At 58.4% G+C, this 57222-nt stretch carries 51 protein-coding genes and 1 pseudogene (2 of these 52 running past the window's edge); 28 read left to right on the forward strand and 24 right to left on the reverse strand.

Features of this window, described 5'->3' with window-relative positions; all coding sequences use genetic code 11:
• From MMW58_RS21765 to MMW58_RS21775, 3 genes are all read right to left on the reverse strand, one after another.
• On the reverse strand, positions 1-619 hold the 5' portion of the coding sequence (locus MMW58_RS21765) for an aldo/keto reductase (RefSeq protein ID WP_159235979.1). Its footprint begins 335 nt before the window's first position; only the first 619 of its 954 coding nucleotides appear in the window; its start codon is at positions 617-619; its stop codon lies off the left edge, out of view.
• A gap of 181 nt (positions 620-800) precedes the next feature.
• Positions 801-1577, reverse strand: a complete 777-nt coding sequence (locus tag MMW58_RS21770) for an ABC transporter substrate-binding protein (protein ID WP_041144462.1) — start codon at positions 1575-1577, stop codon at positions 801-803.
• A gap of 19 nt (positions 1578-1596) precedes the next feature.
• Positions 1597-2775, reverse strand: coding sequence for a M20 aminoacylase family protein (locus MMW58_RS21775; RefSeq protein WP_241722086.1), 1179 nt, complete (start codon positions 2773-2775; stop codon positions 1597-1599).
• A gap of 537 nt (positions 2776-3312) precedes the next feature.
• On the opposite strand from MMW58_RS21775, the gene MMW58_RS21780 reads away from it, so the two are divergent.
• Entirely contained in the window at positions 3313-3903 is a 591-nt protein-coding gene (locus MMW58_RS21780) for a lipid-binding SYLF domain-containing protein (RefSeq protein WP_133596629.1), read from the forward strand.
• An 82-nt stretch (positions 3904-3985) separates the two neighbouring features.
• Here MMW58_RS21780 and MMW58_RS21785 read toward each other — a convergent pair whose 3' ends face one another.
• Positions 3986-4468, reverse strand: a complete 483-nt coding sequence (locus tag MMW58_RS21785) for an RcnB family protein (protein ID WP_241722087.1) — start codon at positions 4466-4468, stop codon at positions 3986-3988.
• A 188-nt stretch (positions 4469-4656) separates the two neighbouring features.
• Positions 4657-5052, reverse strand: coding sequence for a hypothetical protein (locus MMW58_RS21790; protein WP_159235976.1), 396 nt, complete (start codon positions 5050-5052; stop codon positions 4657-4659).
• Between the two features lie 270 nt (positions 5053-5322).
• On the opposite strand from MMW58_RS21790, the gene MMW58_RS21795 reads away from it, so the two are divergent.
• Genes MMW58_RS21795 through MMW58_RS21805 form a run of 3 tightly spaced genes read left to right on the forward strand, consistent with a single transcriptional unit; the run spans position 5323 to position 8327 of the window.
• The gene (locus MMW58_RS21795) at positions 5323-6441 is read left to right on the forward strand and encodes an ABC transporter substrate-binding protein (protein ID WP_241722088.1); all 1119 of its coding nucleotides are present in this window, start codon (positions 5323-5325) and stop codon (positions 6439-6441) included.
• Between the two features lie 57 nt (positions 6442-6498).
• Positions 6499-7527, forward strand: coding sequence for a FecCD family ABC transporter permease (locus tag MMW58_RS21800; protein ID WP_166646128.1), 1029 nt, complete (start codon positions 6499-6501; stop codon positions 7525-7527).
• On the forward strand, positions 7524-8327 hold the full coding sequence (locus MMW58_RS21805) for an ABC transporter ATP-binding protein (protein WP_241722089.1): 804 nt from the start codon (positions 7524-7526) through the stop codon (positions 8325-8327). Before MMW58_RS21800 ends, MMW58_RS21805 begins: the two co-directional genes overlap by 4 nt.
• 60 nt (positions 8328-8387) lie before the next feature.
• On the opposite strand, the gene MMW58_RS21810 is transcribed toward MMW58_RS21805, so the two are convergent.
• The 3 genes from MMW58_RS21810 to MMW58_RS21820 all read right to left on the reverse strand — a co-directional run bounded on the left by MMW58_RS21810 (position 8388) and on the right by MMW58_RS21820 (position 10689).
• Positions 8388-9530 (reverse strand): HlyD family secretion protein, encoded by a 1143-nt coding sequence (locus MMW58_RS21810; protein ID WP_241722090.1) that lies wholly within the window; start codon positions 9528-9530, stop codon positions 8388-8390.
• The gene (locus tag MMW58_RS21815; RefSeq protein WP_241722091.1) at positions 9530-9913 is read right to left on the reverse strand and encodes a DUF3302 domain-containing protein; all 384 of its coding nucleotides are present in this window, start codon (positions 9911-9913) and stop codon (positions 9530-9532) included. The genes MMW58_RS21810 and MMW58_RS21815 overlap by 1 nt, the downstream gene beginning before the upstream one ends.
• Before the next feature lie 134 nt (positions 9914-10047).
• Complete coding sequence (locus MMW58_RS21820; RefSeq protein ID WP_241722092.1) at positions 10048-10689, reverse strand: helix-turn-helix domain-containing protein; 642 nt, start codon at positions 10687-10689, stop codon at positions 10048-10050.
• Between the two features lie 255 nt (positions 10690-10944).
• On the opposite strand from MMW58_RS21820, the gene MMW58_RS21825 reads away from it, so the two are divergent.
• The 5 genes from MMW58_RS21825 (at position 10945) to MMW58_RS21845 (ending at position 17456) form a co-directional block, all read left to right on the forward strand.
• On the forward strand, positions 10945-11868 hold the full coding sequence (locus tag MMW58_RS21825; RefSeq protein ID WP_241722093.1) for an aminoimidazole riboside kinase: 924 nt from the start codon (positions 10945-10947) through the stop codon (positions 11866-11868).
• Positions 11869-12036: 168 nt separating this feature from the next.
• Positions 12037-13554: a carbohydrate porin gene (locus MMW58_RS21830; protein WP_133596610.1), complete on the forward strand. Its 1518-nt coding sequence runs from the start codon at positions 12037-12039 to the stop codon at positions 13552-13554.
• Positions 13555-13648: 94 nt separating this feature from the next.
• Positions 13649-15019 carry a sucrose-specific PTS transporter subunit IIBC gene (locus tag MMW58_RS21835; RefSeq protein WP_095094749.1) on the forward strand — a complete coding sequence of 457 codons (1371 nt, stop codon included), beginning with the start codon at positions 13649-13651 and terminating at the stop codon, positions 15017-15019.
• Positions 15019-16428 (forward strand): sucrose-6-phosphate hydrolase, encoded by a 1410-nt coding sequence (locus MMW58_RS21840; protein ID WP_241722094.1) that lies wholly within the window; start codon positions 15019-15021, stop codon positions 16426-16428. The genes MMW58_RS21835 and MMW58_RS21840 overlap by 1 nt, the downstream gene beginning before the upstream one ends.
• Before the next feature lie 23 nt (positions 16429-16451).
• A complete protein-coding gene (locus MMW58_RS21845) occupies positions 16452-17456 on the forward strand; it encodes a LacI family DNA-binding transcriptional regulator (RefSeq protein ID WP_133597965.1) in 1005 nt (334 codons plus the stop codon).
• A gap of 14 nt (positions 17457-17470) precedes the next feature.
• Here MMW58_RS21845 and MMW58_RS21850 read toward each other — a convergent pair whose 3' ends face one another.
• Positions 17471-18400 carry a LysR substrate-binding domain-containing protein gene (locus tag MMW58_RS21850; RefSeq protein ID WP_133596606.1) on the reverse strand — a complete coding sequence of 310 codons (930 nt, stop codon included), beginning with the start codon at positions 18398-18400 and terminating at the stop codon, positions 17471-17473.
• 207 nt (positions 18401-18607) lie between these two features.
• Here MMW58_RS21850 and MMW58_RS21855 point away from each other — a divergent pair, with 207 nt between their 5' ends.
• From MMW58_RS21855 to MMW58_RS21890, 8 genes are all read left to right on the forward strand, one after another.
• Positions 18608-19522: a branched-chain amino acid ABC transporter permease gene (locus tag MMW58_RS21855; RefSeq protein ID WP_241723768.1), complete on the forward strand. Its 915-nt coding sequence runs from the start codon at positions 18608-18610 to the stop codon at positions 19520-19522.
• A gap of 8 nt (positions 19523-19530) precedes the next feature.
• On the forward strand, positions 19531-20640 hold the full coding sequence (locus tag MMW58_RS21860; protein WP_095094737.1) for a branched-chain amino acid ABC transporter permease: 1110 nt from the start codon (positions 19531-19533) through the stop codon (positions 20638-20640).
• Positions 20637-21404, forward strand: a complete 768-nt coding sequence (locus MMW58_RS21865) for an ABC transporter ATP-binding protein (RefSeq protein WP_241722095.1) — start codon at positions 20637-20639, stop codon at positions 21402-21404. The genes MMW58_RS21860 and MMW58_RS21865 overlap by 4 nt, the downstream gene beginning before the upstream one ends.
• Positions 21397-22116 carry an ABC transporter ATP-binding protein gene (locus MMW58_RS21870; RefSeq protein WP_241722096.1) on the forward strand — a complete coding sequence of 240 codons (720 nt, stop codon included), beginning with the start codon at positions 21397-21399 and terminating at the stop codon, positions 22114-22116. The genes MMW58_RS21865 and MMW58_RS21870 overlap by 8 nt, the downstream gene beginning before the upstream one ends.
• 27 nt (positions 22117-22143) lie before the next feature.
• Positions 22144-23301: a branched-chain amino acid ABC transporter substrate-binding protein gene (locus MMW58_RS21875; RefSeq protein ID WP_133596601.1), complete on the forward strand. Its 1158-nt coding sequence runs from the start codon at positions 22144-22146 to the stop codon at positions 23299-23301.
• A 17-nt stretch (positions 23302-23318) separates the two neighbouring features.
• Positions 23319-23801 carry an L-2-amino-thiazoline-4-carboxylic acid hydrolase gene (locus MMW58_RS21880; protein WP_133596599.1) on the forward strand — a complete coding sequence of 161 codons (483 nt, stop codon included), beginning with the start codon at positions 23319-23321 and terminating at the stop codon, positions 23799-23801.
• A complete protein-coding gene (locus MMW58_RS21885; RefSeq protein WP_241722097.1) occupies positions 23798-25030 on the forward strand; it encodes a Zn-dependent hydrolase in 1233 nt (410 codons plus the stop codon). The genes MMW58_RS21880 and MMW58_RS21885 overlap by 4 nt, the downstream gene beginning before the upstream one ends.
• A 318-nt stretch (positions 25031-25348) precedes the next feature.
• Positions 25349-27046 carry a GGDEF domain-containing protein gene (locus tag MMW58_RS21890; RefSeq protein WP_241722098.1) on the forward strand — a complete coding sequence of 566 codons (1698 nt, stop codon included), beginning with the start codon at positions 25349-25351 and terminating at the stop codon, positions 27044-27046.
• A gap of 44 nt (positions 27047-27090) precedes the next feature.
• On the opposite strand, the gene MMW58_RS21895 is transcribed toward MMW58_RS21890, so the two are convergent.
• Genes MMW58_RS21895 through MMW58_RS21905 form a run of 3 tightly spaced genes read right to left on the reverse strand, consistent with a single transcriptional unit; the run spans position 27091 to position 30574 of the window.
• Positions 27091-28113, reverse strand: a complete 1023-nt coding sequence (locus MMW58_RS21895) for an ABC transporter permease (protein WP_181955384.1) — start codon at positions 28111-28113, stop codon at positions 27091-27093.
• Positions 28114-28132: 19 nt separating this feature from the next.
• Positions 28133-29617, reverse strand: a complete 1485-nt coding sequence (locus MMW58_RS21900) for a sugar ABC transporter ATP-binding protein (protein WP_133596593.1) — start codon at positions 29615-29617, stop codon at positions 28133-28135.
• 33 nt (positions 29618-29650) lie between these two features.
• Positions 29651-30574, reverse strand: coding sequence for a sugar ABC transporter substrate-binding protein (locus tag MMW58_RS21905; protein WP_041147543.1), 924 nt, complete (start codon positions 30572-30574; stop codon positions 29651-29653).
• Between the two features lie 533 nt (positions 30575-31107).
• On the opposite strand from MMW58_RS21905, the gene MMW58_RS21910 reads away from it, so the two are divergent.
• On the forward strand, positions 31108-31641 hold the full coding sequence (locus tag MMW58_RS21910; RefSeq protein ID WP_241722099.1) for a phospholipase D family nuclease: 534 nt from the start codon (positions 31108-31110) through the stop codon (positions 31639-31641).
• Positions 31642-31683: 42 nt separating this feature from the next.
• Here the strand turns inward: MMW58_RS21910 and MMW58_RS21915 are convergent, their stop codons facing one another.
• From MMW58_RS21915 to MMW58_RS21925, 3 genes are all read right to left on the reverse strand, one after another.
• Complete coding sequence (locus MMW58_RS21915; protein ID WP_241722100.1) at positions 31684-32028, reverse strand: DNA breaking-rejoining protein; 345 nt, start codon at positions 32026-32028, stop codon at positions 31684-31686.
• A gap of 134 nt (positions 32029-32162) precedes the next feature.
• A complete protein-coding gene (locus MMW58_RS21920; RefSeq protein ID WP_041144432.1) occupies positions 32163-33095 on the reverse strand; it encodes a LysR substrate-binding domain-containing protein in 933 nt (310 codons plus the stop codon).
• A gap of 158 nt (positions 33096-33253) precedes the next feature.
• Entirely contained in the window at positions 33254-33748 is a 495-nt protein-coding gene (locus MMW58_RS21925; protein WP_133596586.1) for a DUF1097 domain-containing protein, read from the reverse strand.
• 264 nt (positions 33749-34012) lie between these two features.
• Between MMW58_RS21925 and MMW58_RS21930 the strand changes: the two genes are divergently transcribed.
• From MMW58_RS21930 to MMW58_RS21955, 6 genes are all read left to right on the forward strand, one after another.
• On the forward strand, positions 34013-34618 hold the full coding sequence (locus tag MMW58_RS21930; RefSeq protein ID WP_241722101.1) for an ankyrin repeat domain-containing protein: 606 nt from the start codon (positions 34013-34015) through the stop codon (positions 34616-34618).
• Positions 34619-34658: 40 nt separating this feature from the next.
• Positions 34659-35522: an oxamate carbamoyltransferase subunit AllH family protein gene (locus MMW58_RS21935; protein WP_241722102.1), complete on the forward strand. Its 864-nt coding sequence runs from the start codon at positions 34659-34661 to the stop codon at positions 35520-35522.
• Positions 35512-37059, forward strand: coding sequence for an acyl-CoA synthetase FdrA (fdrA, locus tag MMW58_RS21940; RefSeq protein ID WP_241723769.1), 1548 nt, complete (start codon positions 35512-35514; stop codon positions 37057-37059). Before MMW58_RS21935 ends, fdrA begins: the two co-directional genes overlap by 11 nt.
• Positions 37059-38477 carry a YlbE family protein gene (locus MMW58_RS21945; RefSeq protein ID WP_241722103.1) on the forward strand — a complete coding sequence of 473 codons (1419 nt, stop codon included), beginning with the start codon at positions 37059-37061 and terminating at the stop codon, positions 38475-38477. Before fdrA ends, MMW58_RS21945 begins: the two co-directional genes overlap by 1 nt.
• 81 nt (positions 38478-38558) lie before the next feature.
• A complete protein-coding gene (locus tag MMW58_RS21950) occupies positions 38559-39509 on the forward strand; it encodes a carbamate kinase family protein (RefSeq protein ID WP_241722104.1) in 951 nt (316 codons plus the stop codon).
• Positions 39510-39533: 24 nt separating this feature from the next.
• Positions 39534-40922 (forward strand): amidohydrolase family protein, encoded by a 1389-nt coding sequence (locus MMW58_RS21955; protein ID WP_241722105.1) that lies wholly within the window; start codon positions 39534-39536, stop codon positions 40920-40922.
• A gap of 66 nt (positions 40923-40988) precedes the next feature.
• Here the strand turns inward: MMW58_RS21955 and lysS are convergent, their stop codons facing one another.
• From lysS to MMW58_RS21990, 7 genes are all read right to left on the reverse strand, one after another.
• Entirely contained in the window at positions 40989-42506 is a 1518-nt protein-coding gene (gene lysS, locus MMW58_RS21960) for a lysine--tRNA ligase (RefSeq protein WP_241722106.1), read from the reverse strand.
• A gap of 259 nt (positions 42507-42765) precedes the next feature.
• Positions 42766-44238 (reverse strand): dipeptide permease DtpD, encoded by a 1473-nt coding sequence (gene dtpD / locus MMW58_RS21965; RefSeq protein WP_159235959.1) that lies wholly within the window; start codon positions 44236-44238, stop codon positions 42766-42768.
• A gap of 59 nt (positions 44239-44297) precedes the next feature.
• Positions 44298-46445, reverse strand: coding sequence for a lysine decarboxylase CadA (gene cadA, locus MMW58_RS21970; RefSeq protein ID WP_133596568.1), 2148 nt, complete (start codon positions 46443-46445; stop codon positions 44298-44300).
• Positions 46446-46527: 82 nt separating this feature from the next.
• Positions 46528-47865: a cadaverine/lysine antiporter gene (gene cadB / locus MMW58_RS21975; protein WP_133596566.1), complete on the reverse strand. Its 1338-nt coding sequence runs from the start codon at positions 47863-47865 to the stop codon at positions 46528-46530.
• A 365-nt stretch (positions 47866-48230) separates the two neighbouring features.
• Positions 48231-49754 carry a lysine decarboxylation/transport transcriptional activator CadC gene (cadC, locus tag MMW58_RS21980; protein WP_159235958.1) on the reverse strand — a complete coding sequence of 508 codons (1524 nt, stop codon included), beginning with the start codon at positions 49752-49754 and terminating at the stop codon, positions 48231-48233.
• Positions 49755-50200: 446 nt separating this feature from the next.
• Positions 50201-50827 carry a CatB-related O-acetyltransferase gene (locus MMW58_RS21985; protein ID WP_133596563.1) on the reverse strand — a complete coding sequence of 209 codons (627 nt, stop codon included), beginning with the start codon at positions 50825-50827 and terminating at the stop codon, positions 50201-50203.
• Between the two features lie 72 nt (positions 50828-50899).
• Positions 50900-51820 carry a Kdo(2)-lipid IV(A) acyltransferase gene (locus MMW58_RS21990; RefSeq protein ID WP_076944797.1) on the reverse strand — a complete coding sequence of 307 codons (921 nt, stop codon included), beginning with the start codon at positions 51818-51820 and terminating at the stop codon, positions 50900-50902.
• 841 nt (positions 51821-52661) lie between these two features.
• Between MMW58_RS21990 and MMW58_RS21995 the strand changes: the two genes are divergently transcribed.
• From MMW58_RS21995 to MMW58_RS22010, 4 genes and pseudogenes are all read left to right on the forward strand, one after another.
• Positions 52662-53528 (forward strand): GNAT family N-acetyltransferase, encoded by an 867-nt coding sequence (locus MMW58_RS21995; RefSeq protein ID WP_241722107.1) that lies wholly within the window; start codon positions 52662-52664, stop codon positions 53526-53528.
• Between the two features lie 584 nt (positions 53529-54112).
• Complete coding sequence (locus tag MMW58_RS22000) at positions 54113-54823, forward strand: hypothetical protein (protein WP_159888824.1); 711 nt, start codon at positions 54113-54115, stop codon at positions 54821-54823.
• A 48-nt stretch (positions 54824-54871) separates the two neighbouring features.
• A pseudogene (locus tag MMW58_RS22005) lies at positions 54872-56061 on the forward strand (phosphoadenosine phosphosulfate reductase).
• Positions 56061-56687 (forward strand): IbrB-like domain-containing protein, encoded by a 627-nt coding sequence (locus MMW58_RS22010; protein WP_159235953.1) that lies wholly within the window; start codon positions 56061-56063, stop codon positions 56685-56687. The pseudogene MMW58_RS22005 and the gene MMW58_RS22010 overlap by 1 nt, the downstream one beginning before the upstream one ends.
• On the opposite strand, the gene MMW58_RS22015 is transcribed toward MMW58_RS22010, so the two are convergent.
• Together MMW58_RS22015 and MMW58_RS22020 are read right to left on the reverse strand one after the other, a co-directional pair.
• Complete coding sequence (locus MMW58_RS22015) at positions 56662-56826, reverse strand: hypothetical protein (RefSeq protein ID WP_241722108.1); 165 nt, start codon at positions 56824-56826, stop codon at positions 56662-56664. The two genes, MMW58_RS22010 and MMW58_RS22015, sit on opposite strands and share 26 nt — an antisense overlap.
• Positions 56827-56839: 13 nt before the next feature.
• On the reverse strand, positions 56840-57222 hold the 3' portion of the coding sequence (locus tag MMW58_RS22020; protein ID WP_041144412.1) for a DUF421 domain-containing protein. Its footprint extends 64 nt past the window's final position; only the last 383 of its 447 coding nucleotides appear in the window; its start codon lies off the right edge, out of view; the stop codon is at positions 56840-56842.

The raw sequence follows: 57222 nt of genomic DNA on the forward strand, positions 1-57222 counted from the left end.
CGCGGCTGATGCAGAGATCGCAGAGCGCGCCTTCGAAGGCGGAGCGGTGATAGAGATTATATTCCGGCTGCAGCACCTGCCAGGCCGGCAGGCCGCCCTTGCGCGCCACCTCCAGCGCCGCCGACAGCTGCTGCGCGTCGAGGTTCGACGCGCCGGTCGCGCGGATTTTTCCCGCCTGCTGCAGGGCCTGGAACGCTTCCAGGGTTTCCGCCAGCGGAGTTTGCGGATCCGGCCAGTGGGCAAAATAGAGATCGATATAGTCGGTATTCAGGCGGCGCAGGGAGCGTTCTACCGCCTGCTGGATCCAGGCTTTGCTCAGCCCTTTTTGCCCGTCGGGCCCCATATCTGCGCCGACCTTGCTGAAGATTTTAACCCTTTCACGCATCCCCGGCCGCGCCTGCAGCCAGCGGCCGATTATCGTTTCCGACTCTCCGCCCTGATTGCCATCCGCCCAGCGGGAGTAAACGTCCGCCGTATCGATAGCGTCAAAGCCGTGGTCAACGAAAGCATCAAGAATGGCAAAACTGGTTTTTTCATCGCAGGTCCAGCCGAAAACGTTGCCGCCAAAGACCAGCGGTGCAATGGAAAATCCGGTTTTGCCCAATGGACGTGTCATCATGCCGTTCACTCCTTATTGACCCGTCGTCCTTCAGGTTGCCCGCGCCCGGCCTGGTTCAACTCGAATGAGTGAGGGTCTCGTTTATATTCTGCGTCCTGCGTTATCGGTCCAGGGTCAGAAATGATAGTAGAGAAAGGAAGCCTGAGGCGGGCTTTCCGTGCCCGCCGCCTGCATAACCGCATTATGTCCCGGAATAGACGTCAAAGCTAAAATATTTCCCGGCCAGTTTTTTATAGGTGCCGTCGGCAAGAATTTTGGCAATCGCGCCGTTAATCTCCTGACGCAAGGCGTCGTCGTCCTTGCGCAGGCCAATGGCCGCCCCGGCGCCAAACAGCTTATCGTCCTGCAGATGACCGCCAACGAAGGCGAAATCTTTGCCCTGCGGCTGCTGCAGGAAGCTGTAGTCCGCCATCATTCCGGAGAGCACCGCGCCGTCGATACGCCCGGACTCCAGATCCCGCACCACGCTGTCGGCGCCCTGGTAGGCCACGATATTAATTCCCGCCGGACGCCAGTGCTGATTCACGTAGGTTTCCTGCGCCGAGCCCTGCTCCACGCCGATGGTTTTGCCCTTCAGCTGCTCCGGCGTATTGCCGCTCAGCGTATTTTTGCGCGCCACGAGGAACACCGGGCCGTTGTAGAGCTTGTCGCTAAAACCAATCTGCTCTTTACGTTTCTCGGTCATATACATACCGGAGAGAATGGCGTCAAATTTACGCGCCTTCAGCGCCGGAATGATGCCGTCGAAGTTGCTTTCCACCCACACGCATTTGGCCTGCAGCTGCTGGCAGATGGCGTTGCCTAAATCAATATCGAAACCCGCCAGCTTGCCCTGCGGATCCTTCCATTCAAACGGCGCAAAAGTCGGATCGACGCCAAAGCGAATTTCCTTATTTTCCGCGGCCAGCGCCGACGTTGAGGCCATCAGCGCAACCCACAGCAGAAGTGATTTTTTCATTATTTACGAGCTCCAGAGATCAGCGGCAGTGCGTTTCAACTAACCGGGCGAAAAGCGTCGCGCCGGTGCTAATAATGTCATCGTTAAAGTCGTAGCCTGGGTTATGCACCATGCAGCTGCCCTTGCCGCCCTTCTCGCCGTTGCCCAGCAGGAAGTAGCAGCCCGGACGCGCCTGCAGCATAAAGGCAAAATCTTCACTGGCGTTCATCGGTGAAATCGACGGCAGCACCTTCTCGCTGCCGAAGACCTCCAGCGCCAGCGCCCTGGCAAACGCCGTCTCCTCCTCGCTGTTGGTCAGCACCGGATAGGAGTCATAAACCTCGATCTCGCTGGTTGCGCCGTAGCTTTTGGCGGTGAACTCGGTGATTTCGTGGATGCGTTTAATCAGCAGATCGCGGACCTCGGGCTTCATCGCCCGTACGGTCAGCTCCATCACCGCGCTTTCAGGAATGACGTTGGAGGCGATGCCCGACTGGAAGGTGCCGACGGTGACAACGGCGGTTTCTCCCGGCGGCACGTTGCGCGCGACGATGCTCTGCAGGGCCATCACCAGCGCCGCGCCGGCCAGAATCGGGTCAACCGTGCGGTCAGGATGAGCGCCGTGGCCGCCGTAGCCGTGAACGGTGATTTTGACCGTATCCGCCGAGGCCATAAAGTTGCCGGCATAAAAACCGAGCTTGCCGACCGGCAGCCCCGGCATGTTGTGCAGCGCAAAAATTCGCTCGCAGGGGAAGCGATCGAACAGCCCGTCTTTAATCATTAAATCCGCCCCGCCGATGGCCTCTTCCGCGGGCTGGAAAATAAGGTGCACGGTGCCGTTAAACTCGCAGACCGGAGAAGCGATATACTTCGCCGCCGCCAGCAGGATGGTGGTGTGGCCGTCGTGGCCGCAGGCGTGCATTTTTCCCGCCACGGTGCTGGCCCAGGGCAGGTCGGTGGTTTCAAAAATCGGCAGCGCGTCCATATCGGCGCGCAGCCCGATGGTGCGCGGCGAATCGCCCTTGCGCAATGAACCGACCAGCCCGGTTTTTCCCAGCTCGCGGGTCACCTGATAGCCCCACTCCGCCAGCTTTCCGGCCACCAGCTCGCTGGTATTAAACTCTTCGAGGCTTAATTCCGGATTGGCATGTAAATAATGACGGATCGCAATCATTTCATCTTCAGCTGCTTTAATTTCTGGAATTACAAAATCGGTCATGCCGGTCTCCGGGAAATAAGATATACCCGCCGTCATTGTGCCTGCATCCGCGTTGGCAATAGTCCGGCCGCTTGCCGTTTTCGCCCGTCGGGCACGGTGTACGGCCGCTAATCCGGGTAAACGCCTGGGCGTTCGCCGCGCTGCAGAGCAAAATCCATTGGGTCAGAATATCTTCAATAATTGACGTTCCGACGGCGCCGAAACCTGAAGGATGAAGAATATACTCAGAGTGAATAACTTATCTGGATAAGCGGTTATTGCAAGCAGCATTTCTAATTCCTGAGGGAGCCATCATCTTATTTACTAATGATTATTCAGCGCCTTATCAAAGGCGCCGGGGAAAATACGCCGGCGCCTGGCGCATTAAAGAACGCGCCGCCGGGTAGGCTATTTCACCCCGACAGAGAACAGAGTAATAAGCTAATAAACAGGCAAAATTTAAATATAAACTTTTAAGTTCTGGGTCTTTATCGCAACTTCATTCTACGATCGCCGGCCTTAATCCCGTTTATCGCAACCCATACGGCAGATTGTAAAATGAAATATCAGCTCCTTTTTCTGGCATCGGCGCTGGCGATCGCCGGCTGCAGCGCACAGGGCGATACCGCCAGCCAGCAGCGCGCCAGCATTCAAAAAATGCGTAACGAAACGCTGAGCAAACTTTATTCCCTGCACCCGGAAGCCCGCGCCGATATTCAGCATGCCGACGGCTACGCGGTATTTGCCAGCAACAGTAGCAAAATCCTGCTGTTCGGCTTTGGCAGCGGCTATGGCGTCGTTAAAGATATCCGCAGCGGTAAAGATACCTATATGAAAATGGCCCAGGGCGGTGCCGGCGTGGGAATGGGGGTAAAACAGCAGCGCACCGTGGTGGTCTTCCACGATAAAGCGGCGCTGAATAATTTTATCACCCGGGGCTATGTCGTCGGAGCCGATGCCAACGCGGCGGCAAAATATGACGATAAGGGCATTGCGCCGGTCGGCGCCTCGGCCAACGGCGTCGCCAAGGACGCCGCGTCCCTGCCTTCGAAAGTTAACGTCTACGAAATGACCGAAAAAGGGCTGGCCGCCCAGGCGATGATTAACGGCTATAAGTACTGGCCGGATGACGAGCTGAATAAAAGATAGGGCAGCCGCACCGCCGCAGGCTCGCGAAAGGCGCTCCCGGAGACGGCACGCAGTACCGCTCCGGGATGCCGCTGGCTAGCGGCTAGTTGTTGAGAAGACCATTCACCAGAATTGAGGTGATGATCCCGGTCGCCGCCGCGATCAGAACGTAGTTGCCGTCAATATAGGACCAGTGCTGCCCCTGAGGAGGTGCCGGCAGGCCGCGATCGTTCCAGTTATTAATCCGGTACGCGCTGCCGCGATAGCGCTCAGGCGCGGGCTGGCCTTTGCGGAAGTCGTGGCCGTTCCAGGCGAAATGCTCCTGCTCGTGGCGATCCTGACGATGCTGCTGCTCGCCGCGATTCGATCCGCGATGATTGCCGTTATCCTGATGGCCGTTCGCCTGGTTTGCCTGCGGCCCGTTGCCGGGCCCCTGCTGGCGATTGCCGTCGCCTTTTCCGTGCCCGGACTCATTTTGCCATACCTGCTGCTGGCCGGGACCGTTGCTGCCATTCGGGCCGTCGGCGTAGGCCAGCGACGTGAGCGTGCAGGATAAAATAACTGCCAGAGTAATAATCTTTTTCATTGTCCACCTCCTGATATATTTCCTTTTTACCGGCGGAATGTGGAGAAACGGTGAGTATCGGAATAACCAGGAGTATTCCTGGCATATTGTCGCGGGCGGTAACCTTAATAATCTGGCGGATATGGCGTCTGCAGGAACCCAATAAAAAAGGCCGCTTGCGCGGCCCTTTTATGCAGAACAGTCAGTGATTACTCAGTGACTTTCTTTTTCAAATCGTCAGCACCCTGCCTGGTTTTATCCCAGCCTTCCTCGGTGGCGGCTTTGGTTTTATTCCAGCCTTTTTCAGTGCCTTCTTTGGTCTTATCCCAACCCTTCTCGGTACCTTCTTTGGTCTTGTTCCAGGTTTTCTGCGTGCCTTCGCTGACCTTGCTGCCCAGGCTATCGCTTTTGCCTTCAGCCGCGTGCTGAGACTTGAGCTTCAGCTCATCGCCTTCATTCTGGGCCTTATGCAGCTTTTCCTTCGCTGTGTTAGCCCCTTCATGGGCCGCCGCGACGGTTTCATCAGTAGCGTGTGTGGTGGTGGTTGCAGCAAAAACGGGGGCTGCTACCAGAATCGCAGATAACGCAATCATTGCCTTTTTCATAATTTCCTCTCTAACGTGCTTAATGTTATGAGTCGCATTCAGCATGGCACAAGATTCTGCCGTTTGGCTTTAGGGATAGTTCTTAAAACTACCTCTGACGCTGACTGACTGTTTTTTAGGCAGTTAACCACAGATCGCGGCCGTTCTTATAAACTCCAGCAAAGTTGTTACATTTTATGAAATCGACGTTTCATATATCTGCCGTTTATTTTCACACGAGAATAATTATCAAAATCATTATATTTATAATTAGCAAACGGAACTCACATTATGGCAATAAAATCAGTAAGTTCGCTTATTCTTACTGCGCTAATCTCCGCCCCACTGTCCGGCTATGCCACCCAGTATCCGCTCACCGTGACCGACCTCGACGGCCGCAGCATTACTCTCCAGCACGAGCCGCAGCGCATCATCCTGCAGGACGGCCGGGATATTATGGCGCTGGCGCTTCTCGACCGTGACAACCCCTTTAAGCGGCTGGTTGCCTGGAATAATCTGGCGAAAAAACAGGATGTTGAAACCTGGAAGATGCTGCAGCAGAAGTGGCCGCAGTCGGCGAGCATTCTGGATATGGGCTTTAGCGATAAGGGCAATATTGACCTTGAAAGCGTGATTTCCCGCCAGCCGGACCTGATGATTGCCCAGCTGCGCGCGAAGCCGGCGCTGGAAGAGAGCGGCATTATCAGCAAGCTCGGCGCGCTCAATATTCCGGTGCTGTTTGTCGATTACGAGGTGAATCCGGCGAAGGATACCGCCCCGAGCATCGACCTGCTGGGCCAGGTGCTCAACCGCGAAGACAACGCCAAAGCCTATACCGACTACTATCGCCAGCAGCTGCAGGCCATTCGCCAGAAAACCGCCGCCATCACGCCGAAGGCGAACGTCTTCGTCGAGGCGCTGGCGGGCAACAGCGACGCCTGCTGCTTTACCCACGGACATAGCGGCTGGGGCGGGCTGGTTGAAGCGGTCGGGGCCAATAACATCGGCGCGCAGGTGCTGCCAGGCGCCTCCGGCTTTGTGGCGCTGGAGAAGGTGATTAGCATGAAGCCCGACGCCTACATCATGACCGGCTCGAAACGCGGCAACAGCCAGGTTCTGCCGCTGGGCTACCGGGTTAATCAGCAGGAGGTGAACGCCCAGGCTCAGGTTCTGCTCTCGCGGACCGGCGTCAGCGCTATCCCGCCGGTGAAGGCCGGGCGGGCCTATGGGATCTATCACCACTTCTACAATCATCCGTGGAATATCGTCGGCATGGAGTATCTGGCGAAAGATATCTATCCGCAGACCTTTAGCAGCCTCAGCCCGGATGACAGCTACCGCTATATCGTGCGCCATTTCACCACCCTGCCCGACCTGCCCTTCGTCTTTTCCTGGAAACAAGGTGAGTAAGCGCCCATGAGCTCGACGACTGAATCCGCCCTCGTAGCCCAAGGCGTCGGGCGGGACGTGATGACCAACTACCGCCGGATCGTCCGCCGCCGCATCGGTTTTATGCTGCTGCTGGCGGCGCTGATTATCACCTCGCTGCTGCTCGATTTTATGATGGGTCCGTCCGGGATGCCGCTGCAGACGCTGTGGCAAACCCTGATCGATCCGGCCGGCGCCAGCGCCGGAACGCGGGTTATCGTCTGGGATATCCGCCTGCCGTACGCCCTGATGGCGATTATTGTGGGCCTCGCGCTCGGCCTCGCCGGGGCGGAGATGCAGACCATCCTCAACAATCCGCTGGCCAGCCCCTTTACCCTCGGCGTCTCCTCGGCGGCGGCCTTCGGCGCGGCGCTGGCCATCGTGCTGGGGATCGGCATTCCGGGGATCCCCAGCCAGTGGTTTATCTCGGCCAACGCCTTTATCTTCGCGCTGCTGGCCGCCCTGCTGCTGGACGGCATTACCCGCTGGACGCAGGTGGCCTCCTCCGGGGTGATCCTGTTCGGCATCGCGCTGGTCTTTACCTTTAACGCGCTGGTCTCGATGCTGCAGTTTGTCGCCAACGAAGACACGCTGCAGGGGCTGGTGTTCTGGACCATGGGCAGCATTGACCGCGCCTCGTGGCAGAAGGTCGGCATCCTGCTGGCGGTGCTGGCGGTAGTGATGCCGCTATCGATGCTGAGCTCATGGAAGCTGACGGCGCTGCGCCTCGGCGAAGATCGGGCCATGAGCTTCGGGATTAACGTGCGCCGCCTGCGCTTAACCACCCTGCTGCGGATCAGCATCCTGTCGGCGATTTCGGTGGCCTTCGTCGGCCCGATTGGCTTTATCGGCCTGGTCGCTCCGCACATCGCACGCCTGATTTTCGGCGAAGATCACCGCTTTTATCTCCCTGCCAGCGCCCTGATCGGCGCGCTGGTGCTGTCGCTGGCCTCCGTGGCGTCGAAGAATCTGATCCCCGGCGCCATTATTCCGGTCGGGATCGTCACCTCGCTGGTTGGCGTTCCGTTCTTTCTGAGCATCATTCTGCGCCATCGGGGGAACGTATGAATCCGCACATCTCTACGGGGCTGGCGCTGTCGCGCTTTAGCGCCGGCTATCCTAAGCGCCAGGTGATCCGCGACCTGACGGTACCGCGGCTGCCGCGCGGTGAAATCACCGCCCTGCTGGGCCCCAACGGCAGCGGCAAATCGACCCTGATGCGGGCGATGGCCGGCCTGGGCCCCTCGACGGGAGAGCTGTCGCTTGACGGGGAAAACCTGCTGGCGCTGCCGTTTGCCCGGCGGGCGGAAAAAGTCGTCTATCTGCCGCAAACGCTGCCGGCGGGGGTCCATCTGCACGTGCTGGAGTCGATTATCGTCGCCCAGCGCGCGGCCGGCGGCGTGCACGACGCGCAAAGCCAGCAGCAGGTGATGTCCCTGCTGCGCCAGCTGGGCATTGAACATCTGGCGCTCAGCTACCTCGACCGGCTTTCCGGCGGGCAGAAGCAGCTCGTCGGCCTGGCGCAGTCGCTTATCCGCCAGCCGGGGCTGCTGCTGCTCGATGAGCCGCTCAGCGCGCTGGATTTGAACTATCAGTTCCACGTGATGGATCTGGTGCGCAGAGAGACCCGAAAACGCAATATCGTCACCCTGGTGGTAGTGCATGACATTAATATCGCCCTGCGCCATGCCGATCGCGTGCTGATGCTAAAAGAGGGACGTCTGCTGGCCGAGGGGGCGCCGTCGCAGGTGATTACGCCGGAGATCTTAGCCGAGGTGTACGGCGTGCGGGGACGCATTGAGCCCTGCTCGCAGGGGGTCATGCAGGTGATTATTGACGGACTGGTCGGCAGCGCGGTGCCGGCGTAGGCGGCGGTGGCCTTGAGCAGCGCCGGCGCCCTGAACCGGGGCGCCGGCCTGAGGCGGCGATTAATGATCGAGGTAGAGGTAGTTTTCCCAGCTTTTCATGCGGATCAGGATCTTACGAATAAGCGACAGGTGCTCGAAGTGTCCGGAATAGACCGCCGCTTCAACGTCGGTCCCCTGCGGTAAACGGTAATTTTGCAGGCGCGGATCGCTCACTTTGAAGACCACCAGCGCCCGGCCGTGGGCGTTTAACGCATCGGTGGTCAGCAGCTTGCCCTGACCCTGGAACTGGCTTTCACCGATTGCCGGCAGAACCTCGACGACCTCCGCGCGGAAAACGGTGCCCGGGATCGCCGGGAACAGCAGCTCCGCCTTCTCCCCGGCCTGCAGGCGCTGCAAAGAGTTCTGCCGGAATGCCGCGACGTATTCACGGGACTGATTCCCCGTCACCGGCACAAAGGTCATGACCGGCGCGAGGCCCAGGGCCGTCGACATGGTGCCGGGCCGCAGACCCACGGTGCTCACGTAGCCGTCAGACGGCGCGCGCACCACGGTATTCTCCAGCTTAAATTCGGCTTCCCGCAGCTGCGCCAGCAGCGAGGCAACCCGGGTATTTTCCCCGTGAACCACGGAGTGCAGGGCATTACGCGCCTGGACAACGTTCTCTTTTGCGGCCGCTACCGCGGCTTCGTCCGCTTTCCACGTCTGGCGACGGGTATCGACCATCTGATCGGAAAAGGCCCCCTTGTCATGGCCGGCGGCAAAACGGGCATACTCCCGCTGGGCTCGGTCGCGCTCGGCGCTGGCTTTATCCAGGCTGGCCCGGGCGCTATTTAGCGCCGAGTCGAGCGATAGCGCGTCCTGGCTGGCCGCTTTTACCTGCGCCTTGAGGTCATCCACTTTGGCCTGGAACGGAGTGGGGTCAATAGTAAACAGCACGTCGCCCTGCTTCAGCATCTGATTAGACTGAACCGGAACGCTGGTCACGCGGCCCCGCGTCTGAGACACGATGGGCACCGTACGAAATACCTGCTTGCCCGTTTCGGTATAGGGGAAGTTATAATTCATGCCTAAAATAAGCGCTCCGATAATAACGACCCCACCTAATACCGCGGTCGGTACCGTCCATTTATTGAGTGGAATACGAAATATTTTAAAAATAGCGATACAGAGTGCGGCATAGCACAGCAGCAGCAGCGTTTCCATTATTTATCCTCCTTCGCGGCGACGCCTTCAGCAGCCACCGGCAGCGAATGATGGCCTTTCAGGGTATTTAATTCCTGCTGCAGCGTATCCAGCCGCGTTAATACCTGAGTCAGGTGCCGATGCAGATCGCTACTTTCCTGCTGCGCCTTCTGCATTCCCCAGCCGCGGTCCTCACGCCACAGCGTCGCCCAGATCCACAGCAGCGGCCACAGCACGTGAAGCGTAAACAGGCTGACCCAGCCGGCGTAGTGAATAGCATCCTGGTGCGGATGGTTTCTTTTTTTGGCAATTTCGTACGGGATATCGTGGATCACAATTATCCCGTAAAATAGAATCAGCACCACCGCAATCAGGATGGCCAGAGCGACATAGTCAAGAGTCATCGAATACTCCAGAGTTGAATAAGAGAAATAAATACCATCCCGACGGCGTGCCGAGGCCAGGTGGATATAGCGTGCTGCGAGTTTATTTTACGCGACAGCCTGCGGGAGAGAGTAAATAACCACTCGCGGAATAATTAAAATTTATCAGGGATTTTTCGGTCGATAGATATTAGCCGGCCCTTTTTCACCGTAATATATCCCCCCTCTTTCAGAGCGGCCAGTACCTGATAAACGTAGCTGCGCGAAAGGTTGGTACGTTTGATAATAAAGGCGGACAGGCTTTCACGCTGCCCGGCGTCAATCCCGGTCCGGAACAGGTAGCGGGAAAGCATCGATTTGATGGTCTGAAAACCCGACAGATTACCCCGTTCGTTGTGGGCATCAATCGCCAGGATGCCCATATAGACCAGAATAGTGGTCAGCTCTTGCATATATTTTGGCGACGAGTGAAAGAATATGCGCTCAAAATCGGCGACCGTGACTTTAGCAAAACGACACGGGTTCTGGCACTGATAGAGCCAGTTCAGCTGCGGAAAGTAGCGTTCCGGCAGGCCGATCGGCATATGCTCAATCACAATCCCTAACAGATTTTGCGCATCGCCCACCGCCAGCGTCATTTGCCCCTGCAAAAGGAAGTAGATGTACCCCTCTGCGGGCTGAAAGCGCGCGCCGGCGGCACATTCAACCTCCTCGCCGCAGGCGACAACCTCGGGGAGATGCGTGCTCAGCTCGAGATTCTGGTAGGAAGAGTAGATATCGCCAAAGCTGCTATTCACCCCGTTATTTCCCCGTCAGAAAAATCTGCTGAACAAATCATTGCCAGACAAAATATACATAAGATTAATAGAGAGTAAAAGTCCACAGCTGGAGTTCCTGCCGCGATCGGCGCCCGGTTTGCGGCGTCAATCCTCGGGCCGCGTTTTTTTGTCCTGTCTCCCACTTTAGGCATCACGGCGTTTCGATCTGCACGGGGCTATGCTTTAATAAAGCTAAACCGGTTTAATATAGTTTAGCAACGAGGTGGAATGAGCATGAACGCAAAAGTTTGGGTGGTCGGAGATGCGGTGGTGGACCTGCTGCCGGAGAGCGGAGGGCGGCTGCTGCAGTGTCCCGGCGGTGCGCCAGCCAACGTCGCGGTAGGCGTTGCCCGCCTCGGCGGAGAGAGCGGATTTATCGGTCGCGTCGGCGACGATCCCTTCGGCCGCTTTATGCACCAGACGCTAAGTCAGGAGCGGGTCGACGTGAGCCATATGCGCCTCGACCCGCAGCAGAGAACCTCAACCGTGGTGGTCGACCTCGACAGCCACGGTGAGCGCACCTTTACCTTTATGGTGCGCCCCAGCGCCGACCTCTTTTTGCAGCCGGAGGATCTCCCGGCCTTCGCGCCCCGCCAGTGGCTCCACGTCTGCTCTATTGCCCTCAGCGCTGAGCCTAGCCGGAGCACCACCTTCGCGGCGATGGAGCAGATCAAAAGCGTCGGCGGCTGGGTAAGCTTCGACCCCAATATTCGCGAGGACCTGTGGCAGGACCCGGCGCTGCTGCAGGCCTGTCTCGACCGGGCGCTGTCGCTTGCCAACGTGGTGAAGCTCTCCGAGGAGGAGCTGGTCTTTATCAGCGGCAGCAGCGATCTGGCGCAGGGTATCGCCATCTTAACCCAGCGCTACCGGCCGGAGCTGCTGCTGGTCACCCAGGGAAAAGCCGGCGTGCTGGCGGCCTTCCAGCAGCAGACGATCCACTTTGCGGCAAAACCGGTGGTCAGCGTCGATACCACCGGCGCGGGCGACGCCTTCGTCGCCGGGCTGCTCTCCGGCCTCGCCGCCAACGGCATACCGGCCGACCTGGCGTCGCTGGAGCCCGCGCTGCAGCTGGCGCAAACCTGCGGCGCGCTGGCGACCACCGCCAAAGGCGCCATGACCGCCCTCCCCAGGCAGCACGATCTCAATCGCCAGTTTTGATCCCCCCGGGCCGTCCTCAACGGCCCGCTTTGTTGCCTCCGTCACAATTATTAAATCGGTTTAGCAAAACTTGTTTCGCTATGTTACGTGTCGCGTTTAACATATCAATTAAACCGGTTTAGCAAAAAACAACACATCATTAAACTTCACTTTTGGGATGCGAACAGCATGTATAAAAAAAGCACACTTGCCGTCCTTATCGCTTTGCTAACCGGAGCCGGTTCGGTCCATGCGCAAACGGATTTAAGCACCATCGAAGCCCGCCTGATAGCCCTGGAAAAACGCCTGCAGGATGCGGAAAACCGGGCGCAGACCGCGGAAAACCGCGCTGACTCGGCCGAGAAGAAAGTTGAGCAGCTCACCACGCAGCAGCAGAAAACCCAGGACAACACCCGGCAGGTGGCCCAGCGCACCGCCCAGCTGGAGAAGAAAGCCGATGAAAAGAGCGGCTTTGAGTTCCACGGCTACGCCCGCTCCGGCCTGCTGATGAACGACGCGGCCTCCAGCAGCAAAAGCGGTCCTTACCTGACGCCAGCCGGCGAAACCGGCGGCGCGATTGGCCGCCTCGGCAACGAGGCCGATACCTACGTCGAACTCAACCTGGAGCATAAGCAGACGCTGGATAACGGCGCGACCACCCGCTTCAAGGCGATGCTCGCCGACGGGCAAAAAACCTATAACGACTGGTCGGCCGACTCCAGCGATTTGAACATTCGCCAGGCGTTCGCCGAGCTGGGCAATCTCCCGAGCTTCGACGGGCCGTTTAAAGGCTCCACCCTGTGGGCCGGTAAGCGCTTCGACCGCGACAACTTCGACATCCACTGGCTGGACTCCGACGTGGTCTTCCTCGCCGGGACCGGCGGCGGTATCTACGACGTGAAGTGGAGCGACAGCGCGCGCAGCAACTTCTCGCTCTACGGGCGCAACTTTGGCGACCTCGAGCAGGTCGACAACAACGTGCAGAACTACATTCTGAGCATGAACCACTTCGTCGGCCCGGTGCAGGTGATGGTCAGCGGCCTGCGGGCAAAGGATAACGACGACCGTAAAGACGCCAACGGGGACGCCATCCAGACCGACGCCGCCAACAACGGGGTTCATGCGCTAGTCGGGCTGCACAACGACAGTTTTTACGGCCTGCGTGAAGGGACCAGCAAAACGGCGCTGCTCTACGGCCACGGCCTGGGCGCAGAGGTTAAGGGCATAGGCTCCGACGGCGCGCTGCTCTCCCAGGCCGATACCTGGCGCTTCGCCAGCTACGGCACCACGCCGCTTAGCGAGCGCTGGCATATCGCCCCGGCGGTGCTGGCGCAAAGCAGCAAAGACCGTTACGTCAAAGGCGACAGCTATGAATGGGTGACCTTCAACATGCGCCTGATCCAGGAGGTGACGCAGAACTTTGCCCTGGCGTATGAGGGAAGCTACCAGTACATGGATCTGCATCCGGAAGGATATAAAGATCGCAACGCCGTTAACGGCAGTTTCTATAAACTGACCTTCGCGCCAACGTTTAAAGTCGGCAAAATTGGTGATTTCTTTAACCGCCCGGAGCTGCGCCTGTTCGCGACCTGGATGGACTGGAGCAAAAAGCTGGATAACTACGCCAGCGATGACTCCTTTGGCAGCAGCGGTTTCAACGCCGGCGGCGAATGGAACTTCGGTATTCAGATGGAGACCTGGTTCTGACGGCAAGGGTCTGAAACCAGCTTAAAACCGCGGCATCAGTCCTCTGCTGCCGCGGAAATAAAACCAACAAATAATAATGCATTCAGAGGGTACTATGGATTTCGAACACATTTCCCGCTCGCTGCTTCCGCTGTTGGGAGGTAAGGAAAATATCGCCAGCGCCGCGCACTGCGCCACGCGTCTGCGCCTGGTGCTGGTCGATGATTCGCTGGCCGACAAGAAGGCCATCGGCGAAATTGAAGGGGTGAAGGGCTGCTTTAATAACGCCGGTCAGATGCAGATTATCTTTGGCACCGGCATCGTCAACAAAGTCTACGCCGCGTTTATCCAGGCCGCCGGGATCGGCGAGTCCAGCAAGTCGGAAGCCGCCAATATTGCGGCGAGAAAGCTCAACCCCTTCCAGCGCATTGCGCGCCTGCTGTCGAACATCTTCGTCCCTATTATTCCGGCTATCGTCGCCTCCGGCCTGCTGATGGGCCTGCTGGGGATGGTCAAAACCTACGGCTGGGTCGATCCGAGCAACGCCATCTATATCATTCTCGATATGTGCAGCTCGGCGGCCTTTATCATTCTGCCGATCCTGATTGGCTTCACCGCCGCACGCGAATTTGGCGGCAACCCCTATCTCGGCGCGACCCTCGGCGGCATCTTAACCCACCCGGCGCTCACCAACGCCTGGGGCGTGGCCGCCGGCTTCCATTCGATGAACTTTTTCGGTCTGGAAATCGCCATGATCGGCTACCAGGGCACGGTATTCCCGGTGCTGCTGGCGGTGTGGTTTATGAGCATCGTCGAGAAGCAGCTGCGCCGGGTCATTCCTGACGCCCTCGATCTGATCCTGACGCCGTTCCTGACGGTTATCATCTCCGGCTTTATCGCCCTGCTGATTATCGGCCCCGCCGGCCGCGCGCTGGGCGACGGCATCTCGTTTATCCTTAGCACCCTGATCGCCCACGCCGGCTGGCTGGCCGGGCTGCTGTTCGGCGGCCTCTACTCGGTTATCGTGATCACCGGTATTCACCACAGCTTCCACGCCATTGAGGCCGGACTGCTGGGCAACCCGTCGATCGGCGTCAACTTCCTGCTGCCGATTTGGGCCATGGCCAACGTTGCCCAGGGCGGCGCCTGTCTGGCGGTCTGGTTTAAAACCAAAGATGCCAAAATCAAAGCCATCACCCTGCCTTCGGCCTTCTCCGCGATGCTCGGGATCACCGAAGCGGCGATATTCGGTATTAACCTGCGCTTCGTGAAGCCGTTTATCGCGGCCCTGATCGGCGGCGCGGCGGGCGGCGCATGGGTGGTTTCGATGCACGTCTACATGACCGCGGTCGGGCTGACGGCGATCCCGGGTATGGCTATCGTGCAGGCCAGCTCGCTGCTGAACTATATTATCGGGATGGTTATCGCCTTCGGCGTGGCCTTTACCGTTTCCCTGCTGCTGAAATACAAAACGGACGCTGAATAATGTCACTTCCTTCACGTTTGCCGGCAATTTTACGCGCCGTGATGCAGGGCCAGCCGCGCGCGCTGCGCGATAGCCACTATCCGCAGTGGCACCTGGCACCCACCACCGGCCTGATGAACGATCCTAACGGCTTTATCGAATTTGCCGGGCGCTATCACCTGTTTTACCAGTGGAACCCGATAGCCTGCGATCATACGTTCAAGTGCTGGGGGCACTGGAGCTCCGCCGACCTGCTGCACTGGCAGCATGAGCCCATCGCGCTGATGCCGGACGAAGAGTACGACCGCAGCGGCTGCTACTCGGGGAGCGCCGTCGATAACGACGGAAAATTGACCCTGTGCTACACCGGCAACGTGAAGTTTGAAGACGGCAGCAGAACCGCGTGGCAGTGCCTGGCAACGGAAAACAGCGACGGCACCTTTAGCAAAACCGGGCCGGTGCTGGCGCTGCCGAAGGGCTATACCGGCCACGTTCGCGACCCGAAGGTTTGGCAGCACGAAGGCCGCTGGTTCATGGTCCTCGGCGCCCAGGATCTGCAAAAGCGCGGTAAGGTGCTGCTGTTCAGCTCCGCGGATCTGCACCGGTGGGAGGCGGAAGGCGAAATTGCCGGCAGCGACCTCAACGGCCTGCACGACGCCGGCTATATGTGGGAGTGTCCGGATCTGTTCCCGCTCGCCGACCGGCATATCCTGATCTGCTGTCCCCAGGGTATCGCCCGCGAGGCCGATCGCTACCTCAACACCTATCCCGCCGTGTGGACGGCGGGCCGCTTCGACTACGCCAGCGCCCGCTTTGACCACGGCGCGCTTTATGAGCTCGATGCCGGTTTCGAATTTTACGCCCCGCAGACCATGCTGGCCGCCGACGGCCGGCGGCTGCTGGTCGGCTGGATGGGGGTTCCGGACGGCGAAGAGATGCGCCAGCCGACCCTCGCCCACGGCTGGATCCACCAGATGACCTGCCTGCGGGAGCTGGAGCTGCGCGACGGCAAACTCTACCAGTATCCGCTGCGCGAGCTGGCGGACCTGCGCGGCGAAGCCCGCGGCTGGCAGGGGCCAGGCCTGCCGCTGACGCCGATGGACATGGTCTTTGAGGTGGCGCCAGGCGACGCGCTGGGGATTGATTTCGGCGGCGCCCTCAGGCTCACCCTCGACGCCGACGGCATTCGCCTCGAACGCCGCAGCCTGGCCTGCGACGAGGCGCTCTACCGCTACTGGCGGGGAGAGGTGCGTGCCCTGCGGATCTTATGCGACAGCTCAAGCATTGAGATTTTCATTAACGGCGGAGAAGGCGTGATGAGCAGCCGCTATTTCCCGCAGTATCCTGGGCAAATGATTTTCAGCGGTGCGACGCCGGCTGCATTCTGCTACTGGCCGCTGCGGCCATGCATGGTAGAATCAGCGTTTTAAATTCTCGGGCGTATGCTGTCGTGATGAAAACCAAACGCGTTACCATTAAAGATATCGCCGAGCTGGCGGGCGTCTCGAAGGCGACCGCCAGCCTCGTGCTGAACGGGCGAGGCAAAGAGCTGCGCGTGGCGCAGGAGACCCGCGAACGCGTCCAGACCATCGCCCGCGAGCAGCACTATCAGCCGAGCATTCACGCCCGCTCGCTGCGCGATAACCGCAGCCATACCATCGGACTGGTGGTGCCGGAAATCACCAACTACGGCTTCGCGGTCTTCTCCCATGAGCTGGAGATGCTGTGCCGCGAGGCGGGCGTGCAGCTGCTTATCTCCTGCACCGACGAAAACCCGGCCCAGGAAAGCATGGTGGTCAATAATATGATTGCCCGCCAGGTTGACGGCCTGATCGTCGCCTCCTGCATGCACAACGACGCGGATTACCTCAAGCTCAGCGAGCAGCTGCCGGTGGTATTGTTTGACCGCAGCCCCAGCGGCAGCAGCCTGCCGCTGGTGATGACCGACTCCATCACCCCTACCGCCGAGCTGATCTCACGGATTGCTCCCCAGCACGCCGACGAGTTCTGGTTTCTCGGCGGCCAGCCGCGGCTTTCGCCTTCGCGGGACCGGCTGGCCGGCTTTACCCAGGGGCTGGCGCAGGCGGGCGTTGAGCTCCGCCCTGAATGGGTGATTAACGGCAACTATCATCCCAGCTCAGGCTACGAAATGTTTGCCGCGCTCTGCGCGCGGCTGGGGCGGCCGCCTCAGGCGCTGTTCACCGCCGCCTGCGGCCTGCTGGAAGGGGTGCTACGCTATATGAGCCAGCATAATTTACTCGATTCCGGCATCCACCTCGCCAGCTTCGACGATCACTATCTGTACGACTCGCTGTCGCTGCGCATTGATACCGTCCAGCAGGATAATCGCCAGCTGGCCTGGCACTGCTATGACCTGATCAGCCAGCTTATCGACGGCGCGGCCCCGGAGCCGCTGCAGCGCTATCTGCCGGCGACCCTGCAAATTCGCCACCGCTAGCCTATCCGAGGCGCTTACTTCAGCGCCTCGCCGCGCAGCCAGCTCTGCAGCAGCCTGCCGTTAGGCGTCATTTCGCTGTCCTGGCGCACGCACAGGTAGTAATCCCGGCCGTCATCGATGGCCGCGTCAAAGATTTTCACCAGCTCGCCGCTGTTCAGATACGGCGCGATCAGCGGCTCGCGCATCAGCGCGCAGCCCAGCCCGGCCTGCACGCCGGCGAGGGTTAACAGCCCGTCCTCAAACAGCGGCCCCGTCGATCGCGGCGGGCGCTTCACGCCCTGCTGCACAAACCACTGGTTCCAGGTGCTGCGCTCCTCGTCGTGGAGCAGCGGCATCTGCAGCAGCTGCTCCGGGGTATCAATATGTCCGTGCAGGCGGATAAACGCCCGGCTGCATACCGCCACCATTCTGCCGGAAATCAGCTTTTCGCTCTGATATCCCGCCCACCGCCCGTTGCCGAAGCGAATCGACATATCCGAGGCGTCGCTGAGGTAGTTGCGGTGGTTGGCGTAAACCACGTTGATTTCGGTCTGCGGGTTGGCGTGAACGAACGACGGCAGGCGGGGAATAAACCAGCCCATGCCAAACAGCGGGATCAGGCTGATCGTGACCTGCTGGCTCTGGACCTGATCGACCAGATGCTCGGTGGCCTGGCGCAGAACGTTAAACGCCGCGCGAATGGAGCGGTAGTATTCCCGCCCCTGCAGGCTGAGGGTCAGCCGTCGCCCCTGGCGCTCGGTAAGCGGGATCTGCAGGTATCCCTCCAGCACCTTCAGCTGATGACTGACCGCCGACGGCGATATCGCCAGCTCCTGAGCGGCCTGGGTGATGCTGCCGAGGCGGGCGATGGCCTCAAAGGCGCGCACCGCCCGCAGCGGCGGATCGTTGGCCAGGCCGCTTTCCGCCCAACCTTCCCGCTCCGCCGATTGTTCTGTTTTTTTCATATATTGATTTTCTTAGCGCTAAGTGAGATCCGACACGTCATTTAATTATAATTAATATCATAAAGATAGATAAATTCGCGATCATAATAAGAAAGAATATATCCGTATTTTACAATTTAATTCATTTATTGGATGGTAGCCGTAATTTGAGCACATTGTCGGGTAAATCGGTTGGACACACTCATACAGCAATTCATCAATGGCATCATGCTGGGAAGCATCTATGCCCTGATCGCGCTCGGTTACACCATGGTGTACGGCATCCTGCGCATCATTAACTTTGCCCACGGCGATATTCTGATGGTCGGCGCCCTGACGACGCTGTCGGCAATGAACGCGCTGAACGCCCATTTTCCCGGCCTGCCGCTGCTGGCCCAGCTGAGCCTGGCGCTGATGCTGGCGATGATCGTATGCGCGCTGCTGGCGATGGCGGTTGAGCGCTTTGCCTACCGCCGCCTGCGCAACGCTCCGCGCCTGGCGCCGCTGATCTCGGGGATCGGCGTGTCGGTGCTGCTGCAAACCGTGGCGATGATTATCTGGACCCGCAACCCGCAGATGTTCCCGCAGATCCTGCCGATGGAGCCGATCGCCGTGACCCACGGCAGCGCGGCGCATCCGCCGGCGATCGTCACCGTGACCGGCATCGTCACCGTTGCGCTGGCTTTTGCGGTCATGCTCGGCCTGTGGCTGCTGGTGGAATTTACCCGCTTAGGCCGCGGCATGCGCGCGGTGGCGGAGAACCCGCGCATCGCCACGCTGATGGGGGTCAACCCCAACGCCATTATCACCCTCACCTTCGCCATCGGCGGCGCGTTTGCGGCGCTGGCGGGCGTCATGATGGCCAGCAACTACGGCAGCGCCAGCTTCTCAATGGGTTTTCTCCCCGGCATCAAGGCCTTCACCGCGGCGGTGCTCGGCGGCATCGGCAATATTCGCGGCGCGATGCTCGGCGGCCTGCTGCTGGGGATCATCGAATCGCTGGGCGCCGGCTATCTCGGCGACCTGACCCACGGCGTCTTCGGCAGCAACTATCAGGATATCTTCGCCTTTATGGTGCTGATTGTGGTGCTGGTGTTCCGTCCCGCCGGTTTACTCGGCGAGCGCGTCGCGCATCGGGCATAGGAAAAAATATGACAACGGCACAACTCGTCGCGGCCCCCGCCGCCTCCCGTCGCTTCTGGTCCGGCATGACCCTGTTTATCTGCGCGCTGCTGGTGGCGCCGATGGTCGCCAGCCAGCTCGGCGGCAACTACTGGGTGCGGGTCATCGACTTCGCCCTGCTGTACATCATGCTGGCGCTGGGTCTCAACATCGTGGTCGGCTACACCGGCCTGCTGGATATGGGCTTTATCGCCTTCTACGCCGTCGGCGCGTACCTGGCGGCGCTGCTGGCCTCCCCGCATCTGCTGGAGGCGTTCCCACAGCTTCTGGCCTGGTTCCCGGACGGCCTGCACACCTCCTGGCTGCTGATTATTCCGTTCGCCGCGCTGGTGGCGGCGGGCTGCGGCATCGTGCTGGGCGCGCCGACCCTCAAGCTGCGCGGTGACTACCTGGCCATCGTCACCCTCGGCTTTGGCGAGATTATCCGCATTCTGATGCGCAACCTCGATCGCCCGGTGAATATTACCAACGGCGCAAAGGGCATTTCCGGCATCGATACGCTCAGCCTGTTTGGTCTTAAATTTAGCGGCGTCTATCACTGGTTCGGCGTTAAGGTCCCGGCGCTGTGGCTGTGGTACTACCTGCTGATGCTGGTGATTGTGGCGATTATTTTCGTCTGCCTGCGCCTGCAGCACTCGCGGATCGGCCGCGCCTGGCACGCCATCCGTGAGGATGAGGACGTTGCCCGAGCGATGGGCATTAACCTGCGTAACTATAAGCTGCTGGCTTTCGCCATCGGCGCCTCGTTCGGCGGCGTCGCCGGGGCGCTGTTCGGCGCCTTCCAGGGCTTCGTCTCCCCGGAATCCTTCACCCTGCAGGAGTCGATTGCGGTGCTGGCGATGGTGGTGCTTGGCGGGATGGGGCATATCCCGGGCGTTATCCTCGGCGCCGTGCTGCTGACCGCCCTGCCCGAGCTGCTGCGCAGCCAGGCCGCCCCGCTGCAGCAGGCGCTGTTTGGCGAAGTGCTGATTGACCCGGAAATTCTGCGCCAGCTCTTTTACGGCCTGGCGCTGGTGCTGGTGATGCTGCTGCGCCCGCAGGGCATCTGGCCCGCCGGACATAAAGGAGCCAAAGCATGAACCTGCTCAGCGTTAGCCATATGTCCAAGCGCTTCGGCGGCCTGACGGCGGTCGATAACGTCTCGCTCGCCATCAACGAGGGCGAAATCTACGGTCTTATCGGCCCCAACGGGGCGGGTAAGACCACCTGCTTTAACCTGATAACCGGGCTCTATCCGGCGGACAGCGGCGAGTTCGCCATCGCCGGTCAGCCCTACTTTCCGAAAAACATAGAGAAAGTCACCGCCGCCGGCATCGCCCGCACCTTCCAGAACGTGCGGCTGTTTAACCAGATGTCGGTGCTGGAAAACGTGATGGTCGGCCGCCACGTACGCACCCGCAACGGCCTGTGGGCGGCGCTGAGCCGCCACCGCCGCGCCCGCGCCGAAGAGGCGCAAACCCGCGAGCTGGCGTGGCACTGGCTGGAGTATACCGGCATCGCCCAGTTCGCCCACTACCGCGCCTGCGACCTCGCCTACGGCCACCAGCGGCGTCTGGAGATTGCCCGCGCCCTGGCCACCGACCCGCGTCTGCTGGCGCTGGACGAGCCGGCCGCCGGGATGAACGCCGCGGAGAAAGTGGCGCTTGGCGAGCTGCTGCTGCGCATCCGTAACGATGGCAAAACGCTGCTGATGATTGAGCATGACGTCAAGCTGGTGATGGGGATCTGCGATCGCCTGATGGTGCTGGACTATGGCAAAACGCTGGCCAGCGGCACCCCTGAAACCGTACGTCGCGACCCGGCGGTTATCGCCGCCTGGCTGGGAGGAAGCGCGCATGTCTGATCTGTTAACCGTCAGCGGTCTGGGGGTGCACTACGGCGGCATCCAGGCGGTACGCGAGGTGTCGTTTAGCGTCCAGGAGGGCGAGCAGACGACGCTTATCGGCGCCAACGGCGCGGGCAAAAGCTCCACCGTCCGCGCCGTTACCGGCCTGGAGCCGTTTAGCGGCGACATCGTCTTCAACGGCAGGCCGGTACGCCAACGGCGGGCCGAAACGCTGCTGCGTGAAGGGCTGGTGATGGTGCCGGAAGGCCGCGGCATTTTCGCCCGCATGACGGTGCTGGAAAACCTGCAGATGGGCGCCTGGCTGCGCCGCGACGGCGCGGCGGTGAAGCGGGAGATGGACGACATCTTCAGCCAGTTTCCCCGCCTCGGCGAGCGCCAGCATCAGCTGGCCGGGCTGCTCTCCGGCGGCGAACAGCAGCTGCTGGCGCTGAACCGCGCCCTCCTCAGCCGCCCGCGATTGCTGATCCTCGACGAGCCGTCGATGGGGCTGGCGCCGCTGATGGTGGAGAACGTTTTTCGCGTTATTGCCACCCTGCGCCAGCGCGGCGTGGCGCTGCTGCTGATCGAGCAGAACGCGCGCCTGGCGCTGGAAGCCACCGACAGCGCGTGGGTGATGGACAGCGGTAGCATCGTTGAGCGCGGCGCATCGCAGGCGCTGCTGGCCGACGACCGCATTGCACAGATTTATTTGGGCGAAATGCCCGTTTAACACACCAACCAACATCAGGGAAAAACAATGAAAACAGCAAAAATCAGTGCGCTCAGCGCCGCTATTGTGCTCAGCGGTTTTGCCTCTTCCGCCGCATGGTCCGCCGCCGGCGAAACCGTCACAATCGGCCTTGCCGGCCCGCTGACCGGCCCTTCCGCGCGTATTGGTAAGGATCTGGAAAACGGCGCTCAGCTGGCCATCGACGATATCAACAAGCAGCACCCGACGATCGGCGGCAAGGCGGTGACCTTTAAGCTGCAGTCGGAGGACGACCAGTCTGACCCGCGCACCGCGGTCGCCGTGGCCCAGCGCCTGGTGGATAGCGGCGTGGCGGGCGTGGTCGGCCACTGGAATACCGGCACCAGCATTCCGGCGGCGCGGGTCTATCACGACGCCGGGATCGCCCAGGTTGCGCCGGTGGCGACCGGTCATGCGTATACCAAACAGGGCTTCGATACCAGCTTCCGGGTGATGGGCCATGACGATGACGGCGGCCAGTTTGCCGGCCAGTACGCGGTGCAAACCCTGAAGGCCAAACGCATTGCGGTGATCGACGATCGTACCGCCTTCGGCCAGGGCCTGGCGGATGAGTTTATTAAGTCGCTGAAGGCCCAGGGGATCGATATCGTCGATCGCCAGTACGTTGATGACAAAACGGTGGACTTCAGCGCCGTGCTGACGGCGATTCGCAGCAAAAACGCCGATCTTATCTTCTTCGGCGGCGTCGACAGCCAGGCCGCACCGCTGGCGCGCCGCATCAAGCAGCTGGGGCTCAGCGCCACCCTGATGGGCGCGGGCGGCTTCGTCAGCCAGACCTTCCTGCAGCTGGCGCAAAAAGAGGGCAACGGCGTGGTGGCGCTGGAGCCGGGGCTGCCGGTAGAGCAGATGCCGGGCGGCAAGGCCTTTGAGCAGGCCTATCAGTCGCGCTATCACACCCATATCGAGCTGCACGCGCCGTTCGCCTACGACGCCACTCGCGTACTGGTCGCGGCGATGGAAAAAGCCGACTCCGTCGATCCGGCCGTCTACCTGCCCGCCCTGCGCGCCATCAGCTACTCCGGCGTCACCGGGCAGATAGCCTTTGATAAAGAGGGCAACCTGAAGTCGCCAACCTTTACCGTCTACAAAGTCGTTGACGGTAAATGGCAGCCGCAAACCGTACTCGGCGGCGCCGCCACGAAGTAACGCAGTGAGGCAATGTGATGAGTGATAATAATGAGCTGGGCATTCTCGCCCGCCGCAAAATTGAAGCAGAGATTATTAAGCCGATTTACGACATCCTGGTCCGCGAGATTGGTAAAGCTCGCGCCCAGGCAGTCATCGGCGAGGCGATTGAAAACGCCGCCATTGAGGCGGGGAAAGCCTTCGCCGCCAAAGAGCCCAACGGCGCGGATATCCAGAGCTTTGTCGCCCTGCAGTATCTGTGGGAAAAGGACAATGCGCTGGAGGTCACCGTGCTGGATGCCGACGACCGGCAGTACAACTACAACGTTAACCGCTGCCGCTATGCCGAAATGTATCACCAGATGGGCCTCGGCGAGATTGGCCACCTGCTCTCCTGCGCCCGCGATGACAAGTTTATCGTCGGCTATGCGCCGGAGGTTGAGCTGACCCGCACGACGACCATTATGCAGGGCGCGCCGTGCTGTGATTTCCGCTATCGCGTAAAGAAGGACCCATCATGATAACCGTTAACGGCGAGCGCCTGTGGGCAACGCTTAACGCAATGGCGACCATCGGCGCGACGCCCGCCGGCGGCGTCACCCGGCTGACGCTGAGCGAAGAGGACCGCCAGGCCCGCGATCTGCTGCGCGACTGGGCGCTGGAGGCGGGATTTGGCTACCGGGTCGATAGCATGGGCAATATGTTTATCCGCCGGGCGGGTAAAAACCCGGCGCTGGCGCCGGTACTGACCGGTTCGCACGTCGACTCCCAGCCGCTGGGCGGCCGCTATGACGGTATCTACGGCGTGCTGGCGGGGCTGGAGGCGCTGCGGGCGCTTAACGAACGCGGCATCGAAACCGAGCGCGATATCGTGCTGGTGAACTGGACCAACGAAGAGGGCGCGCGCTTTGCCCCGGCGATGCTCGCCTCCGGCGTGTGGGCCGGGCAGTTCAGCGAAGAGTGGGCCCTTGCCCGGGAAGATCGCAGCGGCGTCAGCGTCGGCACGGCGCTGGAGGCGATCGGCTATCGCGGCCAGCACCCGACGGCGGCGTTTCCCCTGCACGCCTGCTACGAGGTGCATATCGAACAGGGGCCGATTCTGGAAGACGAAGGGATTGATATCGGCCTGGTGCACGCGGCGATGGGCCAGCGCTGGTTCAACCTTACCCTGACCGGCTTCGCCGCCCACGCCGGCACCACGCCGATGGGCAGCCGTCGCGATGCGCTAACCGCTTTTTCCGAGCTGGCGCTGGCGGTGGAAGAGATCGGTATTGCCCACCAGCCAGACGGCCGCGCGACGGTCGGCACCGTGCAGGTGACGCCGGGGTCGCGCAACGTGGTGCCCGGCCGCGTTGAATGCAGCGTCGAGTTTCGTCATCCGCAAAGCGACGCCCTCGAAGCGATGGAGCTCGCGCTGCGCCGCGCCGCCGCGGCGCTGGGCCAGCGCGGCGTAGCGGCAGAGGTCGAGCGCATTTTTGACTACGCGCCTATCGCCTTCGACCCCGACTGCCTGGCGCGTAGCGAGCGGGCCGCCCTGGCGCTCGGCTACAGCGCTAAACGGATGGTTTCCGGCGCCGGACACGATACCTGCTATATCAGCAAAGTGGCCCCCGCCAGCATGATATTTATCCCCTGCGAGAAGGGGATTAGCCACAATGAGGCCGAAAACATTCTCCCTCAGTGGGCCGAAAAAGGGGCCAACGTCCTGCTTAACAGCGTGCTTAGCGCCGCGAGCGAATCCTCCTCCTGATCCCCGCCTGTCGTCATAGCAAACGCATTGCGCATGGCGACAAACGCTCTCCTCGCCGGGGGCCGCACGGCGCGCCCGCGGAGAGGAAAACCCCAGCATAAATAAATTAAAACAGCATCTTACCCGACGCTTAAAGACGTTTATTTTTGGATTCTCTACTAAAATTAGCAGGAAGATCGCCTATAGTATGGCCAATGTACGCAGGGAAAGAAGCGGCGTCTGGCGGGCTTAAGGCCAACGTGCCGGCACTCTGCCGGGTCATACTCGCCGCGAAAATAGCCTGCTGGGATCGCCTCTTACTGCTGACGCCGGGTACGTGTGAAAACGAAAAAAAAAGCCGCCGCATCGTCCAACGTACTCCGCTATATCTGGGGGTCTGCGTTAGCGACAATCTGTTTAACCACCATTCTCTCCTTCTGGCTGCTCTCCGGCTCATGGTCGATGTGGAAAAGCGCGCATAACAACGTTATTCAGTTCGACATATTTTACCGCATCCTGCAGGTCTCCAACGATTTAGCCGGCGAACGCGCCTTCGCTAACGAGCTGGTATTAAGCCCGCAGGCGGATAAAGAGCGGCAGTGGCAGGCGCTGGAGGCCCACCGCCGGGTCACCGATCGCGATATGCAAAGCATTCCGCAGCATCTGCTCTCCCCCGAGCTGATGGTGGAAATGCAGCATCAGCTGGCCCACGCCAGACGCCTCGCCGATACCTTCCGCAGCCGGGAGCTCGGCGATCCGGAGACGGCAGAGCACGCCATCCGCGATATGGTGGTGGCGACCGACTTTTACCATCAGGCGCTGTTTGAGCGCACCGCCGAGTTTTTACTGCTGGAGCCCAGCGCGCTGGGGCCCATTCTGCGCGCCCAGGCGCTGGGCGAGCTGCGCGACGCCACCGGCAGGCTCGGCTCGCAGCTGCTGATCCCGCTGGCGACCCAAACGAAGATCCCCGAGGCGAACCGCGAAGGGATCACCCGCGGCATTGAGCGGATTAATACCGCCTGGTGGCTGCTGCGAACCCAGGGCGACGAGGCGAGCTATATTCCGCACTTCCAGCGCCAGCTGGAGAATACCCGCCAGGCCTTCGAAACGCAGGGGATTGGTTTAATTAATCGCTTAAAAGTGGAGAGCGACGGCAATCAGCCCTACAGCATTAGCGCCGAGCGCTTCGCCATTGATTATCACGCCAGCCTCGGCGCTTTTGATAATCTGCTGAATACCTACATGACCGGCGTCAAAAAGCACTACACCGCCACGGAGCGTCTGGCGCTGCGGAATTTGCTCATCCGTTCGCTGGTGCTAACCCTGGTCTACGCCCTGACGATCGCGATGATTTTCTATATTCGCTCGCGGGTTTTGCGCCCTATTCTGCGCTTAAATAATATTGCCGCCGATCTGATCGCCGGCAAGCAGGCGCACGTCCAGATCGATGACGACACCGCGGAAGAGGTGCAGGAGCTGTTCTCATCCCTCGGCACCCTCGGGAAAAAGCTGCGCGAAGACGCGCGCATCAGCCGCCAGTACCAGCGCCAGTCGGAGGAGGACCCGCTCACGCACCTGTTTAACCGCCGGGCGTTCAATAGCCGGGGCGAGGCGCTGCTGCGTCAGTCGAGCGAGGCCCTCAGCGCCTGGCTTATTATGCTGGACGTCGACCGCTTCAAGTCGATTAACGATAGCTGGGGACACCCGATGGGCGACGAGGTGCTGGTGGCGCTGGCAAAAACGCTGAGCAAGTTTAGCCGCCCGAGCGACGTCGTGGGTCGTCTCGGCGGCGAGGAGTTTGCGGTGCTGTTTCTGGCCCCGACGGCGCAGGACGTTGCCCGCTACGCCGCGCGGATTCAGCACAAAATCCGCAAGCTGACCTTCCACACCAGCGGCGGCGAGACCTTTAAGGTCACCGCCAGCTACGGGGTTTCTCAGGGCTGGCAGTGCCCGCTGGAGGAGCTGCTGTCTCGGGCAGATAGCGAACTGTATAAGGCGAAAAACAGCGGCCGGGACCGGATCTGCGGCCTGCCCTGAGCGCGGGCCGGGGCCCTGCGCTCGGGCATTGCCGATGAGGTGGGCTAGTGCTTCTTACGGTTACGGCGCATATCGATGGTCACCGCGGCGACAATAATGATGCCCTTAATAATATCCTGCACGTAGGCATCGACGCCGACGAAGGTGAATCCGCTTTTAATCAGCCCCAGAATCACCGCCCCAATCAGCGTTCCGGTAATCCGCCCAACGCCGCCCATCAGGCTGCTGCCGCCGATCACCGCGGCGGCGATGGCATCCAGCTCATAGGACATCCCCATGCTCGACTGGCCGCTGCTGACGCGCGCGGCTAATACCACGCCGGCCAGACCGGAGAGGGCGCCGGCAATGGTGTAAACGATGACCAGGTACTTGTTGACGTTGATGCCGGACACTTTTGCCGAGGTCATGTTGCCGCCGATGGCGTAGACGTATTTACCGTAGCGGGTATGCTTGAGCGCGATATGGAACAGCGCGGCGATGACGAAGAAGATAATGACCGGCATCGCCCCCTGACCCACGGCGGTAAAGCTGTCGGACAGGAAGCTAATCGGGTTTCCCTGGGTGTAATACTGCGCGAGACCGCGCGCGGAAACCATCATCCCCAGGGTGGCGATAAACGGCGGGATCCCGGTACGGGTCACCAGAAAACCGTTGGTTAACCCACAGAGCAGGCCGACGCCGATCCCGGCCAAAATGGGGATCGCCGCCGGCAGGTTGACCAGCGACGGAAACATCGGCGTGAGGCTGTCCGAGGTCTGCGCCAGGCTCGCCGCCACCACCGCCGCAAGGGCGATAACCGAGCCGGAGGAGAGGTCGATCCCGGTGGTAATAATCACCTGGGTCACCCCCACGGCGATAATACCGATAATCGCCACCTGTAAAACGATCAGCACCAGGCGGTTGCTATTCATTAAAAATGATTGGTCGCGAACGAACCAGCCGGCAATTTCAAACGTCAGGGCAATCGCCACCATGACGATAAATATCCCGGTATCTTTCGGCATTTTATGCCGTAGCTGACTCAAGAAAGAGGGTTTCTCATTTACGGGAGCTGCGGTCAATTTCATATTGCTCATTCTCTACGCCTCAATTGGATGCCAACGACAAAATGGTTTCCTGATCGGCCTCATCTTTTTCAAGGATGCCGGTAATACGCCCTTCGTGCATGACCATCACGCGGTCACTCATCCCGAGGATTTCCGGTAGTTCAGAGGAAACCATAATCACCGCGACGCCACGGTTCGCCAGTTCGCTAATCAGATGGTAAATTTCAGCCTTCGCGCCCACGTCAATACCGCGGGTCGGCTCATCGAGAATCAATATTTTGGGCTGGGCTAAGAGCCAGCGGGCAATCAGTACTTTTTGCTGATTACCGCCGCTGAGGTTATTAATAATTTGATCCATCGTCGGGGTTTTAATATTCAGACGGCGGATCTGCTCCATACAGTCTTCCGCCATTTTCACATGCTTAACAAACCCGCTTTTGCCGACATATTCCGGCATATTGACGATGCTCATATTCTCCAGCACCGACAGGACGAGGAACAGGCCGGACTTTTTGCGATCCTCGGTCAGCAGCGCCATCCCCTTTTCGATGGCCACGGAAGGAGAATCTATCTTCACCGGGACGCCATCAATCAGCACCTCTCCTTCGTCAAAGCTCTCCATACCGAACAGGCACTCCATCACCTCGCTGCGCCCGGCCCCGACCAGCCCGGCAACCCCGAGGATTTCGCCGCGCCGCACGCTGAAGCTGACGTCATCAAAGTAGCCCTTGCGCGACAGATTGCGCACGCTCAGGACGTCCTCGCCGATCGTATTATTGAATTTTGGGAACAGCTGGGTTAATTCGCGCCCGACCATCTGAGTGATTAACGACTGGCGGGTATATTCCGCCGTCTGCTGGCTGGCGACCCAGCTGCCGTCGCGAAAGACGCTGATTTCATCGGTAATCGCAAAAATCTCATCCATCTTATGGCTGATATAGATGATGGCTTTGCCCTGCGCGCGGAGGTCGCGAATAATCGTAAACAGGTGCGCCACCTCCCCTTCGGTTAACGCCGAGGTCGGCTCATCCATAATCACGATATCGGCGTTCCACGAGACCGCTTTGGCAATCTCCACCATCTGCTGGGCGGCGATGCTCAGATCGCCCACCAGCCGATCGGCAGCGAGGCGGATATTGAGCTTATTCAGCAGCGCCTGGGTCTGGCGGATCAGCTGGCGGTGATCGACGAAGCCGTACTTCATCGGCTCACGGCCGAGCCAGATATTTTCCGCCACCGTCATATGCGGCACCAGGTTAAGCTCCTGGTGGATCATCGAGATCCCCGACCGCAGCGCATCCATGGTGTCCTGAAACTGAACCGGCTGGCCTTTGACTTTTATCGCGCCCTTATCGGGACGGTAAATCCCGATAAGGCATTTCATCAGCGTGGATTTACCGGCCCCGTTTTCGCCCATCAGCGCGTGCACCGTTCCAGGGCGCACGCGCAGTGAGACATTATCGAGCGCCTTCACGCCGGGAAAGAACTTGCTGATACCTTCGGCTTCTAGGGCAAAAGCGTTCATAGAAAAACCTCCGTACCGCTGGGCCAGGAATCGTTATTTTTGGTTGCGGCTGACGAAATCAGACATGTTTTCTTTGGTGATCAGCTGGTAGGGGACGTCGATGACCTTTTCGACTTTTTCACCGTTAGCCAGCTTGATGGCGGCATTGACCGCGCCCTCGCCCTGACCCTTCGCGTCCTGGAAAATCGTGGCGATCATCTTGCCGTTTTTGAGCATCTGCAGCGCGTCGGGGGTGCCGTCAACGCCGGCGATCAGAATGTGGTTCGGGTTGCTGCCCAGCGCCTGCAGCGCGCCGATGGCCATTTCATCGTTGTTTGAGGCAATGGCCTGGATGTCTTCTCCGCTGGTCATCCAGTTGCTCACCACGTCAACCGCGTCGTTACGCATAAATTTGGCGGTCTGCTTCTGCACGATTTTAATATTCGGGTATTTCGCCACCACCTCTTCCACGCCCTTGGTCCGGTCACGGGTCGATTCATTGGCCAGGTCGCCCAGCAGGATCGCGACGTTTCCTTTACCGTTCATCGCCTTCGCCAGCGCTTCCATCTGCAGGCGCCCGGCGAGGACGGAATCCGAACCGACGTAGGCCATTTTGTCCGTCAGCGGCAGCTGCGGGCGGCGGTTAACGAACACCAGCGGGATACCGGCTTTGGTCGCCTGATCTATAATCGGTTTCACCGCGTTGGTGTCGACCGGGGCAACGATGATGGCATCAACGCCCTGGCCGATGAAGTTCTGTACCTGCTGCAGCTGCTGCGCCACGTCGCCCTTGGCGTCTTCAACCTGCGACTTAACGCCATCTTTTTGCATCTCTTTTTGCATGGCGTTACGCAGGATGGTCAGAAAGTTATCATCAAAAAGCGCCATCGAAACGCCGACGGAAATATCTTTTGCCATCACAACCGCAGGCAACATACAGGCTAACAAAGAGGCAACAATCGTTTTCTTGATATTCACAGTTGATCCTTGAGCGTCGTTGATACGCCAGTTTATTGAGATAAATGAAAAATTCATTTCATAAAAAACGGGTCAAACACCTGCCTGCCTTTCGGCCAGAGAACGCGTCTCCGCCAGCGCCGTCGGCCTTTCCTTTGTCAAAAACCGCTAAAATCGGTTGATTTTTAATGGATTATTAAAACAGCAGTTCATTAACCATCTACGCCTGGGGCCACCCGATTTCAGTTAGTTTGTTTCATTAACAACTTATTTGAAACTTTTATAATTAAATAACTGAAATGAAAATTTTAAAACTACGCAGTAACAGAACTTTGACAGATATCTAACATTGCCGCATAAACGAGCGAAAAATGAGAGGCAACCAGCAGTTTGCTCACGAGCCGATGGGGCGGGACTGGCATTCAGCAGGAGATGATTTGATTGGGGAATCATTCATGAATGGACAAGCTTTATCATAGATAGACACTGGAGAGAGGCGCCGCCGGCGGCGTAAACTGTGCCCTCTGCGTTCTGCTTAGCCCAACAGGCCTCTTATGCCGCGTTCCTCTCTCTTTCAACCGCTGATATTCGCAGCGGCGCTATCGCTGTCCGCTGTCGCCCAGGCCGCACCTGACGTTGAGGTGGGCTTTTCACCTGAGGGGTCGGCCCGGCAGTTGGTTCTACAAACGATTAATCAGGCCCACGTCTCGATCCGCATGATCGCCTACGCCTTTCAGGCTCCAGATATTGCCCGTGCGCTGGTGGCCGCCAGGGCTCGCGGCGTTGACGTGCGGATCGTGGTGGATAAAAAGCGCAACCGCGCGAAAGCCAGCCGGCTCATGATGCAATATATGGTGCAACATGGCGTGCCGCTCCGCGTCGATGGCCACTATCACATTCAGCACGACAAGACGATTATCGCCGATGGCGCAACGGTGGAAACCGGGTCATTTAACTACGCCCCTTCGGCGGAAACGATGAATAGCGAAAACGTGGTGGTTATTCGTAACCGGCCGGAGATTGCCAGGAAGTATATCGCGCACTGGCGATCGCGGTGGGCGCTGGGTACTCCCGCCGGCGGGCTATAAGCGCACTAAATAGCCGCCCGCGGGCGGTTGTGCCGGGGCTGGCTAGTGGATAATTTTAAACGTCAGCTCGTAGGGGCTGGTTTTTCCCTCATCGCGCGCGCCGCCCATTTGGTACACGCGAACGGTATATTTGCCGCCGGTCGCCAGGCGCTGCTCGAAATCGCCGTCACGCATGGCGCCATTAAAAATCGTTTCATTAGCGGGGTTAATGACGTTGAAATAGGGATGGTGGGCGCCGCGTTTCATACTGACGCGCATCGTCTGGCCTGCCTTAGCCACCAGCGTATAGTCTTTCACATCGGCTCCGCTCACCGCATTATGAATAGCGGTGCCGCTGGTGCCTTTATCGAAATGAATCGGCTGGGTATTTATTTTATAGCTTGCCATCGATACTACTGGCGTTAATAAACAACCGGCGCAGATCAGGCTACCAACAATAAACTTAAATTTTTGCATTTAATTAACACCTTATGTTTTTATACGCGCTGTTATATCACATAAAGCGGCCGGCCCTGCTGCCATTATTTCCCGCGATGGAGCAAATCCTGATAAATAGCGGTCAATACGCCTCCCGGACGAAACTCTTTTTTAATCCACTGGGTCACCTGCCCGGTCGCCGCGTGCTGGGTGGCAAGCAGCATTCCCGAGTCCTGGCGCGGGTTGTGGATCTGGCGCGTCACCAGCAGCCGCTCGTCCATCGCTTCATTGACCATATAATCCGGCAGGAAGCCAATTCCCTCGCCGAGGATCTGGCACTGGCACTTGGTATTAAAATCCGGCACCAGGATCGCCTCCTGGCCGTGCAGCAGCCAGCCGACCTTTTTATTAATCGTATTCGCGGTGTCTTCCACCATGATATTCGGATAGAGGCGCAGCTGGCTTTCGGAGATCGGTTCCGGCATAAACGCCAGCGGGTGATCCGGCGCAATGGCGAACACCCAGCGAATGGCGCCGATTTCGGTGTAATCAATGCCGCCGCCGTCGAGCAGCGTATCCGGCGCGCCGATGGCAATGTTGGCCTGGTTATTAATAATGGCGTCCCAGACGCCGTTGTAGACCTGGGTGGTGACGGTTATCTGGCAGGTGGGGAACTGTTTTTTAAGCACCTGCAGCAGGCGCGCGGTGTGCCGCGGGGTATAGAGCAGCTGATTAATACAGATTCGCACCCGCGCCTCGATGCCCTGGGCGATAGTATCGATGCTGCGCTTGATGGCGTGGAAATCATTCAGCAGGTCGGTGGCTTTGCGAAAAAGGTAGTAGCCGGATTCGGTGAGCTCAATGCTGCGGGTATTGCGGGTAAACAGCACCACGTCCAGCCCCGTCTCCATGCGCTTAATGGTGTAGCTGATGGCGGAGGTTGTGAGCCCCAGCTCATCCGCCGCCTTACTAAAGCTGCCAAAGCGCGCCGCCGTGGTGAACGCCTGCAGATTCTCTTCGGTAAAAATTGAGTTCATTTGCCCGCTCCTGCTCTCGTCAACCGGCCATCCGCTAAATTCTCATGCTGAATGTATTTGCCAGGTGGATGATTGGGCAACCATTTTTGAATAACTTTTAACACCACGCTCGCAATCTGCCTGAAAGAACGCGGGTTCTCTCAGGCCGCGGCGGCGCTTCAGGCTTCGGGCTTCGACGTCGCTTCACTCAGCCGACGGCCGGTATATTCGGAAATGAGGCCAACGCAGTTGCCGGCAAAAAAGCCCAGCAGCGTCACCGGCCAGTTCAGCCCGGAGGCGAAGAACAGCGTCATGCCGAGGAAGCCGCCGGGAATAAACGACGTCAGAGAAAACCGCCCCTGCCAGACGATCGCCGCCGAGAACGGCACCGTCACGATGACGCTGGCCCAGAAGCCCGATATGCCGCTCAGCGCGGCGAGCCAGCCCGAGGCCAGCGCCGCAAGAAACGCCCATACCGCCCCGGAGTAGTTAACAAACAGGCTCCTGACGAACCCCGCTTTCCCCCCGCCCGCGGCATAAAAACTGCAGAAGGCCACGAAGCCAATCGTGCCTAATAATTCCCAGCCGTGCTCAAGCCCAACCTGCGAGGAGATAAGCTGCCAGACGCCAGCGCTAATTCCGACAGTAATCCCCGTAGCCGTGAGTCCGTTCATCTTGTCCTCCTCCGGATAATCGTTTCCAGGCGTCGTTATTACGTTCGGCAACTATATATAAATAAAACCCGATTGCATTAAGGGGAATACGAAGAAACCAGCAAAGGGTGCACCACCGCACAGCCTGCATCCATTATTAAATAATATTCAACAATCAGCCGTTTTCCGGCGAATAAATTTTAAGCGGGTTCTTTTATCATTTTTTCATTGCTATCCTCAGCCCATCAACCAAAATCGTCAGCGCAAATTATCCGGAGCCGGTTTATGTCCAGGGAAAATCTTATCACTGAATACCTGTTAGCGGCGGAGCAAGGCAACCTCGCACAGTTAAAGCAGTGCCTGCTCAAGGGCGTTAATATTAATAGCGTTAACCGCCACGGCCAGACCGCCATCGTCCTTGCCAGCTTACATCAGCACTATGACTGCGTGGCGCAGCTAATTGCCGCGGGGATCGATATTAATAAACAGGACCAGACCTGTTTAAACCCCTTCCTGATAAGCTGCCTGAATAATGATTTAACGCTGTTGCGCTTAATTCTTCCCGCCGCTCCGGACCTCAACTGCTTAACGCGTTTTGGCGGCGTCGGCCTGACGCCGGCCTGTGAAAAAGGCCATCTGGCGATCGTCAAAGAGCTGCTGACGCAGACCGGGATTAACGTTAATCACACCAACTTTGTCGGCTGGACGCCGCTGCTGGAAGCCATCGTGCTCAACGACGGCGGCAGCACGCAGCAGGAGATCGTTGCGCTGCTGCTGGAGCACGGCGCCAGCCCGCATATGACCGATAAATACGGCAGGACTCCGCTGGAGCTGGCGCGGGAAAAGGGCTTTAGCGAAATAGCCCGGCTGCTGACTGCCGCGGGCGCCTAGCCGAAGGAGAACCGCTATCGACACCTCCGGACGGCGGTGTGTGCAAGCGCTAACTGCGGACGAAAGGTTTCTCGCGCAGCGCGGCAGCGGACGGGTTGAACAGCGCTTTTCCCGGGCGGTAAACCTGTTTGTTCCGGGTCCGCAGCGGATGCTGACGCTGCTCTGCGCAGATTACGACAACGCGCCCAACAGCTGTAGGTTGGCACTCACACACTTTGACAACCTGTTCCGGCCCGGCCAGCCGGTTCGCTTTCTTGATTCAGGCATCGCGTTTGGCGAGAGCGGATGGATAGAGACATCGCAATGCCGGCGCTGGCAAATGGCCAAACCCACGCTGAGCGACGACCGCCTGCGGCATATTCCATGGCGGCGCTGGAGCCAAACGCTCCGCCAGCAGCTGCACGACGATGAAACCTTATTTCTCTATCGCGGCAATAATCCTTTTCATCGGGAAATTAGCCGGCAATTACAGCAACGCCGCCGCGCTTTATTAGCGGCCCTGCAGCAGGGAGAGGAAATTACGTCCTCGGTCTCCTCAATGATCGGGCTGGGTATTGGCCTGACGCCGTCGGCGGATGATTATCTGGTTGGCATGAGCACTATTTTATTACTCCCCGGACATCCGCGGGAAAAATACCGGGAGGACTTTTTATTGGCCCTGCGGCGCGCCGGGAATAATACCACGGCGCTCAGCGCTATAACCTTAGAAGCCGCCTTAAACCAGCGTTACCGAGAAAGTATTGCGCGATTTATTCATTATTTACTGAATGAACCAGCGTCCTTTTCTATCGAGGCTATTGCCGATATTAAAAATATTGGCTCAAGCTCCGGCTGCGACATGCTGTACGGCATGGCGGACGCCTGCGCCCTGAGCCAAACGTATGGAGGAAATGATGTCAGTTAAAATAATCGTTAAGCCAAATACCTATTTTGATTCCGTTTCGCTGATGTCGATTTCGACGCGGGCCAATCAGCTCGACGGCGTCGAGCAGGCGTTTGTGGCGATGGCCACGGAGATGAACAAAGGGGTGCTGAAAAATCTCGGGCTGCTGACGCCGGAGCTGGCGGCAGCGAAAAACGGCGACCTGATGATCGTCATTAAGGGTCGCGACGGCGCGGACAACGAACAAACCCTGGCGGCCATCGAAGAGCTGTTCCACAACAAGGCGCAGAGCGGCCAGCATGAAGCCCGTTATGCCACGCTTGCCAGCGCCAAAAAGCATCTCCCCGAAAGCAATCTGGCGGTGATTTCGGTCAACGGCCTGTTCGCTGCCCGGGAGGCCCGCCAGGCGCTGCAAAACGATCTTAACGTCATGCTGTTTTCCGATAACGTCACGCCAGAAGAGGAGCTGGCGCTGAAGCAGCTGGCCCATGAAAAAGGCCTGCTGATGATGGGGCCGGACTGCGGCACCGCCATTATTAACGGCACCGCCCTGTGCTTTGGCAACGCGGTGCGCCGCGGCAATATCGGGATTATCGGCGCTTCCGGCACCGGCAGCCAGGAGCTGAGCGTCAGGATCCACGATTTCGGCGGCGGCGTGTCGCAGCTTATCGGCACCGGCGGCCGCGATCTGAGCGAAAAAATCGGCGGCCTGATGATGCTGGACGCCATCGGGATGCTGGAAGACGATCCGCAGACCGAAATCATCGTCCTGATCTCCAAACCCCCGGCTCCGGCGGTGGCGCGCAGGGTCATTGAACGCGCCCGCGCCTGCCGCAAGCCGGTGGTGGCCTGCTTCCTCGGTCGCGCCGAAGCGCCTGCGGATGAGAGCGGCCTGCAGTTTGCCCGCGGCACCTACGAAGCGGCGCTGAAGGCGGTCGCACTCTGCGGCATTACGCCCGCAGACGACGATCGCCAGGCGGCGGATCGGGCGCTGATTGCCGAGGTTCGCGCGCGCCTGACTCCGCAGCAGAAGTATATTCGCGGCCTGTTCTGCGGCGGCACCCTGTGCGATGAAACGATGTTTGCGCTGCTGGAACAAGAGGCCGAGGTCTACAGCAATATCCAGCCCGACCCGGCGCTGCGCCTGACGGATATCAACCGCAGCGTCGGGCATACCTTCCTCGACTTCGGCGATGACGACTTCACCAACGGCAGGCCGCATCCGATGATCGACCCGACCAGCCGCATCCAGCGGCTGCTGCAGGAGGCCAGCGATCCGCAGGTCGCCGCTATCGTTATGGATTTCGTGCTCGGCTTCGGCTCCCATGAGGACCCGGCCGGCGCGATGCTGGAGGCGATTAAGCAGGCGCAGGCCATTGCCGCCGCCGACGGGCGCCCGCTGGCGATCCTCGGCTACGTGCTGGGCACCGACCTCGACGCCCCTTCCCTGGAGCAACAACGCCGCATGCTTAGCGATGCCGGCGTCATTTTGGCCAGCAGCAGCAGCCATACCGGCCTGCTGGCGCGCGAGTTTATCTGCAAAGGAGAGAAAGCCTGATGAGCCAGCCACTATTCAACCAGCCGCTGAACGTGATTAACGTTGGGATCGCCCTGTTTAGCGAGGATCTGAAAAAGCAGCACGCTGCCGTTACCCAGCTCGACTGGACGCCGCCGGGTCAGGGCAATATGCAGGTCGTGCAGACGCTGGACGCCATCGCCGACTCCGCGCTGGCCGACAAAATCACCGCCGCCAACCGGCAGGCGCTGGAGCGCATTATTCAGTCGCACCCGGTGCTGACCGGCTTCGACCAGGCCATTAACGTGGTTCCCGGCATGACCGCCAAAACCATCCTCCACGCCGGGCCGCCGGTCCAGTGGCAGCAGATGTGCGGCGCGATGAAGGGCGCGGTGACCGGGGCGCTGGTGTTCGAAGGCCTGGCGCAGGATCTGGATGAGGCCGCAGAGCTGGCGGCCTCCGGGGAGATCATCTTCTCGCCGTGCCACGAGCACGACTGCGTCGGCTCAATGGCGGGCGTCACCTCGGCCTCAATGTTCATGCATATTGTCGAGAATAAAACCTACGGCAACGTCGCGTTTACCAACATGAGCGAGCAGATGGCGAAGATCCTGCGCATGGGTGCCAACGACCAGAGCGTGATCGATCGCCTTAACTGGATGCGCGACGTGCAGGGGCCGATGCTGCGGGAGGCGATGAAGATCGTCGGCGAAATCGACCTGCGCCTGATGCTGGCTCAGGCTCTGCATATGGGCGACGAGTGCCACAACCGCAACAATGCGGGCACCACCCTGCTGATCCAGGCGCTGACGCCGGGCATTATCCAGGCCGGCTACTCCGTTGAGCAGCAGCGCGAAGTCTTCGAGTTTGTCGCCAGCAGCGACTACTTCTCCGGCCCGACGTGGATGGCGATGTGTAAAGCGGCGATGGATGCGGCCCACGGCATTGAGTACAGCACCGTGGTCACCACCATGGCGCGCAACGGCGTCGAGTTCGGCCTGCGGGTCAGCGGCCTGCCGGGAGAGTGGTTTACCGGCCCGGCCCAGCAGGTTATCGGCCCGATGTTTGCCGGCTATAAACCGGAAGACTCCGGGCTGGATATCGGCGATAGCGCGATTACCGAAACCTACGGCATCGGCGGCTTTGCGATGGCGACGGCTCCGGCCATCGTCGCGCTGGTGGGCGGCACGGTTGAGGAGGCTATCGACTTTTCACGGCAGATGCGTGAAATCACCCTCGGTGAAAACCCCAACGTCACCATTCCGCTGCTCGGCTTTATGGGCGTCCCGACCGCCATCGATATTACCCGCGTCGGCAGCAGCGGCATTCTGCCGGTGATCAATACCGCCATCGCCCATAAGGATGCCGGGATCGGCATGATCGGCGCCGGCATTGTCCACCCGCCGTTCGCCTGCTTTGAAAAGGCCATTTTGCGCTGGAGCGAGCGCTACCTCGCCTAGCCAGGGGTTCCCCGGGGGCGGCGCTCCCGGGCAACGGCGAACAACCATAACTCTCTTACCCTCTGTAGCGGAACCCGGACAATGAAAGAACTCGTGGTCGTTGCCATTGGCGGCAACAGCATCATCAAAGATAACGCCAGCCAGTCGATTGAGCATCAGGCCGAAGCCGTGAAAGCCGTGGCGGATACGGTGCTGGAGATGTTGGCATCGGACTATAACATCGTGCTCACCCACGGCAACGGGCCGCAGGTCGGGCTGGATCTCCGTCGCGCCGAAATCGCCCACGAGCGCGAAGGCCTGCCGCTCACGCCGCTGGCCAACTGCGTCGCCGATACCCAGGGCGGCATCGGCTATCTGATCCAGCAGGCGCTTAATAATCGCCTGGCCCATCGCGGCGAGCAGAAGGCGGTCACCGTCGTCACCCAGGTTGAGGTGGACAAAAACGATCCCGGTTTTGCCCATCCCACCAAGCCGATTGGCGCATTTTTTAGCGCCGCCCAGCGCGATGAGCTGCAGCTGGCGCATCCCGACTGGCGCTTCGTCGAAGATGCCGGGCGCGGCTATCGCCGGGTGGTGGCCTCGCCGGAGCCAAAGCGCATCGTCGAAGCCGAGGCGATTAAAACCCTCACCCGCCAGGGCTTCCTGGTGATCGGCGCCGGCGGCGGCGGCATTCCTGTGGTGCGCGGCGAAGGCGGCGATTATCAGAGCGTGGATGCGGTCATCGATAAAGACCTCTCCACCGCGCTGCTGGCGCGGGAAATTCACGCCGACGTGCTGGTTATTACCACCGGCGTTGAAAAGGTGTGCATTCATTTTGGCAAAGCCAACCAGCAGGCGCTGGGAACGGTGACGGTCGGCGAGATGACCCGCTATATGCAGGAGGGCCACTTTCCGGCGGGCAGCATGCTGCCGAAAATCGTCGCCAGCCTGGCATTTTTAGCCCACGGCGGCAGCCGGGTCATTATTACCCCCCCCGAACGCCTGCCCGCCGCGCTGCGCGGGGAAACGGGCACCCATATTGTGCATAACTAACGGCGCATAGCTTAAGGAAGAAAGATGAATAACGACAATAGCCGCCGGGAGTTTCTCACCCGCAGTGGAAAAATAGCCGCCGCCGCGGCCCTGCTCGGCGCAGCGTCGCCCTCCGCCTACGCGGACGGCAGCAGCCCGGCCGCCTGCCGCGATCCCAAGGGGGCCACGAGCCTCGGCGACAGGCACTACTACCTCGACAACGTGCTGCTGGAGAGCGGCTTCGAGTATGAAAACGGGGCGGTGGTCCATACCCGCACCGAGCTGCAGACCCTGGAGATTCGCGACGGGAAGATAGCGGCCCTGCGGAGCAATAAAAGCCATCCCGATGCCACCCTCCCCCGCTACGACGCGGCGGGCATGCTGATGCTCCCGGCGATGCGCGACATGCATATTCACCTCGATAAAACCTTTTACGGCGGCCCGTGGCGCTCCCTGAACCGCCCGGCGGGCACCACGATTCAGGATATGATTAAGCTTGAGCAGAAGCTGCTGCCGGAGCTGCAGCCCTATACCCAGCAGCACGCAGAGAAGCTTATCGATCTTATCCAGTCCAAAGGCTCCACCGTGGCCCGCAGCCACTGCAATATCGAACCAACCTCGGGACTAAAAAACCTCGAAAACCTGCAGGCGGTGCTGGCACGGCGCAGTCCGGGATTCGAATGTGAAATCGTCGCCTTCCCGCAGCACGGCCTGCTGCTGTCGCACTCCGAGTCGCTGGTACGCGAAGCGATGCAGGCCGGGGCGCACTATGTCGGCGGCCTCGATCCGACCAACGTTGACGGCGCGATGGAGAAGTCGCTCGATACCATGTTCCAGATCGCGCTGGACTATGACAAAGGGGTGGATATTCATCTGCACGAAACCAGCCCGGCGGGCGTGGCGGCGATAAACTACATGGTAGAAACCGTGGAGAAGACCCCGCAGCTGAAAGGCAAGCTGACCATCAGCCACGCCTTTGCCCTGGCGACCCTCAGCGAACGGCAGGTCGATGCGATTGCCGGGCGCATGGCGGCGGCGCGGATAACCATCGCCTCCACCGTGCCGATCGGCACCCTGCATATGCCGCTCAGCCAACTGCGCGAGAAAGGCGTGTTTGTGATGACCGGTACCGACAGCGTCATCGACCACTGGTCGCCGTACGGCCTCGGCGACATGCTGGAAAAGGCCAACCTCTACGCCCAGCTCTACATTCGTCCGAATGAGCAGACGCTCTCCCGCTCGCTGGCGATTGCCACCGGCGACGTGCTGCCGCTGAACGATAAGGGCGAGCGCGTGTGGCCCAAGGTCCTGGATGACGCCAGCTTCGTGCTGGTTGACGCTTCCTGCTCCGCCGAAGCGGTGGCGCGCATTTCGCCGCGCACCGCAACCTTCCACCGGGGCCAGATGGTCTGGGGCCGCGTAGGCCGCGCCTGACGGCAGGCGGACATAAAAAAGCCCCGGGACGCCGACGCGCCTCGGGGCTTTGCTTTTTACGCTGGCTTATTTCTGCGGACGCATCGCCGGGAACAGGATCACGTCGCGGATGGTGTGGCTGTTGGTAAACAGCATCACCATTCGGTCGATGCCGATGCCCAGACCGGCGGTCGGCGGCAGGCCATACTCCAGCGCGGTCACGTAGTCTTCGTCGTAGAACATCGCTTCGTCGTCGCCGGCGGCCTTGGCGTTCACCTGGTCGAGGAAGCGCTGCGCCTGATCTTCGGCGTCGTTGAGCTCGCTGAAGCCGTTGCCGATTTCACGTCCGCCGATGAAGAACTCAAAGCGGTCGGTGATCTGCGGATTGGCGTCGTTACGCCGCGCCAGAGGCGAAACTTCTGCCGGATACTCGGTGATGAAGGTCGGCTGAATCAGGTGCGCTTCCGCCACTTCGTCAAAGATTTCGGTGACGATGCGGCCCAGGCCCCAGCTCTTCTCAACGTTGATGCCGATAGATTCGGCAATCGCTTTCGCCGCATCGAAGTTATCCAGATCCGCCATCTCGGTTTGCGGACGATATTTCTTGATAGCCTCGCGCATGGTCAGCTTTTCAAACGGCTTGCCGAAGTCGAAAACCTGGTCGCCGTAAGGCACTTCAGTTTTACCCAGCACGGTCTGCGCCAGGGTGCGGAACAGCGACTCGGTGAGTTCGATCAGGTCTTTGTAATCCGCGTACGCCATATAGAGTTCCATCATGGTGAACTCGGGGTTATGGCGCACGGAGATGCCTTCGTTACGGAAGTTACGGTTGATCTCAAAGACGCGCTCGAAGCCGCCAACGACCAGCCGTTTAAGGTACAGTTCCGGCGCAATGCGCAGGTACATGTCCATGTCCAGCGCGTTGTGGTGGGTGATAAACGGACGGGCGGAGGCGCCGCCGGGGATCACCTGCATCATCGGGGTTTCGACTTCCATAAAGCCGCGAGCCACCATGAACTGACGCATCGTCGCGAGGATCTGCGAGCGCACTTTAAAGGTGTGGCGCGAGGCGTCGTTGGAAATCAGATCCAGATAGCGCTGGCGATAGCGCGCTTCCTGATCCTGCAGGCCGTGGAACTTATCCGGCAGCGGGCGCAGGGCTTTGGTCAGCAGACGCAGTTCGCTGCAGTGGATCGACAGCTCGCCGGTTTGGGTTTTGAACAGCTTGCCGCGGGCGGCGATGATGTCGCCGAGGTCCCACTTTTTAAACTGCTCGTTGTAGACGCCTTCCGGCAGATCGTCACGCGCCACGTACAGCTGGATGCGGCCGCCAACGTCCTGCAAGGTCACGAAGGAGGCTTTACCCATGATACGACGGGTCATCATGCGGCCAGCCACGGAGACTTCGACGTTCAAGGAGGTGAGCGCTTCGTTGTCCTTGCCGTCAAATTCAGCGTGCAGCTGGTCAGAGGTATGGTCACGGCGAAAATCGTTCGGGAACGGGATACCCTGCTCGCGCAGCGCAGCCAGCTTTTCACGACGGCTTTTCAGTTCATTATTAAGGTCAATTGCCTCATCGGCACTTTGTGCTTGTTGTTCAGACATGTTGGTTCCTCATAACCCTGCTTTCAAACTTGCTTCGATAATTGAACCAGGTCCCCCCTCCGGCGCGGCCCGTCTCGGGCGCCATCGCCGAAGAACAATCTTAATGAACCTGGCTTCACTTCCGGCTGATCTCACTCAACCATCGCTTCACTAACGATTTTTTATCTCAGGCCTCCGCTACAGCCAGAATATCCTCCTCCTGATTATTGAACGGTGCAAGGAGCGTATGCCGCTCCCGCACCTGAGATAGCCTCATGGCTTACGCGCCGCCGCCGGGAATTTCGCCGGCGGCGCGACGTTTGCCGAGGCTGCAGGTTGCGGCAAGCGCCAGCAGCACGATCGCCGCCACGCAGCCGAGCGTCCATGCGCCCATCTGGGAGAAAAAGTGTTGATAAGCGGCAATGGCCGTTTCGCTGATTTGCGATTCGGTGGTCTGCTGCGCCACCATCCCCGCCAGCCAGTTGGCGACCGCGCCGGTGGCGAGCATGTAAATACCGGTCAGCACCCCGGTCACGCCGGGCATGTTGAGGCGGGTAATCTGCGCCATCGCCACCGGGTCGATAAACAGCTCGGCAAACCCCATCAGCGCCAGCCCGCCGACCATCAGCCCCATTGAGGCCTGGCCGTCGACGGCTGCGTGGCGAGCGTTAAGCGCCAGCAGCATAAATCCGCAGCCCATCAGCACCAGGCCAAAGGCGAATTTCAGCCATACCCGCAGCGCGGAGCGGGTGGCGCCTTCCGGACGCATCAGCCACGCCAGCGCCACCCCCGCCGCCATCACCGCCACCGCGTTGACCGACTGGAACAGCGCCGTCGGCACTTCAATATTCAGCAGGCGACGGTTAACAAAGTGGTCGATAAACAGGCTAATCGAGCTGCCGCCCTGCTGCGCCAGAACCCAGAACAGCGTCCCGGTCAGCATCAGCAGAACGATTTGCCACAGCGCCCGGCGGTGCTGCGGGGAGGCGATCATGATCCGCGCCACCATCTGGGCGGCAAAGACGCAGACGATCGCCAGCAGATAGCCGGACCAGTTATTTTGCAGCAGCAGCGTAAAGAACACCGGCGCCACGCACAGCATCACCACCAGCCAACCCCAGGTGGGCAGCACAAACTTCACCGCCCGCAGCGCCTGCTTGTCGACGCCGCGGGTGTGGCGGAAGTAGCGGCCGCCGCTTAAGAAAATCAGCAGACCGATAAACATGCCGATCCCCGCCAGCGCAAAGCCGATGTGCCAGCCGTACCACTGGGCGGTCAGCCCGCAGGCAATCGGCGCGGCGATTGAGCCGACGTTCCCCGCCGCATAGAGCAGCGAAAAACCGCCGTCGCGACGATGGTCGTCAACGGCATAGAGCTCGCCAAGCAGGCAGCTGATGTTGGATTTGAACAGACCATAGCCGCAGATGATGATCGCCAGCGCGAGGTACAGGCTCCAGGTTGCATCGGATTCGACGCCGAGCACCACGTGGCCGAGCGTCATCAGCAGCGCGCCGGCAATGACCGCCGTGCGGTTGCCGAGCAGGCGGTCGGCAAGCCAGCCGCCGAGAATAGGGGTAACGTAAACCAGAGAGGCGTAGGCGCTAAACAGGCTGATGGCGTGGCTGTCATCAAAGCCAAGCTGATGGGTGAGGTAGAGGATAAGTAGGGCACGCATGCCGTAAAAGCTGAAGTATTCCCAGATTTGAATCGCCACGATGTAATAGATCGCGCGCGGCTGTGAGGGTGTTTTCATGAGGTCTCCTTGCAGCGTGAAAAAGGGAAGTGGCAGGCCACTTCCCTTTGGTGCTTCAGTTACTTGGTGTTTTCGTCTTTCAGCACCTTAACGGTGTAGCGGCCATCCGCCTGACGATATGCGCCGTGGATATCGGTTTCGAAGCCCGGGTAGTGGGCGCCGATTTCGCACAGCATCTGCAGGAACTCCAGCACCGGACGGCTCTCTTCGGTGATCATCTCACCCGGCATAACCAGCGGAACTCCCGGAGGATACGGCAGGATCATGTTGGCATTGACGCGACCAACCATCTCTTCGAGATAGACCTCTTCGGTCTGAGCGTGCAGCTCTTTCTGGAACGCGGCGTACGGCGTCACCATCATTTTTGGCAGCACTTCGAACGCGCGGAACATCAGGTCCGGCAGGTTGTGATGCTCCACCAGTTTGTGAATGTTCTGCGCCAGCTCCTGAACGCGCATGTTTTCATAGAATTCAGGATCTTCACGGTACAGAGACGGCAGCATGTTTTTCACACGCAGGTTCAGGTCGAACGCGCGTTTGAAGTCGGTCAGCGCGCGCAGCAGGCTCAGGGCCTTGGTTTTGTCGATACCAATGCTGAACAGGAACAGCAGGTTGTACGGACCGGTTTTCTCGACCACGATGCCGTGTTCGTCGAGGTATTTCGCCACGATACTGGCCGGAATACCGAACTCATCCATGGTGCCGTCTTTTTTCATCCCCGGAGTCAGCAGAGTGACCTTAATTGGGTCGAGGTACATGTGCTCGTTATCGATGTTTTTGAAACCGTGCCATGCGCTGTCGGAGCGCAGCGGCCAGCATTCGGCGCCGTCGATATGCTCCGGCTGCCATACGTCGAAGAACCAGCCTTCGGACTCGCCTTTCAGACGCTTGATCTCTTTACGGAACTTGATTGAACGCTCAATAGAGCCGTCGATCAGACGCTTACCGGCGTTGCCTTTCATCATCGCCGCGGCGGTTTCGGTGGAGGCCACGATCCCGTAGTGCGGAGAGGTGGTGGTGTGCATCATGTAGGCTTCGTTAAAGGTTTCTTCGTTGATGTCACCTTTCACGTGGATCATTGAAGCCTGGGAGAACGCCGCCAGCAGCTTGTGGGTGGACTGGGTTTCGTAAATGATTTTCCCTTCCACGCGGCCGCCGCTCATCCCGCATTTGCCGGCATAGATTGGTGAGAAGTTGGTGTAAGGCACCCACGCTGAGTCAAAGTGGATGGATTTAACATCGAGGGTTTTCTTGATGAAGTCGGTGTTGTACAGCAGACCATCGTAGGTGGAGTTGGTGATAACCGCGTGCACCGGCCAGGTCGCGTTCGGGGTCTCTTTCACGCGCTTCGCGATGGTCGCGTGCTGGAATTCGCTCTGCGGGATCCCGCCGAGGATGCCGTAGGCGTTACGGGTCGGGCGGAAGTAGATTGGCGTAATGTCGCTCATCATCATCAGATGGGTCAGCGATTTGTGGCAGTTACGGTCAATCAGCACGGTGCTGCCGGCCGGAGCCGAGTACATACCGACGATTTTGTTGGCGGTAGAGGTGCCGTTGGTCACCATGTAGCTGCGTTCAGCGTTAAAGACGCGGGCGATATACTCTTCCGCTTCTTTATGCGGGCCGCTGTGATCCAGCAGGGAGCCGAGCTCAGAAACCGAAATCGAGATATCCGACTTCATGGTGTTCGGGCCAAAGAAATCGTAGAAGATGCTGCCTACCGGGCTTTTCTGGAAGGCGGTACCGCCCATGTGGCCTGGGGTACAGAAGGTGTATTTGCCTTCACGCACGTATTTGAACAGCGCCTTGGTCAGCGGCGGCAGAATCGCATCGATATACTCATCGGTGTTCTGTTTGATTTTGTCGGCGATGTCGTCGGCCGCGCCCAGCGCATATTCAAAGAAGCGCACCTGCATGCGCAGATCGTTCAGACTTACGTCCAGCGTGGAGTAGGTGTTGGCGAAAGCGTACAGCGGCATATATTCGTTCAGCTTGCTGATCTCTTCGCACAGCTCAAGATTGTATTTATCCCAGTCGAAGATAACGCCGCACAGGCGGGAGTTATTTTCGATAAGTTTCAGTAAATCTTCGCGGTCGTTCGGATAGACAATACGGAAGTCCAGGCGTTCAAGGGCACGATGCAGTTCACGGATAGGCTCTTCTTTAAAGTAGACGCCCATGTGATTCATGATTGCGATAACGTTCATAGTCAAATCTCCAGATAGAGAAAGCCCCTCCCGTCGCGTGGTGACAGGTGCAGGAAGGAGCTCCAGGAAAAGGGGTTACTGCTTAATGCGCGCCAGCGGTAGAGTTGTCAGCAGGGTCATTTTCATGCTGGCGCTGGTGCATTTTGCGGCCGTAGAACATCAGGATAATCAGGCTGACGATAAAGGTACCGGCCAGTTCGAAGGAGCTTGCCCCCATCAGGGCGATGAAGCAGAAGCCGCAGCCCAGCACCGAACAAATCAGGCTGACCAGGTTACGGATGTTGATGCCTTCAAAGCGAATCAGGTCAACGCAGGAGTAGAAGTAAGGCAGCATGGTCAGCAGTACGGCGATACCGGTCAGCTCGCCGAACAGGTCAGAGGCTTTACCGCCGCTGGAGTTCATCAGGGTAATCAGCACCATCAGCACGGTCATTTTCACCGCCGCCAGCAGCAGGCCTTTTTTCGGGTTACCGTTGCTATCAAGCTCGCCGTAGATTTTCGGGAAGTTGCCGTCGTTGGCGGCACGTACGCCGGCCTGTCCAACCAGCATCATCCAGGAACCGAGAGACGTCAGGCAGGCAAAGGCGGTGAAGGCGGAAACCATCGGAGCCGCCCAGCCGCCGAGGATAGTTGAAGCGCTAATGGCGAACGGTGCGCCCGATGCGGCCATCTGGGCTGCAGGGTACATCCCGGCAATCACCTGAGTTGCTGCGATATAAACGATACCTGCCAGCGCGGTACCCAGCATGGTCGCCAGCGGCACGGTACGTTTCGGGTTTTTCACCATCCCGGTACTGACGGCGGCGGATTCTACGCCGACGAAGGCCCACAGGCACAGCAGGATACTTTTCACGACCGCGTGGCTGTCGGTGGTGCTGGAGGTGTTCCAGTTTGCCTGGTAGGTGGCAGCGTCAAACCAGTGCCAGCCGACAACCGCCGTCATCACCACCGGAATTAATACCAGCACCAGACCAATGGTGGTCAGGCGGCTTACCCAGGTCCCCCCGAGCATATTAACGAAGGTAAATATCCAGACGATTGCAATACAGGCAATACCGGCCGGAACCGGGTTATTTAATATAGGGAAGAATGTCGACAGGTAGGATACGGCGGTAATCCCGATCGCCAGGTTTCCAATCCAGTTGGCATGATAATAAAGGACGCCGGTCTGAAAACCGAACGCCGGAGATATTTCACCGGCGTACGCAATTGGCCCACCCTGCTGCGGATTTTTGGTCGCCAGTCGGGCATAAACATAAGCCAGAGACATTGCGCCAATAATAGAAATCACCCACCCCCAGATTGCAATTGAACCAATACTGGCGAGGTTCGCAGGTAATAATGCAATACCGCTCCCCATCATATTACCGGCAACCACGCCGGTACAGGCAAATAGCCCGATCTTCTTGGCAGAACTCATGTTTGCTTTTCTCCTAAGTTTATTTGGGAGGTACAGATCATGATAGTGAACCTTTTATTGACCCGACCAACTGCCAACCAGATTACTGATTCAAAGAAGATAAGTCCTAAAGATAAAGTGAAATAACGGAAAACATCAGACAAATGATATTTTGACCTTTTTTGATTAACATATCAGGATGACATGTTGATATCATAAAAAGATAAACATCATTAAATTACAGACAGTTACGATATGGATTTCATGTTGGAAATGTGTTGCAAGCGGTAGTTGAATTACTCCATAAATATAACAATCACCGGCCTCATGAGAAACATAAGTTTAACCTCACCATGCCCAAAACTATTCACACGGTGAGGGTTTACTTATTCTGAAGAGAGGAAGTTATCGAGATACGGCACCACCCGGGTAACCGAGGTCTGGAATACCGCGTTTTCAATCCAGTAAAAGGTATTTTCGCCTGGGCGCAAATTAAAAGCGGTCAGGTAAGCATCGGCCGCTTCCCGGTTCTCGCCCTTCATCTCGTAGACTTTACCCAGCAGCACATAATTCATCCACGACATTTCAAGGTCAATGCCGGTATTAATCGCGTGGTACGCTTCGTCTACTTTCCCCTGCCCCAGCATATCCACGGCTTTAATTTGATAAAACACCGCCAGATCTTTAATACCCGGCATATCGCCAACCCGGTTTATTTCCGCATACAGCGCCGCGAGCTGCTGTTCATCCAGCGGCTGTTGCGAATGACGTAATACGTCCACCAGCGCCTTTTCCGCATACGCGTAGGTAAAGTCAGGAGCCTGTTTAATCACGTCATCAAGCAGCGCGCTGGCTTTTCCTAATGATTCGACATCACCATTCATTAATAGCTGATGCGCCTGGTAGAAGTGGGTCAGCGCGACGCTTTGCGAAGGCTGGTACTGCTTAAGCATGGTCTGCATGCGTTCCGGCCACGGCTGCTTGAGCGCTTCCGACAGGCTATTGAGCAGATCGTTTTGAATCGACAGCTGGTTGTCGCTGGTGATGAAGTAGCGCTTGTCCATCATGGTGGAACCGTCGGCGTTATCCACCATCTGCACCGACATAAAGCACTGCTGGGCGCGATAGTGGCGCTGGTTGACGAACTCAATGGTCAGCGTTTTACCCGAGCTGCTCGGCTCGTTGATGTTGTAGTTGGTTTTGTCATGCACCATAAAGGTGGAGAAGGTATTCAGCGAGGTGGTGACCAGGCTGCCAAGCCCCACCGCGTAAGAGTGCTGAGACGCCCAGTTGGTGCAGGAGTTGCCGTTAAGCAGGTGGATATCGATGTCGCGCGGGTTTAACAGCAGGCGGGCTTTATTGACCGGCGGGCGCGATTCGATGGTCGAGAGCGCCACCAGCGCCACGCAGGTTGCCAGCGCCAGCAGGAACAGCCCCCAGACGATAAAGGTGCTGATCCGCTTGCGTCTCTCCGGCCTGGCCGGGGGCTGAACGCCGGGCGCGACGGGCGCGGATGGCGCAGCGGCTTCCGGCATCGCCTGCGGCGCGAGCGGCGGAAGGAGCGGCGTCAGCTCTTCCCCCTCCTCCGTACACCAGATGACCGGCACCGTCAGCTTATAGCCGCGTTTCGGTACCGTTGCGATATATTCGAGGCTGCTATCGTCGCCGTCCTTCAACGACTTGCGCAGTTCAGAAATGCTCTGGGTGACGACGTGGCTGGTCACAACGTTGCGCGTCCAGACATTATCAATCAGCTCGTCCCTGCTGAGCACTTCGCCAGGATGGCGGGCAAAGAAAACCAGAAGATCGATTAAGCGCGGTTCAAGAGTGAGCTGGCGTCCCTTCCGGCTAATTTGGTTAACAGAGGGGGTAACCAGCCATTCTCCAACGCGAACAACAGGTTGTTGCATAAAAAGGGCCCAAACGAAAAGGGAAAGGCGCGATGATACCATATTTACCCTACCTATTTATGATAGGGGTCATGACCTTGAACGCGTTATATCGCTCTGCGTTTATTAAGTTTAGCCATTTTTTGTTTTTAGACAAAATCAGCAATAGTTTATTAACACTTTTGCCATTTCATTAAAAATATCCCGAAACTATTCTACGTTCATCGTTTATTCAGCGTTCATTCCCTCAGACGCGACGGTTTGCGCGCCGGGAGCGAACGGGCTCCACGGAGACGCATCATGCTATTTAATCCCTGCTCTTTACCGGCGCTGACGCTGAAAAATCGTATTGTTATGCCCCCGAGCGCTCTTCGGCGGGGTCAGGCAGGCTATCGTGACTACCCCGCCGTCGCGGCGAAGTAAAGCGGCACTCGCCCGCAGCCCTTTTGCTGCGGGACTTTCACGCGTTAGCGGCGGCGGCGCACCGCCTGCTCCAGCGCCGTAATATCCTCCCCGGACAGCAGCGGCTGCAGCGCCAGCAGGTCGTCCTCCGGCAAAGCGTAGAGGTTCAGCGCCAGCAGGCGCTGAATATCCGACTCGGCAAAGCGGTATTTGATAAATTTGGCCGGGTTACCGCCCACCACCGCATACGGCGGCACGTCTTTAGTCACCACCGCGCCTGCGGCAACCACCGCCCCTTCGCCTATCGTCACTCCGGGCATAATCATCGCCCGCATGCCAAGCCAGCAGCCATCGTGGAGCACCGTATCGCCGCGGTGCTGGTACGATGCGGCAATGGACTCCATAAACGGATAGAGGCTGATCCAGTCGATCCGATGGGTGCTGTTGCCGCCCATCAGGATCGCCGTTTCCGCGCCGATGCAGACGAAATTGCCGATGATGAGCTTATCCAGCTGCCCTAAGGGCTGCCACTGCTGGCTAACCGCATCCCCGTGCAGGTAGCGCACCACGGAGCGCTCAAAGCCGTTGTCCCAGCAGTCGCTGTAGTAGCTGTGGGTGCCTTTAATAATGATATTCGGATTGGTCACCGTCTGGTGCAGACGTTCGGTTCTCGACCAGTGTTTGTCGGTCATGGGGCATTCCTTTCGCGTTAATATGTCCTGTTAGTCAGGACATATCATAAGCCGGAAACGCTCAACCGGCGCTCAATAGCGCGAAGCAACGCCGTCGGGGCAGGTTTTAAAGCGGCGATGGAGCCACATATATTGCTCCGGCGCCATCAGGATGCACTTCTCGACGATCTTATTCATCCACGTCGCCGTGGTTTGCGGATTCTCCAGCGGCGGCCTCGACTCAGGGATCATAGAGATGAGCTCGTATCCTCCGCCGTTTGGCTTACGCCGCGGGACGAAGGGGACGATCGTCGCCTTCGACATTTTGGCCAGCACCCAGGTACCGGTTGTCGTTGCCGCCTGCTCCACGCCAAAAAATGGCGCAAACACGCTGCTGCCTGGCCCGTAGTCATGATCGGGCGCGTACCACAGAATTTCGCCCTCCTTCAGCACCCGCACCATTCCCTTCAGGTTTTTGCGATCGAGCATCGTCTTATTGGAACGCAGCCGCCCGCAGGTCTGCAGCCAGTCAAGCACCGGGTTGTCATTGGGGCGGTACACGCCGATCCCCGGCGTATGCATGCCGAACATTCGCGCCCCGAGCTCAAGGGTCAGAAAATGGACGCCGATAAGCAGCACTCCCTGCTTTTGCGCCTGCAAATCGATGACCGCCTCCAGCCCGCTGGTCTCGGTCCAGCGGGCAATCCGCCGCTCCGGCCAGAACCACGCCATGCCGGTTTCCATTACCCCCATGCCCAGCGATTCAAAATTCTGCACCACCATCTGGTGGCGCTGCGCGGCGCTCATTTCCGGGAAGCAGAGTTCGACGTTACGCCGGGCAATGCGCGCACGACGCGTCATAAAGCGCATCGCCAGGCGGCCAATCGAGGTCCCGAGGCGGTAAATAAGCGGATACGGCAGCTGCACAACCAGCCACAGCAGGCCGGCCCCCAGCCATATCAAGCCGTAACGAGGGTGCAGCAGGGATGCGGAAAACTTCGGTAACTGGGTCATATTATTCCTGTTAATTCAGTCAAATATTTCGACGCTTTGATTTATAAGACCAGATGACGGGCATACCGTTTAGCAATAAACAGGTCGTGAATTTATCATGCGCAAGTTTCTTTCCGCACAGGCCGAGCGCCATTTTCTGCCGGGGATCATAGGTCTTTCACCGCCATAAAACGACTTAATCCCGGTAACAAATTTATTATTAACTAAATAATCGCGTTTTTTACAGCAATAGTAAAATGGGCTTACGAGGAAATTTATCGGCAATAGCATCAGCAATTAATAAAGCGCATTATCAATTTAATTTTACCAGAAATTTATTATCCAAAATTAAATAACCCGTTTGCAATTTCAGCGAACAGGCGTGGTACAAAGCAGGCTATTTTATTCTGCTGACAGGCTCTACCATGGTTAAAATGCTTATACTCAGCGCGGTGCTGCTTCTGACATCGTGCATGGGGAGCGCACCAGGAACGGCGCCGGAGGCTTTGGGTCGCTCTCCTGAAGCAAACGGGCTTCCTCGGTGCCATGACCTTGATAAGCTTATTATCTGCGACTGGGGCCGCGACCGGTAAATGCGCTCAAAAACGCCGCATCAGGCCGGCTGGCCGCGGTCCTATCCGCCTTCCCCGCGCGCAGCGGCCTCCTCTGAGTCGGCAAAGCGCCCGCTTCCCTCGTATTTACTGTGACCGAGCCAACGTCCTGAGAAATGACCGTCGGCCGCGGGGTGTACAAATACCCTGAACCGTTCATACTTACCGGTATAGATGAGTCATTGATTTTTAATATTAAATTAGCATCAGCACTGTCGTGTAGCAGAATAAATAAAAAGGAAGACCGGCCAATGAAATACAAATTAGTCAAACAGGTTATGGATAATGATGCCCTGAGGAACAGCTTCATTGACCTGGCTATTAAGACCTTTGATCTCTCATTCAAAGACTGGTACAAAAAAGGCTACTGGACTGAGTCATACATTCCCTACGCTTTCGTTGATAATAATAAGGTGATTGCTAACGCCTCCGCCAACGTCATCGACCTCAAGTGGCAAGGGAAGCTCGTTCACTATATTCAGATAGGCACCGTGATGACCGATACCGACTATCGCGATAAGGGCCTTGCGACGCAGTTGATTAACCATATCCTCGATGACTGGAAGGATAAGGCCGACGCGATTTTTCTGTTTGCTAACTCCACCACCGTCGATTTCTATCCGAGATTTGGCTTCGAGCAGTACGATGAGTATCAGTATACCCTGCCGGTGACCCCGGCCGAGGGCGACTTCCGCCGGCTTGATATGGATAAAGAGAGCGATGTGGCAATTCTCAGGCACTATTATCAGAAATCCAATCCCTTCTCTCAGCTCTCGGCGCACAATAACTTCGGCCTGCTGATGTTCTACTGCTCGGCGTTTATGAAGCACTTCGTCTACTATTCGGAAAAAAATAGCGCCGTGGCCATCGCGATGCAAAACGATCGCGCGCTGATCTGCTTTGATATTTTCTGCGACGCCAGCGGTTCGATGTCGGCTATCGTCAATGAGCTCGCCGACCAGCGCACCCAGCTGGCGATTTTAGGCTTCACTCCCGTCGAAGGTCGCATCGGCGAGTATGAAAAAATAGAGGGCGACGACTTCTTATTTATCTCTACGGCCAAAGAGAACATTTTTAAGGGCAACAGGCTGATGTTCCCGACGCTATCCCATGCCTGAGCCGCGGTGGCCTGCTGTCTTATCTCGGCGCAAAATCCCCTCATGAGAAGTCATGAGGGGCAAAACCAGGACAGAGCTGAGAAAGAGCTGAGAAAAGGCTGAGTCAAAACCGGGACAAAACGGGAGCAATGAAGGGACAACGCAGGGATAAAACGGCGGGTGAGCGCCTCCCCGCTGCCGCTTATGATTTATCGCCATCATTAATCACCTCGCTTTATTTTAATTTATCGCGGCAGAACGTTTTAAATAAGCGCTCAATAAGGCATAAATAGGATTGACTTCATCTGCAGCCTGATAGAGGATCCCTTAATTATAATCCGTCCTGACGGCAACGGCGAAAGTAAACGGTCGGTTTCTCTTCCCCTCGCGCCAAAACAGAGAGCGCCAGCCCTTAAGATAGCGCGCGATCGCAACCCGCATTAAAAACAATTAAAAATGTCAATGATGCAAATCAGCATCTAAAGAAAAATAAGAAATAAAAAGATCTGAGATTCAGTAATTAAAATAACAATTTCCCTTACTAAAGATTACTTAAGATAAATTAACTACCCAAAACAATATCACCCGCCTTATGATTTTTCCCCATGAGTTCAGACGCTCTCAGTGAACAATTAAAATTGCAGGCATTCCCTATGCATGAACAAATAAGCGCATCCGGTCAACAGAGTAAGATAATTAAACCCGATACGGAACACTACGCTTACTTAGATCTTGAGCTATTGTTGAAAAACTATAGCGGCGGCAGCCTTACGGATATCCCACCGGCAACGGCGATCTCTGCATATTCCTATATGGCGAACCAGTACCTCAGCGACGGCCTTGAGACGCTAAAAGAGTCGATACGACCCAGCGGCGCCGGGGATCTCTTTGTTCTTGAAGAAAGCTACTTCCCTAATATCCGCGCTCTTCTCACGGTTATTCAGGTGCTGATTATTCGCGGTAACGCATCGATATTAATTATCAGCGACCGCAAAATAAAAGACGGCATGGCCGATTTCTTTATCTCTAAGCAGGCCGGATTACGCGAGTGGCGTAGAAAGCTCAAGGGCAATAACGCCGCCAGCATCGGTAAGCTGCTGAGATATTATGGCGAACTGCGCAGCGGCGGCCTCTTAACAAAAAGAGAGTATGACGTTATGCGCGCCGCATATACTTCACCGTCCCGCGGCGGCGTCGAACGGATGCTCTCCATGAGCAATAAGCAGGTCTCCCATTACTATCTGAGAATAAAAGACAAGCTCGGCGTAAATAATAAAATCGCAATGCTCAACTATATCGGCTGGCTATTCCCTTAGCCGGCGTGGGGACTGCCCCCTTTAACCTACGTTTAATAACCAGGAGGGCTGGTGAAGAAGATAAATCTCGACATAGATGTTCTTGATGCGGCGCTGCTTCGCCTCGACTGGGTGTTTGAATCATTTGAGCAGGTTTGTTTATCTTTCTCTGGGGGCAAGGACTCAACCGTCCTGTTTCACCTGGCGGCAACCGTTGCGCGCAAGAAGCGCAAAAAGTTCGTGGTCCTGTTTATCGACTGGGAGGCGCAGTATTTATTAACCATTGAGCATGTCGCAAAAATGCGGGCCCTCTATCAGGACGTCATCAGCCACTTTTACTGGATTGCCCTGCCGCTGACCACGGTAAGCGGCGTATCGCAGCACCAGCCGGAGTGGATCTGCTGGGAGCCCGGCGTCGAATGGGTGCGCCAGCCGCCGGCCTCCCCTTCTATCACTATCCGATGACCTTTGAATCCTTTGTGCCGGCGTTCATTCAGTGGCTGGCCGCCGGGCGCAGCCTGGCCTCGCTGATCGGCATTCGCACCGACGAGTCGCTACACCGCTATATGGCGCTGACATCGCAGACAAAATCGCGTTTTGCTGATGACAAACCCTGGACGACGGCGCTGCCGGGAGGCGAAAGCTATACCTGCTACCCTCTGTACGACTGGCGTACTCGGGATATCTGGATCTTCAACGCCAAATCGAAGCTCCCCTATAACCCGCTGTATGACCTGATGTACCGTGCCGGCGTGACGCTGAAAAACATGCGCGTGTGCGAACCCTTTGGCCCGGAGCAGCGCCGCGGGTTATGGCTTTACCACACGCTCGAACCGGACACCTGGGAGAAAATGTGTCGCCGGGTGTGCGGCGCGCACGGCGCGGCGAAATATGCTAACGAAAGCGGCGATTATTTTGCCCTCAGAACGCAGATGCGCAAGCCGGAGCAGCATACCTGGCGCAGCTACGCGCTGTTCCTGCTCGACAGTATGCCGGATACAACCGCAGAGCATTTCCGCAACAAGATAGCCATCTATCTGCACTGGTATCAGACGCGCGGCTTTCCGCAGGATATTCCTGATGCCCAGGAGAAGGACCTTGGCTTTCGCGATATTCCCTCCTGGCGCCGGATCTGCAAAACGATCCTCAAGAATGATTACTGGTGTCGGACGCTGTCATTCAGCCCGACCAAATCCCAGCATTACGAACGTTACTGCAACAATATCAATAATAAACGAAAGACATGGGGGACTCTGTAATGTCGAAGGATATCAGCAAGGTCGTGGCCGAATACCTTGAATCTTTCTCAGATATGAAAAGTAAGATTGACGCCATAAACCAGCTCAAGACGCTTATCCACCGGCACAGCCCCTTCCGCGACGAGCCCGTAGATTGCGTATTATGGGTTGATGCCGAATCGGTCACGGCGAATGACTATAACCCCAATAGCATGAGCGCAACGGAAAAAAAACTGCTGGAACGCTCGGTTGAAATGGATGGCTTCACCCAGCCGGTGGTGGTCGCTCGCCAGCAGGAGCAGTATCTGGTTGTCGATGGCTTTCATCGACATCTGATAAGCGCGGCCAACCCGCAGATTCACCAGCGGCTGTATGGCCATCTGCCGGTTACGCTGATCAACGCATCGCGTCAGGGGAAGAAGGAGCGCATCGCCGCCACCATTCGCCACAACCGCGCCCGGGGCAAGCACCAGATCGCCGCCATGTCGGATATCGTTCGCGATCTTTACCGCCTGGGCTGGGACGATCGGCGCATCGGCCAGGAGCTGGGAATGGACAGCGATGAGGTATTACGCCTGAAGCAGATTAGCGGGCTGGCGGAGATCTTTATCAACGATAGCTTCAGCCAGGCCTGGACGGTTGAATAGCCCGGCGGCCGGAGTCGCCTGCGCGCAGAGCGTTACCGTCGGTGCAGGACTCGGTGGTGGTCAGGAGCAATCCTCGCCGGGTCAGCGCCCCGGCCGCCCGCGCCGTCAGCTGTGAGGTAGCGTTGCCAGAATCCGGCATGATGATGCGCTCCTTACTCTTCTGCCGGGATAACCGATATATGGCCGTTGCGCTCCAGAATGGCATATTTTATTTTGCGAAATTCCGTGATGCCTTGATTTTGACGCGCGGCGACCAGGATGTCGTCGCAGGAGACATCGACCTTTTTCAGGTTATCGGTTAACGGTACCCCGTCGGCCACCAGCACCACGGGGGAGCCATCGAGCGCGGACTCCGCGCCGGAAATATATTTTTTCATTAGCCCAAACAGGATATCGACCACCACCAGCGTAATAATCGTCAGCATCGCCCCGGTAACCGAAAAATCGTTGCCGAGCAGGGCCTGCTGCGTCGCCTCGCTGATAATCAGCAGCAGGATCAGGTCGAAGCTGGTCATTTGCAGCAGCGCCCGGCGGC

Origin of the sequence: Klebsiella sp. HC6, assembly GCF_022605325.1 — a bacterium.
Classification (GTDB): Bacteria; Pseudomonadota; Gammaproteobacteria; order Enterobacterales; family Enterobacteriaceae; genus Klebsiella; species Klebsiella terrigena.

What these genes read in the sequence shown, in the direction of transcription:
- MMW58_RS21770 (WP_041144462.1), bottom strand. Translation starts at nt 1,577, where the DNA reads ATGAAAAAATCACTTCTGCTGTGGGTTGCGCTGATGGCCTCAACGTCG.
- MMW58_RS21775 (WP_241722086.1), bottom strand. Translation starts at nt 2,775, where the DNA reads ATGACCGATTTTGTAATTCCAGAAATTAAAGCAGCTGAAGATGAAATG.
- MMW58_RS21780 (WP_133596629.1), top strand. Translation starts at nt 3,313, where the DNA reads ATGAAATATCAGCTCCTTTTTCTGGCATCGGCGCTGGCGATCGCCGGC.
- MMW58_RS21785 (WP_241722087.1), bottom strand. Translation starts at nt 4,468, where the DNA reads ATGAAAAAGATTATTACTCTGGCAGTTATTTTATCCTGCACGCTCACG.
- MMW58_RS21790 (WP_159235976.1), bottom strand. Translation starts at nt 5,052, where the DNA reads ATGAAAAAGGCAATGATTGCGTTATCTGCGATTCTGGTAGCAGCCCCC.
- MMW58_RS21795 (WP_241722088.1), top strand. Translation starts at nt 5,323, where the DNA reads ATGGCAATAAAATCAGTAAGTTCGCTTATTCTTACTGCGCTAATCTCC.
- MMW58_RS21805 (WP_241722089.1), top strand. Translation starts at nt 7,524, where the DNA reads ATGAATCCGCACATCTCTACGGGGCTGGCGCTGTCGCGCTTTAGCGCC.
- MMW58_RS21810 (WP_241722090.1), bottom strand. Translation starts at nt 9,530, where the DNA reads ATGGAAACGCTGCTGCTGCTGTGCTATGCCGCACTCTGTATCGCTATT.
- MMW58_RS21815 (WP_241722091.1), bottom strand. Translation starts at nt 9,913, where the DNA reads ATGACTCTTGACTATGTCGCTCTGGCCATCCTGATTGCGGTGGTGCTG.
- MMW58_RS21825 (WP_241722093.1), top strand. Translation starts at nt 10,945, where the DNA reads ATGAACGCAAAAGTTTGGGTGGTCGGAGATGCGGTGGTGGACCTGCTG.
- MMW58_RS21830 (WP_133596610.1), top strand. Translation starts at nt 12,037, where the DNA reads ATGTATAAAAAAAGCACACTTGCCGTCCTTATCGCTTTGCTAACCGGA.
- MMW58_RS21835 (WP_095094749.1), top strand. Translation starts at nt 13,649, where the DNA reads ATGGATTTCGAACACATTTCCCGCTCGCTGCTTCCGCTGTTGGGAGGT.
- MMW58_RS21840 (WP_241722094.1), top strand. Translation starts at nt 15,019, where the DNA reads ATGTCACTTCCTTCACGTTTGCCGGCAATTTTACGCGCCGTGATGCAG.
- MMW58_RS21845 (WP_133597965.1), top strand. Translation starts at nt 16,452, where the DNA reads ATGAAAACCAAACGCGTTACCATTAAAGATATCGCCGAGCTGGCGGGC.
- MMW58_RS21850 (WP_133596606.1), bottom strand. Translation starts at nt 18,400, where the DNA reads ATGAAAAAAACAGAACAATCGGCGGAGCGGGAAGGTTGGGCGGAAAGC.
- MMW58_RS21855 (WP_241723768.1), top strand. Translation starts at nt 18,608, where the DNA reads ATGCTGGGAAGCATCTATGCCCTGATCGCGCTCGGTTACACCATGGTG.
- MMW58_RS21860 (WP_095094737.1), top strand. Translation starts at nt 19,531, where the DNA reads ATGACAACGGCACAACTCGTCGCGGCCCCCGCCGCCTCCCGTCGCTTC.
- MMW58_RS21865 (WP_241722095.1), top strand. Translation starts at nt 20,637, where the DNA reads ATGAACCTGCTCAGCGTTAGCCATATGTCCAAGCGCTTCGGCGGCCTG.
- MMW58_RS21870 (WP_241722096.1), top strand. Translation starts at nt 21,397, where the DNA reads ATGTCTGATCTGTTAACCGTCAGCGGTCTGGGGGTGCACTACGGCGGC.
- MMW58_RS21875 (WP_133596601.1), top strand. Translation starts at nt 22,144, where the DNA reads ATGAAAACAGCAAAAATCAGTGCGCTCAGCGCCGCTATTGTGCTCAGC.
- MMW58_RS21880 (WP_133596599.1), top strand. Translation starts at nt 23,319, where the DNA reads ATGAGTGATAATAATGAGCTGGGCATTCTCGCCCGCCGCAAAATTGAA.
- MMW58_RS21885 (WP_241722097.1), top strand. Translation starts at nt 23,798, where the DNA reads ATGATAACCGTTAACGGCGAGCGCCTGTGGGCAACGCTTAACGCAATG.
- MMW58_RS21895 (WP_181955384.1), bottom strand. Translation starts at nt 28,113, where the DNA reads ATGAAATTGACCGCAGCTCCCGTAAATGAGAAACCCTCTTTCTTGAGT.
- MMW58_RS21900 (WP_133596593.1), bottom strand. Translation starts at nt 29,617, where the DNA reads ATGAACGCTTTTGCCCTAGAAGCCGAAGGTATCAGCAAGTTCTTTCCC.
- MMW58_RS21910 (WP_241722099.1), top strand. Translation starts at nt 31,108, where the DNA reads ATGCCGCGTTCCTCTCTCTTTCAACCGCTGATATTCGCAGCGGCGCTA.
- MMW58_RS21915 (WP_241722100.1), bottom strand. Translation starts at nt 32,028, where the DNA reads ATGGCAAGCTATAAAATAAATACCCAGCCGATTCATTTCGATAAAGGC.
- MMW58_RS21920 (WP_041144432.1), bottom strand. Translation starts at nt 33,095, where the DNA reads ATGAACTCAATTTTTACCGAAGAGAATCTGCAGGCGTTCACCACGGCG.
- MMW58_RS21925 (WP_133596586.1), bottom strand. Translation starts at nt 33,748, where the DNA reads ATGAACGGACTCACGGCTACGGGGATTACTGTCGGAATTAGCGCTGGC.
- MMW58_RS21930 (WP_241722101.1), top strand. Translation starts at nt 34,013, where the DNA reads ATGTCCAGGGAAAATCTTATCACTGAATACCTGTTAGCGGCGGAGCAA.
- fdrA (WP_241723769.1), top strand. Translation starts at nt 35,512, where the DNA reads ATGTCAGTTAAAATAATCGTTAAGCCAAATACCTATTTTGATTCCGTT.
- MMW58_RS21945 (WP_241722103.1), top strand. Translation starts at nt 37,059, where the DNA reads ATGAGCCAGCCACTATTCAACCAGCCGCTGAACGTGATTAACGTTGGG.
- MMW58_RS21950 (WP_241722104.1), top strand. Translation starts at nt 38,559, where the DNA reads ATGAAAGAACTCGTGGTCGTTGCCATTGGCGGCAACAGCATCATCAAA.
- MMW58_RS21955 (WP_241722105.1), top strand. Translation starts at nt 39,534, where the DNA reads ATGAATAACGACAATAGCCGCCGGGAGTTTCTCACCCGCAGTGGAAAA.
- lysS (WP_241722106.1), bottom strand. Translation starts at nt 42,506, where the DNA reads ATGTCTGAACAACAAGCACAAAGTGCCGATGAGGCAATTGACCTTAAT.
- dtpD (WP_159235959.1), bottom strand. Translation starts at nt 44,238, where the DNA reads ATGAAAACACCCTCACAGCCGCGCGCGATCTATTACATCGTGGCGATT.
- cadA (WP_133596568.1), bottom strand. Translation starts at nt 46,445, where the DNA reads ATGAACGTTATCGCAATCATGAATCACATGGGCGTCTACTTTAAAGAA.
- cadB (WP_133596566.1), bottom strand. Translation starts at nt 47,865, where the DNA reads ATGAGTTCTGCCAAGAAGATCGGGCTATTTGCCTGTACCGGCGTGGTT.
- cadC (WP_159235958.1), bottom strand. Translation starts at nt 49,754, where the DNA reads ATGCAACAACCTGTTGTTCGCGTTGGAGAATGGCTGGTTACCCCCTCT.
- MMW58_RS21985 (WP_133596563.1), bottom strand. Translation starts at nt 50,827, where the DNA reads ATGACCGACAAACACTGGTCGAGAACCGAACGTCTGCACCAGACGGTG.
- MMW58_RS21990 (WP_076944797.1), bottom strand. Translation starts at nt 51,820, where the DNA reads ATGACCCAGTTACCGAAGTTTTCCGCATCCCTGCTGCACCCTCGTTAC.
- MMW58_RS21995 (WP_241722107.1), top strand. Translation starts at nt 52,662, where the DNA reads ATGAAATACAAATTAGTCAAACAGGTTATGGATAATGATGCCCTGAGG.
- MMW58_RS22000 (WP_159888824.1), top strand. Translation starts at nt 54,113, where the DNA reads ATGAGTTCAGACGCTCTCAGTGAACAATTAAAATTGCAGGCATTCCCT.
- MMW58_RS22010 (WP_159235953.1), top strand. Translation starts at nt 56,061, where the DNA reads ATGTCGAAGGATATCAGCAAGGTCGTGGCCGAATACCTTGAATCTTTC.
- MMW58_RS22015 (WP_241722108.1), bottom strand. Translation starts at nt 56,826, where the DNA reads ATGCCGGATTCTGGCAACGCTACCTCACAGCTGACGGCGCGGGCGGCC.